The sequence below is a fragment of the Anabaena sp. AL09 genome (assembly GCF_001672255.1).
Lineage (GTDB): Bacteria > Cyanobacteriota > Cyanobacteriia > Cyanobacteriales > Nostocaceae > Dolichospermum > Dolichospermum lemmermannii.
Genome location: NZ_LJOQ01000025.1, coordinates 1 through 57,671, shown reverse-complemented (window position 1 = coordinate 57,671; position 57,671 = coordinate 1). Strand labels below are relative to the sequence as shown.

The following is a 57,671-nucleotide window of genomic DNA, read 5'->3' as shown; positions in this document are numbered from 1 at the left end:
AATATAACTATTTGTAACCTAAAAAATAAACTTTATCCTATAATTATACACACTAATTTTACCTCAAGTGGCAAAAAACCAGATCCCTGACTTCTTGAAGATGTTGGGGATTTGAATCCTGACATTGTGTCTTAATAACATAAATTCTAGGAAATTGTGGGATATGATGAAATCGAAATTTTCAAAATAAGTAATATTTTTATGAAACCAATTCTGCAAATAGCAGCATTTGTAACTATAATTATTTTTGTGAGTGTTACCTTGGTTTCTGTCCATAAAGTTTTTCGAGATCAGTTAATACTAACTCCCCAAATTGCCAAAGAATGTTTAACTAATTCCAGCTTACCTTGTGACAATTCAAAGTCATCTATAAATATACCATTTATTCCCGATCAGAAATTAGATGATCAACAACGTTTTTTAGCAACAATTGCCAAAAAAATCCCCACAATTCCCCAGGATGATACTTTTGAATATACTTTACTACGTTCCTATGGAACAGTATTTATTAATCAAGAGTCAGGAATTAATTTACCACAAAAAGTGATTTTAGATAACGAATTAGAAACAAAATCTTTTCAGAAGACAATGAGTATAGCTTTAGTAGATGGCACTCAAGAATGTTATTTACAAAAAACCGCAGCAGCAGCTTTAAATAAGGCGAAAAGTTTAGAAAATATTCCCCTTAAATCAGGTTATGCTGGTGATTGTCTTCGCAATTTTGCCACTAATTTAAGATTTTGGAATAAATACGCAAATAGTGAAACATTAGCAAGAGTCAAAGCCGGAAAAGAAACAAAAATTCTCGGTTTAGTTGCACCCCCCGGTACATCACAACATCTGTGGGGATTAGCAATTGATTTACAAGTATCAACATTAGCCCAAAGACAGGCTTTAAATGAAAATGGTTGGTTTCAAACTGTAGTTAGTGATCTTCCCCATTGGACTTATTTAAGCCAGAGTGAAGATGATTTACCCAAATTTGGATTACAACAAAAAACTATCCAAGGAATTAAATATTGGGTAACACCAATTTAATTTGTCAGTTGTTAGTAGGGGCGAAGCATTTGGAAGATAAATTATCGGTCATTGCCAAAAATAGTTCTCCAAATGCTTCGCCCGTACAGTTGTCAGTTGTTAGGAGAAAGAAGGAAATTTCCCTGTTCTCTGTTATAAACTAGTAAGATATCCGATAGTTGGAGTTTTAACAGTGAGTTTATTTGATGATTTAAGTCGGTTTTTAGAAAGTCGTTTAGAAGAGTTCTTGCGGAATAACCCTCATTTAGAGTTAGAAGCACTTTTAGAACAACTGCGGGAACAAGAAGAAGATACATTAAAGTTAATTGCTGAGTTACAATTGCAAGAGAAGCGATCGCAAGATGAAATTCTCAGCACAGCCCAAGAAATCCAAAAATGGCATATTCGGATTCAAAAAGCCCAAGCCGCAGGTAGACAAGACTTAGCCACCCCAGCCCAAGAACGAGAAGCAGCCCTACTGCGAGAAGGAAATCAAATGTGGGGACAAATGCAAGGTTTAAAAGAACGCATTAACCAATCCCAAGAACTACTTCGCAAAATTCAAACCCGTCGTCAAGAAGTACAAACCAAAGCAGCCGAAGCACAAACAGCCAGAACCAAAGCACAAACCCAACAAAAACTAGAAACTGAAACTCATGGCTGGAATACATCTACTAATTCTAATAGTAACTTTGATGATTTAGAAAATACATTTCGCCGTTGGGAAACCCAAGATGAATTAGAGTGCGATTCGTTGTTAGTTGAATCACGGTAAACAGCCCGTACATAAGCTAACCAACCCAATCCAATCATGGAGAAAGGTTGAACTCTCGGTCTGATATGGGTGAAAGTCCCATCTACCAGACTCAGGTATGACTCCCTACCTACCCACACTGACTAGACTCGGTTTCTAGAGGGTGAAGCTGGGAACAGGACGCAATCAGACATCCGTTGTGGGGTGACACTTGGCGTTAATGGGGAGTTCCTACGGTGAAACAGAGCCTAAAAAAGCAACCTACATCTAAGCAGGACACAATACCAAAACCTGACTTCATTGGAGTTAATTCCCGCCGCACTTTCTAGTGGTAGCGGTAAGAGTCCAGGGAATCCAATGGTTGAATTGGCTACATCTAAGGGAACGAACAATCTAACCGAGGGAACGAATAAAAACGGATTGAGGGTCTAAGGGCGGATTCGTTCCCTATAAGTAGGCTGGACGAGCAGCGGAACTCCCTCAATTCGGGTAGGACAGACCGTAATTGGTCTGAGGTGTTCAGAATACACAAATGGTCGCAGAGCATGATTAGACACAGAGACAACTCTAGTGAATCCTGGAAGACGTTACCGTGGAAGAAATTCCGCCGTAACTTATTCCGCCTACAAAAACGCGTGTATAAAGCTGTTCAAGTTGGCGACAAGCGCAAAGCGAAGTCCTTACAAAAACTGATTCTGAAATCAACCGCAGCAAGATTACTGGCTATCCGTCAAGTAACACAGCTAAATGCTGGTCAAAAGACAGCGGGAATAGACGGGAAAACCGCGCTCACATTTGAGCAAAGGTTTGAACTAAGTGAAAAACTTAGAACCGAAGCTAATAACTGGAAACACCAGGGATTACGTGAAATACCCATCCCCAAAAAGGATGGTAAAACCCGGATTCTCAAAGTCCCCACTATTGCAGATAGGGCGTATCAATGCCTTATTAAATACGCATTAGAACCAGCACACGAAGTAACTTTCCATGCTAAAAGCTATGGGTTTAGGACGGGACGCTCGGCACATGATGCACAAAGACAACTGTTCAACAATCTAAACTCCAGCGCAAATGGAATGGATAAAAGGGTTATAGAACTCGATATCGAAAAATGCTTCGACAGGATAAACCACTCCGCCATTATGGATAAACTCATCGCTCCTAAGAGTATAAGACAAGGAATCTTCCTATGTCTCAAAGCCGGAGTCAACCCAGAGTTTCCCGAACAAGGAACACCGCAAGGTGGGGTGGTAAGTCCACTGTTAGCCAACATCGCCTTAAATGGGATTGAAAGTATTCATAGATACCACGAGGACTCTAAAAAAAGAATCACAGACAAAACCTCAAAGGAAAAGATTATTGAGCCAACAATCCGATACGCGGATGACATGGTAATAATACTCAGACCACAAGACGATGCCACAGAAATACTTGACAAAATTAGTCAGTTCCTAGCAGAGCGGGGAATGAAAGTCAGTGAGAAAAAGACAAAGCTAACCGCCGCGACAGATGGGTTTGATTTCCTCGGCTGGAACTTCAAAGTCCAGAAAAACGGGAAGTTTAGATGTACTCCCTCAATGGATAACTACAAAGCTTTTCGTAAGAAAGTAAAACACATCGTCAACAACTCGAATTATGGCGCTACCACAAAGGCTGAGAAATTAGCCCCTGTAGTTAGAGGTTGGAGGAACTACCACCGCTTCTGCAAGATGGACGGGTCGCGTAACTCGCTATACTACATCCAACTCAGAGCATTCAGGGTATTCAATCAGGAAACTAAGCAAAATCGCTACACTAGCAAGCAATTACTAGACAAGGCGTTCCCAGCAGTTCCTTACTCCGAAAATAAACACATCAATGTTAAAGGTGAAAAATCGCCCCAGGACGGAGATTTGAGTTATTGGAGCGAGCGTAATAGTAAGCTCCATAACAACAATACCTCTAAAGCCCTCCAACGGCAAAACCATAAATGTGGTCATTGTGGATTAAAAATGCTCAGTGATGAGAAGGTACATCTTCATTATGTTGATGGAAACTAAGTAGAACGGCTCATTTGAGGGCTGAAGCCCTTACTACGAAATCATCTCCAGATTTTTTACATTACTTAATCTACTTTGATTTATTTTCGTCTACTTACTTATAACAATTGAAAACCTAAAAACCTTCTAGTCATTCACGAAAGCTGCCACGATTATATTCACATGAGCAAACGCGAAAGCTAAGAACATCGAAAGCTGGGTGCGGTGAAAGTCGCACGCCCAGATTTAACAGAGAGGAGCGCGGGATAATACCCGCCTTCGACTCTACCAAAACTCAAACGAAACATGGGAAAATAATTATCCATAACAAGATCCCCGACTTCTCTAAGAAGTCGGGGATCTAAATCTTATCATCGCTTACGAATAACCGTTCTTTGACACTCTCAGCGGCTTTAGGCACTGAGTTTTACGCTGACCGGATGCTCTTATAAATGGGGGCAGACTACCTGTTAGGGAAGGATTTTACGCCATTTGAGGCTTGTCATGGAAGGATTTACCCCGGATTATTGAGCGGTTACCTCAATTGTATAGCCACGAAGCCAAACAGACTCAAGTTTTGATAGGCTAAAGTTTGGGGGCGATATTTTTGATGTAAAGCGACTGTAGACATAGGATTTATTCATCTTAATTCGTCGCTCTTGCCCCTGTTAAGGGGGTGTAATTTTAGTTCAATTTTGTGAACAAGCTATGCTATGCTTAACCCAGCATACATGAAACTAACCATTAATCATGAATAATCCACAACAACCGCGAGAATACGATGCTGTGCTTGGTGGTAATAGTCTATCACTAGAAGGTGCAGCCGTTTTAGGTGGTATTGAAGGGGTAAAATTGCGGTTGCAAAATCCAGATGCAAAGGTGAGAATTGCTGCACTTGAGCAAGCATTGAATTATGGAGAACAGGGTTTAGATTTAGTAATTGCAGGTTTAAAAGATGAATCTGTAGAAGTTCAGATACAAACATATCATATATTAAATTCTAGAATTGAACCAAAGGCAAAAAAAGCAGCTTTTAATTTTAATCCCCAAGGCTTAAAACTAGAACAAATTGAAGTAGTAACAGTCAACAAATTTGGAGAAATCATTCAGCGTCAGCAACCTATAGCCAAATATTTTATAGAAGATTTGGGTAATGGTGTGACATTGGAAATGGCTGCAATTCCTGGTGGTACTTTTATGATGGGTTCACCAAAAAATGAAGCGGGAAGAAGAAGTGATAGTGAAAGTCCCCAGCATCAAGTTACTGTTCCTAGTTTCTTTATGGGAAAATATCCAGTAACACAGGCACAATATCAAGCTATTATGGGAACTAACCCTTCTTATTTCAAAGGTAGTAATCGCCCAGTTGAACAAGTTAGTTGGAATAATGCTGTGGCTTTCTGTGAAAAGTTAAGCCAAAAAACTGGAAAAGTCCCCCCGTCAGGGTATTTTGTCAAGATAATTTAGATGCGTTTCCCCTGCCCCCTTAAGTTTTGTGACAGCTTTTGACACGAGAAAAGAATAAGTGCATCTGCCAAATTAACCAAGACTTTACCCTCCAAGCTGCCATTGATTGGTTTTCTGTAGATGAAGGTGAGGATAATTCCAGATTATTTTGGTCGTAGTGTAACCATTTAGCTGGTAGGTGTCCCATCGGTGTCATGGGGGATAATTCAAAAGTTAGTGCTTCGTAATCTAACCATTTTCCATCTTTTCGCCAACCCAGACGATCGCCTAGTTTCTTTTCTGTTTCATAGTCTATTTGACCACCCATTTCACTCCAGATAGTTTGCTGAATACTAAAGCCAAAATAACCATAACTGTATTGTTCCCAAAGTCGATCAATTATATGCAGGTCTTGACAAGGGAAGTTTTCAATATCTTCTTGATAAACTTCATTCCAATAATTCTTTTTCATCACTTTTAGTATTAATTTAGCAGTTTCTATATCAGCTTCTTCCCACTGATTTTGTGCCAGCAGATCCCGCAATCGGGTATAGTCAATATCTTGATTGGTAAAAAATTCTGGCTGGGAACTAATATGATCATTAGCTACTTCCATTAATTCTGTCTTTTTATTCGTAGCTAGAGATGGTATAGAGATAAAATTTACTTCTGCTTTGTCTAGAGTTTGGATTTGATCAGTTATTTGTTGAGATATATAATTTGAAATTAAATCAATACCTTGGCCTAAAAAGACACCATTTTCACTTGTTTCAAAATTAGGGATTTGCCAATTTAATAATTGAGATTGAATTAAAGCGTCTTTTAATCTGGTGTTTTTCTCATAACTTTTTACCATAAAATCGAGAAAAGTTTGATAAATACCTTCATTTTCTTCGATCTTAAATAAATTTGACTGATAATTTAAAATGTTATCCCCTAGACTTTTAATATCTCCAACCGTCGCATAAAAATATTCATCTACTTTCATCACCTCATCTATTAAAGATTGAAAGGGACTAAAATAATCTTGAATAGAATCTTCAAAATTAATGGCATTATGGGCAAGTTTAGCTATTTCCTGACGAATCTTATAAGCTTTTTGTTGATATTCATAAATTTCTTGATATACTGCTAAATCTTTTACTATTTGCTGCACAATTTGTTTTTGATACTGGGCATCTTCTGCCAGTTTACTAATACCTTCACTAATTAATTTAATTTTTTCTAAAGTTAATAAATAAGCATTGCTTAAGATGATAACAGCTTTAAAATTTTCTTTCTTCTCCCATATTAATTCATTTAATATTTGCGGATTTTGTTGGTTTTTTAGTTCTAGTTTACTTCTGGCATCTTCTAGATTTTTGATTTCTAAATATTTTTCTTGAAATAATTTCTTTAAATTATCCATCAATGTTAACAAAAAATCCTGATAACTTTGTTGATAATTTTCCAGAAAATCAATAATCTGATTATAATCTATGATAAATAATTGAATTTCTGCTAAAATCTCTCCTTGGGTAATCGCTTTTTTCTGCTTGATTATTCCAGCGATATGATGATAACGAACACCTTCTTTAATTAATTTTTGACGTTCACGAATTTTATTTTGTAATGTTTTAACAGCATGATTTTTTAGAACTGGTAATTGATAGGTTCGTTCATAAATTTTGATCCTTTTATAATTAATAAATTGTTTTTGCTTTTGGGTGATCATAATTGTAATTTTCGGTAATTTTCGGTAATTTTCTCAATTTACTATTTTGATGCAGTAGTCAGAGAAATTGATTTTTCGTGCTTATAATCGGCAATTGGTAAGAGTTGCCAATGATTATCTTCTGTAAGTTCTAGAACCCATTGATGATAAGCAAACAAACTTTCTCGATGTCCCACACTAATAAAAGTTGTTTTCGTAGCTTGTAATTGAGAATATAAATTTTCTTCGTTTTTTGAATCTAAAGCACTCGTCGCTTCATCTAAAATAGTAAAGTTAGGAAGAGAAATTAATAATCTAGGCTTGTCATTGAACGATTTACCCCGAATTATTGAGCGGTTACGTTAAGTAACTGTCGTGACTAGAAAGCAACGTAAAATCTAAATCGGGTATATCCCCTACTTCTTGAATAAGTCGGTGATCTGGATATTACGTTTTTTAATTTTGAGTTACTTAATTCTCAAGCTATTCAACTCTTACCCATTTCAAAACATTTGAGTCTTTATTATAGCGGTAGGTAGAACCATCCTTTGTAGTAATGGTTTTACCTTTACTTGCTTTAGTTCTCACAGTCCCCAGTGAATAGTCTGTTAATTTCTGCATTTCTCCATGAGAAAGTCCTACAATTTCACCTGTATCTGCTGTTAAGGTTTCTGATTGATTGTCAGGTTCATCATCAGATACAGAATCTATTGTAATTTCTGGATTTTCCGAAGCATCTGTTAAGGTTTCTGATTGATTGTCAGGTTCATTATCAGATACAGAATCTATTGTAATTTCTGAATTTTCCGAAGCATCTGTTAAGGTTTCTGATTGATTGTCAGGTTCATTATCAGATTTATTATTGGGTATAACTTCTATAATGACACTAGAATTTTCAGAATAATTATCCGTAGCAAGTTCTTGTGCTTTTTGTCGTCTATAATCCTCAACAGATAGCAGTCGCCAACTAGAATCTTGTGAAAGTTCTAAAACCCATTTATGATAACTAAATAGACTTTCTCGATGTCCTACGCTGATATATGTTGTGTTTATTTCTTGTAATTGTTGATATAAATTACCTTCATTATTTAAATCTAAAGCACTTGTAGCTTCATCTAAAATAGTAAAGCTAGGATGAGTAATTAATAAACGTGCAAATGCTAGACGTTGTTGTTCTCCTAAGGAAAGGATATTTTCCCAAGGAAGTTCTGTATCAAAATTATCTATTCTACTCAATAAATTTTGCAAATTAACTTGTTTTAAAACTGCTTCAAGTTCGCGATCGCTCATTCCCCCTGTTGTATGGGGATAAAGTAACTGTTCCCGCAAAGTTCCTAAAATAATGTAAGGACGTTGAGGTAAAAACAATACATTTTCTAGGGGTGGTCTGATCACACGACCAGTTCCTGAGTTCCACAAACCAGCGATCGCCCTCAACAGAGAACTTTTACCTCGACCACTAGGCCCAACAATTAATAACCCCTCTCCAGGTTGAACACTCAAAGACAAATTTTCGACGATCACCTGTTCATAGTTGGGTGTTTGTAAAGTAACATTCTCAAAAGCTAAACGGTTTTCTTCTATTGTCTTAATCGTACTGAAATTTTCTGGTAATTTGTTGACTGCTTCTAACGCATCTGACAATTCAACTAAACGTTCAACATAAATAGAAAATCTTCCTGAAGTTGCAAATTCTCTGATTAATTCGGCTATAGCATTGGCAAACAGATTACAAGCTAAACTAGCTTGAGCAATTTCCCCAAAATCAATTTCCCCTTTAATCTGTAAAGGTCCGAATACTATAAATGGAAATATTTGGATAATAGCCTGATATGCTCTGTTAAAAATATCCTGACTTCTTTCCCAATTAATCTTGCGTTTGGTATTTTGAATAATCTTATTAAATCTGCGCTGAATCATATTTAATTCTTGTTCTTCTCCTTGAAAGAAAGCTATTGATTCAGCATGATTACGAACATGAGTCATACTATAAGTGTGGTCTGCCGTAAATTCGAGTCCCTCTTCTTGAATCTTATTTAATTGTTCAGCTAAATAAAGAGCAATTAAATTACCCGCTATAGTATAAACAAGCAGGGAAATTGCTACAAATTTAGAAAGGCTCCAGAGAATGATTAAAAAAGTTGTCATTTCCAGGACTTTTTCTAAACAAGTCGCTGAAAAGCTGAGAGCATTTCTAGTCAAAGGTTCGATTTCTTGGGATATTTGTTGATCTGGATTACTAACATCAGATTGAAAGTTGATTTTATAGTAGGCACGATTACTTAAATATTTTGATAAAATTTGATTATTTAACCATTCATACCAATCAAGAGCAATTTGTTTTCTAACAAATCTAGAAAATCCTACTAAAAATGTGACCAAAACCAGAGCAGCACCGTAAACTAATAATATATCAATAAATTTCTTTAAATCTTTTTCTTCAGTAATCACATCAAGCAAATAACGGCTAACAAAGCTATTAAAAGCAGTTACGCTTACAAGTGCGATAATTAATAATATGAGGAGAATCAGCATTCCCCATGTCCGCACCACATCTGAGAATGCTCTACCGTTGGCTTCTGTGGGATACCAATAAGGACCAATAACCGCCTTGACATTTTCCCAAAATCGGTTAGCAACTGGAGCAGAATTATTTGTGGCGGATTTATCAATAAAAGGTTTAGCTTGCATCTTAAAAAAATTATTTTAGTGTTTTGAGGTAGGGAACAGGGAACAGAAAAGACGGACTTGATACCTACTAAGTTTTGTATGGCTACAGCAAACTATCAAAAATCAAATAGGAGTCCGATAGCATTCCATATTAATACTCAGGAGCAAAAAGCCAGACTAGCAATCCAGTATTGAGCTAATACTCTCCTGAGTCTTTAAATATTCCGAATTCTGAGTGGTAAATTTTTACGATTGATTATTCAAAGATACCATCTTTCCATAGTTCTAAGACTTCATTAGCTGTAAAATAACATTCTTGTTCCATTGCCAGAGATTTGATGACGGAACGCATTTTTTCGTACTGCTTTCTGGATTGAGGATTTTGCAGTTGTTTTTCAAATAGATATTGGAAATTACTGACTCCACTCCATTTGCCAAATACAACATCTATTTTGTTATGTGGAAATACTGCATAGCTTTTGGGATCACGAAACAAAGAATTAACATGAATACCTGATTCGTGGCGTTGTGCAGTTTGAGAGTAAGGAGATGCAGGACGAATCCCCAGTTGCTCAATATAATTAGTCACTGCGGCGATCGCATCATAGTTAATCCCCTCAACTTCAATGCCAAACCGGACTCGCAACCCATTTAACACCTGCTCAATGGCAACATTTCCGGCTCGTTCTCCAATCCCGCAAAACGTCCCCGATACTAAAGTCGCTCCCGCCATCAGAGACTGGAGAGTATTTTCCAGAGCCAATCCCATATCATTGTGGTAGTGTACTCCCAATCCTACCCCATTAGTGGATTGCAGCAAATCATGAATCCAGATATAACTCTTTTCTGGATTTAGCACCCCTACTGTATCACACAGTAAAAAGTTTTCAATATAAGGACTGCATGAGCGAATATATTCCACCAAAAAGTCAAAATCCGCTCTAGAAGCATCCTCCGCAGCAAAATTAACTCTGAGTCCGGCCACTTTTGTGGCATAGTGCAAATTTTCTACAATGACATTAATAGCATTCTGACGAATTCTATTGATGATTGAAGATGGGATATCATCATCAATTGTTTTCCCTTGGAATTCGCTCATGAGGCGAACTTGGGGATCTCGCAGAAACAGCAAACGATCAGAAACAGCATGAAACAAAATAATGCGCTTAATCCCGCAGTTCTTCGCATGATCAATATACTCTTTTCCCATCATCGTAGAAGCAGTGACAACACCATCCAATCCCTCTGATACTAATGTTTTAACTAGTTTAGCCTCCTGTTCATAAACATAGGGCATGATGCAAAGTTGATCAACTCCTGTTTGGGCAATCAGATGAGCCAATTTGTGTTTGGTGGGATAAGAGAAAAAAATGCCTACTTGCTGTTCTCCATCCCGGAGGGTTTCGTCGGAAATTTTAATCGGAAGAGTTTGCATTGTTTTATACCAATTTAAAATTGAAAATTAAGAAAATTAGAATTAAGTCATCATTAACCGTAAGTTTGAAGTCAATATGTTTACATTGGGTTCATGAAGCATTTGACCGTGGGTTCCAGGTACAGATATCACTTTGACGGGATTTTGAGTGTATGCCTGCCATCCCCAGTCCGCTAAATCGTAATTAGTAAGCGTTTGGAGTTCTCGCACCAGTATTTCCGGCACGTCTTCAGCGCGGAATAAAACAATCGGGGCAGAAATGGGATGAGCAGGCTGATAATCTACGTAATTGAGCGTCTGCACTCTCATAATTTGCATATTAGTTTTAAGTAAATCAAGGCTGGAGTGTTCCGGTAGGACATTATGACGGTATAAATAATCTGCCGCCAAATCCCAACGGGCTTGGTCATCGCGTTGAGCCGCTAAATCAGCGTATTCTAAACCGAAAGAAACTCCTTTTAAAGCTTCGATTCGTTGGATTATTTGCCAAATCCAATCAATATCTGCTCTATTTTTGAAATGTTCCGGATTAGAAACCAATCCCGAATCCAAGATAGCTAGTAAACTCACCTTTTCACCTTGCTGCTCCAGTTGGGAAGCTATTTCAAAAGCGACACTACAACCGGAAGAGTACCCCAGCAATATATAAGGTCCTTGGGGTTGCTGTTGACGTAATTGAGCAATCAGTTGACTTGCGTGGTCAGCTACTGAGTGAGGAAGTATGCTCAGTCCGTCTCTTCCTGGTGCATCGAGTCCATAGACAGGATGTTCAGTGCCTAAATTGATTGCCAAATCTCGAAAATAGAAACCGTGTCCGTTGGAGCCAGATACGCAAAATAGGGGGGTGGCATCTCCTAGAGGCTGAATCGTTACTAAATCAGGATTTGACTCTTGAATCTCCCTATTACCTATGTGTTGTGCCAGTTGAGCAATAGTAGGATTCTGAAATAAACTTCTCAAGGCCAGTTGTTGTCCCAACTCTTGTTGCACAAGATTGAGTAATTTGACTGCCAATAAAGAATGTCCGCCCAAATCGAAAAAGTTATCATGAATGCCAATTTTTTGACGTTCAAGAAGAGCAGACCAAATTTGCGCTAATTGTGCTTCGACTTTGTGGCGTGGGGGTGTGTATGCAGCTTGAACGCTAATATTAGGAACAGGTAAAGCTTTCCGGTCAATTTTGCCATTGGGAGTTAAAGGTAACTTGTCCAATACAAGAATTTGAGCAGGAATCATGTAATCAGGTAAACTGGATTTGAGATATTTTTTCAAATCATTGCAAAAATCATCATCAATTCCCGTTACATAAGCAATTAAACTTTGGTTATTCTCAGTTTTATTTACAGTTACAACAGCTTCTTTAACTAATGGATATTGTAATAAAAGTGATTCAATTTCCCCTAATTCAATCCTAAAACCCCGTAATTTTACCTGCTCATCCATGCGTCCTAGATATTCTAAATTGCCATCATCTCTCCATCTTGCTAAATCCCCAGTTTTATAAATTCGCTCAACTTGACTGAATAATTCCACTTCAATAAATTTTTCGGCAGTAGTTTCAGGACGATTCAGATAACCTCTAGCTAAACCCACACCCGCAATGCACAACTCACCAGGAATAGCAGGGGGTAATGGTTGATGATGTCTATCTAAAATGTAAGTGCGGAGATTAGATAACGGTTGACCAATTAGTGGTTTTTTCCCATTCGGTTCACAAATAGATATACTGGCAATAACCGTAGATTCTGTTGGTCCATAGCAGTTAAAGAAATTGCGTGTTGTTCCCCACTGTTCCACCAATTCCGTTCCACAAGCTTCACCACCAACCATAATGGCTTGCAAATCAGGTAATGAGGCTTGAGGTAATACAGATAAGGCGGAAGGAGGTAAGGCGAAATGGGAAATTTTGTGAGTGGCTAATAAGTCCACTAAGACTTGACCGGGTAACAGATTTTCTTTCTTGGCTAAGTACAAACAAGCACCTGCGGATAAAGTAGTGGCGATTTCCCCAATAGATAAATCGAAACTAAAAGATCCAAACTGAATCCAGCGGCTGTGGTCTTGAACTTGACAAGTTGTAGTCCAGGCTAAAGCTAGATTGACAATTGCCCGATGTTCAATCATTACCCCTTTTGGTTGTCCTGTTGAACCGGAAGTATAAATAATATAGGCTAAATTATCAGGCTGGCTTTGAGCATGAGGATTATCTATTATTTCTTGAGTAAAATTTTCTGCATCCAAACAAATAACTTGAACAGGATTTTCTAAATTATCTAAAGGTAATTGCTCTAATAAAAAACTTTGTGTTAGTAATACCGATATCTCGGAGTCTGCTAACATAAACTGAATCCGTTCTTGGGGATAATTGGGATCAATCGGCACATAAGCACCACCAGCTTTGAGGATACCCAGTAACCCAATAATCATTTCTAATGAGCGTTCAACACTAATACCAATTAAGGTATCTGGTTGAATTTGGTGATTTTTCAGTAAATAATGCGCTAGTTGGTTGGCTTTTTGGTTTAGTTGTTGATACGTTAGTTGTTGAGATTCAAGAACTACAGCAATATTTTGGGGATTTTTGGCAACTTGCTCTTCAAATATGTCAACTAAAGTTTTATCATCAGGATCATCAGTTTGAGTTTGATTCCAGCATTGTAGTTGTAGCAGTTCGGCTGCTGTGATCAAAGGCAAAGTATGGATAGGTTTTTGAGGATGCTCAATCATCCCCTGGAGCAGCACTTCAAAGTGTTCTGCCATCCGTTGGATAGTACCCTCTTTAAATAGATCCGTAGCATATTCCCAAGAGCAATTTAACTGATGATCATCTTCCATCACCATCAGGGTTAAGTCAAACTTAGCGATCGCACCCTTGACTCCCAGCAATTCAGTATCTAACCCTGATAAATCCAAATCTGGACTAGCATTATTTTCCAGAGCAAACATCACCTGGAATAAAGGGTTATAGCTCATACTGCGTTCTGGTCGTAACTTTTCTACCAGCACATCAAAGGGAACGTCTTGATGTGCATAAGCATCTAAACAAGTTTGGCGAGTTTGTTGTAAAAACTCAATAAAACTTAGCTCTAGTTTGATTTGCTGACGCATAACCAAAGTATTGACAAAAAAGCCAATTAACCCTTCAGTCTGGCTATGGGTGCGGTTAGCAATGGGAGAACCAATACATAAGTCTTCTTGCCGACTGTAACGAGATAGTAAAATGCTCAAAGTAGCCAACAAGGTCATATATAAACTTACGCCTTGCTGTTGGCTAAAAGCATTAACAGCAGCAGTTAATTCCGGTGAGAGAGAATAAATATAGCGATCACCTCTGTAACTTTGCTGTGCTGGACGGGGATAATCTGTAGGTAATTCCAGTAATGGGGAAGCATCACCTAGTTGATGTTTCCAGTAATTAATCTGCTTTTCTAATACTTCTCCTTGTAACCAGTGGCGTTGCCAAGCTGCATAGTCACTGTATTGAATCGGTAAAGAAGCAAAAGTTGGGGTTTGACCTTGAGAATAAGCAGTATAAGCCTGCCATAACTCCCGCAAAAATATTCCCATTGACCAGCCATCACTGATAATGTGGTGCATATTGATGGCCAAGACAGATTTTTGCTCCTCCAATTGCAGCAGTTTAGCTTTAAACAAAGGGCCAGTATTTAAGTCAAAGTGTTCTTGTGCATGAGCGTCAATTAAATCTTGGATATTTGGGCATTGGGTATCTAAATCAAGCTCTCCCTTGTTCCCATTCCCTAATTCCCGGCAATCTTGTACTGTTAAAACTGCGATTTCGTCTAAACTGCGGATGGCAACTTGTGGTTGTCCGGTAACTGTAGGAAAATACATCCTCAGACTATCGTGCCGATTCAGCAGATCAGCCAAACTAGAATGTAGGGCATCAATATTCAGGTTGCCGTTCAGTTGTAAAGCGATCGGCATATTGTAAGCTGCTGATGACCCTTGGAGTTGTGCTAATAGCCAGAGACGTTGTTGAGCAAAGGACAGAAGCTTGGGAGATTCAGGACTTAAAGCCGGAATTTCCTCTGCTGAAACAGCTTGTGTCTTAGCCGCTTTCAAAAAAGCGAGAATATCTGCTTTGTAGTGTTGAATTTCCTGCTTGAGTTCAGCAGTGAGGGCGTTTTTGCTAGTACGAATCCGTAACTTATCATCTTCAGCCCAAATTCGGCAGCCCATGTTCTGCAAACGAAGCATTAAAGAAACTACTTGCTGATTTTGTGTGATGGTCATAGTTCAATTTCCTCTTCTTCTGAGTTTAAAGGTTGTATATCTGCGGTTGTGGAATTAACCCAAATGCAGCTATCTATATAATTTGCTAAGTCAATGAGAGTGGGAGACTCAAATACTTGACGCAGTGGAATCTCTACTTTGAAAGTGTCGCGGATGCGGTAGCACAGTTGGGTAGCTAATAAAGAATGTCCTCCCAATTTGAAGAAGTTATCTTGTCTGGAGATCGCTTCATATTTCAGTAACTTTGCCCATAGTTGAGCCAGCAATTTTTCTGTCTCTGTTACAGGCAATTCAATGTCTGTGGCTGCAAATGCTGTATCGGTTGCAGGTAAAGCTTTGCGGTCTATTTTGCCATTATGTGTCAGTGGTAGTTTTTCCAAAACAACAAAATGGCTGGGAATCATATAATCAGGCAGAGTTTTGCCCAGAAAATCCCGCCATTCTGCTAATAAAGCTGGATCAACTTGATTGGTGCGATATTGCAACGGTTGGTTGGCGTAATGTTGCCAAGGTTTCAACCGCCAATTGCCTTTGGTCGCAAATCGTGGTGTTGTCACCTCTTCGGGGATATTCCGTTGAAAAACAACATCGTAACCAGAAAATCCTGTAGAGCTATATTGAATAAAAGCCGTATAGGGCAAATCTGGTGCTAAAGTTCGGAATGCTTCGGGTTCTATCCCTGATTTAGCTTGGGCAATTGCCGCTTTTAAGTCTGTAACAGTACCATCTAATTGAGGAATTTGTTCTAACAACGCCATTTCTGAGGTTAGACGCGCATTAGGAATATCTTTAATCCCTAGTAAATCTGGTTGCTCGGTTGTTAAAATTCTCTCAATTGTTTCCCGATTCAACTGATGCTCTTGCCAATCTAACCATTCTGGTTGGCTCAGGGGAGTATCTACCTGATCTAAATGTAAAACAACGTCATAACGAAAACGACTCATTTCCGTATGACTGTAACCCCGTTTCAATTGAATTTGTACATGACTAATCCGAGGAAATCTTTGTTTCAGGGCGATAAAGAAATCAGGGTCAATCAGTAATTCTTCTTCGGTGCGAATGCTTTTTTGAATCTGTTGGCGTAAATCCTGAATTGATAAATCATCAGCAGCACGATAAAACTCAACTGCGGTATGGAAAGCCTCCAATAAATGTAGATTTCGCACATCTCCCATGAAGATTTTTCCCTGATTACTTAAAGTTTTGATCGCCCCTTCGATGACTGACAACAAGTAATCCAAAGAAGGAAAATACTGAATCACAGAATTGATGATTACCAAGTCATAAGCATTGGTTTCAATGCCATCAAACTGGTGGGCTGCACTAGTTTTTAAGGTAACTTTCTCCTTAAGAGACTGCTGTTCTAGATGTTGTGCTATGTACTGCAAAGCCTCTGGAGCAAAATCTGTACCGAAATAATGCTGACAATGGGGTGCGACTTTAAACAATAACATCCCTGAACCGCAACCGATTTCCCAAACTCTTTCGGGTCGAAGTTCCAGAATTCTATCAACGGTTGTATCTCGCCATTCTTGCATTGCTGCTGGGGGAATGGGTTGTGCTGTGTAGCTATCATTCCAACCAACTATATTCAGGGTTGGGTCATCGGTTGGGGTTTGTTGCCCAGAGTAGTTATCATTAAATAGGTGTTCCCACAATTCCACCAATTCATCTGGATTTGTACTGTCTTCTGTTGCTGTGGGGACAATATAACCTACCAGACGTTTATCAAGGTCAGTTTCCTCTCTAACAATGACAACTGCTTCCTGAATTAAGGGATGTTTGAGTAATGAGGCTTCAATTTCACTTAATTCAATCCGAAAACCACGTAGTTTGACCTGATGATCGATCCGACCTAAGTATTCCAAATTGCCGTCAGGTAGCCAACGAGCTAGATCGCCAGTTTTATAAATTCGCTCAACTTTACCGAATAACTCAATTTCAATGAACTTTTCGGCGGTTAATTCAGGACGGTTGAGATAACCTCTGGCTAAACCAACACCAGCAATACACAACTCACCAGGAATACCAGGGGGTAATGGTTGATAGTCGGTATCTAAAATATAGATGCGAAGATTAGATAATGGTTTACCGATAGGCGGTTTTTTGCCATTGGGTTGACAAAGAGCTAAGGCCGCAGTCACGGTGGTTTCTGTCGGACCGTAGCAATTATATAAGCTTTGTTCTGTTCCCCATTGGCTAACTAATTCAGCAGTACAAGCCTCTCCACCAACGCTGAGGCATTGCAAATCCGGTAAACTCACTTTTGGTAAGACAGATAAAGCTGAAGGAGAAAGAAAACTGTGAGTAATTTTGTGTTCAGTTAGAAAGTCAACTAGGCTTTGACTAGGTAACAAAGTTTCTTGATCGCCCAAACACAAGCAAGCGCCCGTGATCAAACTAGTAGCAATTTCACCAATGGACAAATCAAAACTAAAAGAACCAAACTGAAGCAAACGGCTGTGGTTTTTAACTTGAAAAGTTTGCGCCCAAACCAAACTTAAATTGACAATGGCGCGATGCTCAATCATTACCCCTTTGGGTCGTCCTGTCGAACCAGAGGTGTAGATGACATAAGCTAAACGATCAGGCGTACTTTGGGAACTGGGATTATTGGTTAACTGCGAACTGAAAGTTTCCTCATCCAAACAAATTACTTGAGGAGGGTGTTCTAGTTCAGTTGTCGGTAATTGGTGTTTGAGGGAAGTTTGGGTTAACAATACCGATGTCCCACAATCTGCTAACATGAACCCAATCCGTTCTTGGGGATAATTGGGATCAATCGGTACATAAGCTCCACCGGCTTTGAGGATACCGAGTAGACCAATAATCATTTCCAATGACCGATCCACACAGATACCAATTAAGGTGTTTGGCTGAATTTGGAAATTTTGAATGAGGTAATGAGCCAATTGATTCGCTTTTTGATTCAGTTGTTGATAAGTCAGGCTGCGGTCTGCAAACACTAATGCAACTTGATCGGGGGTTTTTGCTGCTTGTTTTTCAAACAAAGTTACCAGTGTTTGGTCTTGAGGGTAATCGGTGTTAGTTTGATTCCAAGCGTGCAATTGTTGGATTTCTGCTGTTGTGATTAATGGCAGCGTACTGATAGGCTGTTGGGGATTTTGGGTAATTGCTGTCAGCAAGACTTCAAAGTGTCTCGCCATGCGCTTAATTGTGTCTGCTTCAAATAAGTCGGTGGCATATTCCCACACACAGTTTAATTGGTTGTTATTTTCCCGAAGATCCAGTCCCAGGTCAAATTTAGCAAATGGGAAACTTTGCTCGAAGGATTGAATATCAAGCCCTGGTAAACTAACATTCGTCCCTGCGCCTTCGGTGTTTTGCAAGGCAATCATCACTTGGCAGAGGGGATTACGGCTGAGGCTGCGCTCTGGTTGTAGTTTTTCTACCAGATACTCAAAGGGAATGTCTTGATGAGCGTAAGCATCTAAGCAAGTTTGGCGAGTTTGTTGCAGTAACTCACTAAAACTTTGCTCTGGCTTGATTTTGCTCCGCAATACTAAGGTATTGACAAAAAAGCCGATTAACCCTTCTGTGTAGCTATGGGTGCGGTTAGCGATCGCACTCCCGATACATAAGTCTTCTTGGCGGCTGTAACGAGATAGTAAGATACTCAAAGCCGTTAACAGGGTCATAAACAAACTCACCCCGTTTTGTTGACTCACGATTTTGAGTTGCTGTGTCAGTTCCTTACTTAAACAATATTCCTCATGTTCACCTTGATAACTTTGTTGTGCTGGCCGGGGATGATCAGTAGGTAATTCCAGCACACGGGGTGCATCATCTAGTTGTTGTTTCCAATAATTTTCCTGGCTTGCTAAAATTTCCCCTTGTAACCAACTACGTTGCCAAGCTGCATAATCACTATACTGAATCGGCATGGGTGACAAGTTCGGAGCAGAAGCCGCAGCATAAGCAGTATAAGCCTTTTCCCATTCCCGTTTAAACACACCCATGGACCAGCCATCACTGATAATGTGGTGCATATTAATCAGCAGGAAATTTTGATGTTGTCCCAGTTGCAGTAGTTTAGCTTTGAACAGAGGACCAGTATTTAAGTCAAAGGGTTCTTGAGCATGGTTATCGGCTAACCTTTGTACAGTTTCCGCTTGCGTTTGGGGATTGAGTCTCTGTAAGTTGGCAATTTCTAATACTTCTATATCTTCTACATTTTTAACTACTACTTGTGGTTCTCCCTCCAAGGCAGGGAAATAAGTGCGTAAACTTGTATGCCGTTCTAGCAAATAAGTTAAACTCTGCCTCAGAGCCTCTACATTGAGATTGCCGTCAAGTTGGAATGCGATCGGCATATTGTAGGTAGCAGAAGTTCCTTTTCCTTCCAGTTGAGCGATAAACCAAAGTCTTGATTGGGCAAAGGAAAGAGTTTTAGGTTGATTTTCCAACTGGGGTAGGATGGGAGGTAAGGCGACACTCGTAGAAGCTTTGTTAATTTCCCTTGCCAACTCAGACAAAATGCTTTGCTCAAATACTTTGCGGACAGGCAATTCTACCCCAAAACTATCACGAATTCGAGCAATTAATTGAGTTGCTAACAGGGAATGTCCTCCCAGTTCAAAGAAGTTGTCAGAGCGACCCACAGACTGAATTTTTAATAAACCTTGCCATAAACTAGCGAGTAGTTCTTCTGTGAGAGTTACTGGTATTTCCAAATCAGAGGAAGTAGCAGTGTGTGGTACTGGTAATGCGCGGCGGTCTATTTTTCCATTAGCGGTTAGTGGCAGGTTTTCCAAAACCATAATCTGGCTAGGAATCATATAATTTGGGAGGCGATTTTTGAGGTATTCTCTGACTTCAATTACCAAATTCGCGGTTTTTTCTGATTCTGTAATATAGGCAATTAACCGGGGATTGTTATCAGTTTCATATAAAATTACCACAGCTTCTTGAACTGATGGGTGCTGTAATAATAGTGATTCTATTTCACCTAATTCAATTCTAAAACCGCGTAATTTTACCTGCTCATCAATGCGCCCCAAATATTCTAAATTGCCATCATCATCCCATCTTGCTAAATCACCAGTTTTATAAATGCGCTCAGTTTTACCGAATAAATCAATTTCAATAAATTTTTCGGCGGTAGTTTCAGGACGGTTGAGATAACCCCGTGCTAAACCTACTCCCGCAATACACAATTCCCCAGGAATGCCAGGAGGTAATGGTTGATTGTGAGGATCTAAAATGTAAATACTGTTGTTAGCTATAGGTTGACCAATGGAGGGCTTTTTCCCATTCGGTTCACAACGAAAGATACTGGCAATAACTGTCGATTCCGTCGGACCATAGCAGTTGAATAAACTTCTGGTTGTTCCCCACTGATTAACTAATTCAGCAGTACAAGCCTCCCCACCAACAGTAAGGCATTGCAAATCAGGTAAATTCACCTTTGGTAAGACAGATAAAGCTGAAGGTGATAAAAAGCCGTGAGTAATTTTGTGTTCAGTTAAAAAGTTAACTAAGCTCTGTCCAGGTAATAAAGTATCTTTATTTCCTAAATATAAACAAGCACCTGCGGATAAAGAAGTGGCAATTTCACCAATAGATAAATCGAAACTAAAAGAACCAAATTGCAGTAAGCGGCTGTAATTTTGAACTTGGAATTTTTCAGCCCAAGCTAAACCTAAATTCACAATTGCTTGATGTTCAATCATCACACCCTTGGGTTTTCCAGTAGAACCAGAGGTGTAGATCACATAAGCTAAATTATCAGGCTTAACTTGATTTTTAGTTATTTTCCTTTGCGTCTCTGCGTCTTGGCGTGAGCTATCATCTAAATAAACAACTTCAACAGGATTTTCTAAACTATCTAAAGGTAATTTATCTACTAAAAAACTTTGGGTTAATAAAACCGATATCCCTGAATCTTCTAACATGAAGCGAATCCGTTCCGAGGGATAATTAGGGTCAATCGGTACATAAGCACCACCAGCTTTAAGAATACCAAGGACACCAATAATCATTTCTAAAGAACGTTCCACAGAAATGCCAATTAAGGTATCTGGTTGCATAAGGTAATTTTCAATTAAATAATCAGCTAATTGATCAGCTTTTTCATTTAATTGTTGATAAGTTAGGTTTTCTGATTCAAAAACTACAGCTAAATTATCAGGATTTTTTATAACTTTTTCTGCAAATAAATCAACTAAAGTTTTATCTTGAGGATATTCTGTTTGTGAATGATTCCATGTTTGTAGTTGCTGAATTTCATCTTCAGTCAGCAAAGATAGATTATTGATTGATTGATGGGGATTATCAGTAATTTGTTTAAGCAGAACTGCAAAATGTTCTTTCATCCTTTGAATAGTTGCATCTGCAAACAAATCCGTTGCATATTCCCATTCTCCGGTTAAACCTTGGGGAGTTTCCCGAAAAATTAAGGATAAATCAAAGAATGTTGTGGTGTTTTCCCACTCAAACCGAGTGAGAGTTAAACCAGGAAGTTCTATTTTTTCTGGAGTTCCACTTTGCAAACCAAAAGCAACTTGAAAGAGGGGATGATGAGCAAGCGATCGCTCTAAACCTAATTCATCAATTAATTTTTCAAAGGGTAAATCTTGATGATCATAAGCATCTAAAGTTACTTGTTTTACTCGTTGTAATAATTCTCTAAAACTGGGATTTCCTTGTAAGTTGGTACGCAAAGCCAGAGTATTGACAAAAAAGCCAATTAGGGGTTCTATTTCTTGGCGGTTACGATTAGCGATCGCCGAACCAACTACAATATCATTTTGATTACTATAACGAGATAATAACAGCGCGAATACTGCCAGTAAAGTCATAAACAAAGTAGTTCCTGACTCCTGACTTAATCGCTTTAATTTTTGCGTTAAATTTAAATCAATTTCTAAAAATTCACTACGTCCTTTAAAACTTTGAACTGATGGACGTTGATAATCTGTAGGTAATTCTAATAATGGATTAATTTCTGCTAATTGTTGTTGCCAGTAATTGAGTTGTTTGTTTAAATTTTCTCCTTGTAAATATGACCTTTGCCAGTGGGCAAAATCAGCATATTGTAAAGATAATGGGGGTAAAGAAGAAGATTCTCCATTACAAAAAGCGGTGTAAAGAGTGAATAATTCTTTACGGAAAATATCCATTGACCAACCGTCACAAACTATGTGATGAATGACCAATAATAGCAGATGAGATTTATCAGCTAGTTTTAGTAATTTTACTCGCAATAAAGGAGCTTTTGCTAAGTCATAAGGCTTTTGTAATTCTGCTGTTGCTAAATGTTTGGCTTTGCTGAATTTATCTTTCTCTGCTACTTGTTCCCAGTCTAGGATTTCTATTTTTAATTCAGGTTGGGTGTGAATTATCTGTATGGGTGATTCATTAACAATAGAGAAGCTAGTGCGTAAGATTTCATGACGGTGGATAATTTCTAAAATAGCTTTTTCTAAAGCATTAATATTTAAAATACCGCTAATTTGCCAGAAAAATGGCACGTTATAAACACCATTTTCTCCTTCTAGTTGGTCAATAAACCACAGTCTTTGTTGTGCAAAGGAGAGGGGAAGGGGTTTTTCCCGCGATACTGGTTGGAGTAGTGGGGGTTGTTGTTGCTTTTTGAGTTTTTGTAAAACTAATTCTCGTTTTTCTGGTGATAGGTTTTCAAGTCTTTTTAGTAAGTCGCTCATAATATTTGTGTAGAAATTTGTTTTTTTATTTTTGATCGTTCGCGTAGCGTGCCGTAAGGTATACCGCAGAGGCACAGAGTACACAGATAAGTAAGGTATTTTACAATTAATTTAGTGGCTATATGAGAGATTTTGTTAATTTATACTGCTGGTCTAAAGAAGTAGCTGCGTCGAGTTTTGAATTTGCCATTTTCAAAGGAATAAACGTCAGCAAAACGCTCATTAATAGGAGAGCCATTTTTATGTACACCAATAAATTTTCCCCAGCAAGCACCATGATTATTGTCAACCGCAATATGTTCGATGTAATGTTGACCAGAGACAATAACTCTCTCATATTGATAAAAATTTAGCATTTTGTCAAGACCAATAAAAGGCTGATAACCAGGACGTTCATAGATAATATTGTCGTCGAAGCAATTTTTGAGTAAATTCCAATCTGAGGAATCAACAGCAAAAAATAAAGTAACTATCAATTTCTTTTTGGCAGCAATATTCGATAAGGTAATAGTATTTGACATATTCTTAGTTCTGGGAATTTTTTATTGAGTTAAATCAAATTGCTACAACTAATTATCACAACATTAATTGCTGTATCACCTCCTCTTCTGATAGCTCATCTACCTCTGCTAAAATCCTGGCTAGTTCATCACTTTCTGCTTGCTTAAGTTGTTGTTCACTAACTTTTTGGGCAAGTTCAGCAATAGTTGGATTTTCAAACAAATAACGCAAAGGAAAATCTAGAAAAAAGACTTCTCTTAAACGAGAAATTACTTGGGTAGCTACTAAGGAATGTCCTCCTAATTCAAAGAAGTTATCGTTAATTCCCACTTGTTTTAATTTCAAAACTTCTGTCCAAATATCTGCTAATTCTTGTTCTGTATCGGTGCTAGGTAGAACAAAATCAACTTCTAGATTTCTTTGAGAAGTATCAGGAACTGGTAAAGCACGGCGATTGATTTTACCATTAGCAGTTAGGGGTAAATTCTCTAGAAATACGAAAGCAGCAGGAATCATGTAATCTGGCAGTTTTGATTTGAGGAAGTTTCTCAAGGTGCTGGGAGTTGGTACATTATTTTGTGCTACTAAATAAGCTACTAATAATTTGTTACCTGGTTCATCTTCCCGCGCAATTACTACAACTTGTTGAATGTCACGATGTTGAATTAAAACTTCTTCAATTTCTGCTAATTCAATTCTAAAACCGCGAAGTTTTACTTGTGTATCAATTCGTCCGATAAATTCTATATTCCCATCAGGTAAACGCCGAACTAAATCACCTGTTTTGTAAAGTGTATCTCCGGCAATAACCGGATTAGAAATAAATTTTTCACTGGTTAATATTGGTTGATTTAAGTAACCTCTAGCTACACTCGCACCACCTACATAAAGTTCACCAGGAACACCAATAGGAACTCTATGTAAATGAGTATCTAATATATAAACTGTTCTATCACCGATGGGTTTACCAATAGGAATGGAATGGACATTTTCAGCAAGTTGTTGAGGAATTGGATAACAACAAATAAATACTGTACATTCTGAAGGTCCATAACCATTGATAATTTTGGTTTTTGGTAATAGTTCTAAAGCACGACGCACATGATTTATAGACAATGATTCTCCGCCAATCAGCAGTTGTTTAATGCCTAATAAACCTTGTGGTATTGTATCAATCATCAAATTGAATAAGGTGGAAGTTAACCAAAGAGTGTTAACTTTTTGTTCTTGAATAAGTTGGGTTAATTTTTCTGCTGTAGGAATTTTTTCTGGATAAAGTACACAACGTCCGCCATAAAGCAATGGTGTCCACATTTCTAGGGTGAGTCCATCCCAAGAAATTGATGAATGTTGTAGCCAACTCTGGCTTTCATCCAGGTGAATATAATCAACCCCAAACATAAAACCTATAAAGCTACGATGGGGAACTTCTGTTCCTTTTGGTGTTCCTGTTGAACCTGATGTATAAATAATATAAGCTAAGTTTTCTGGAGTGACTTCACTAGGTAAATTATCTGCTGGATATTGGGCGATAATTTCCGCATCTGTATCAAGATTCACCACAGTTTGCTGATTGATTGGTAGTCTATTTTGTAAATGAGTTTGTGTTAGTAAAATGGATGTTTGTACATCTTCCAGCATGAAAGTTAGTCTTTCAGTAGGATAGGCTGGATCTAAAGGAACGTAAGCACCACCAGCTTTAAGAATAGCGAGTATTCCGACTACCATTTCTAAAGAACGCTCAACACAAATTCCTACCCTTGTTTCTGGTTTAACTCCTAATGATTTTAAATAATTTGCTAATTGATTAGCACGGTTATTTAATTGTTGATAAGTTAAATGTTCTTGTTTGTAAATAACAGCAATATTATCAGGTGTTTTCTGTACTTGTTCTTCAAATAAAATATGAACACATTGATAATTAATATTGTCTTGATTTTGATGATTCTCTAAAAGTATTAATTCTTGTTCTTCTGCTGCACTAAGTAAAGATATTTGTGAAATATTTTGTTGTAAGTTTTCAGAAAAACTTGTGAGCAATGTTTGGAAATGTCCAATTATGCGGCTAATTCTTGCTTCATCAAAGCAGCTAGTATCATAAACAAATCTACCTCCTAATTGTGAACCAGGATTAATGACTATGGTTAATGGGTAGTTTGTTCTTTCAAAACAACTCAAATTACTAATTTCTAAGGTTTTTTTTGTGTCCTTTTTACTGGAATCTACAGGATAATTTTCAAAGACTAACAAACTTTCAAATAATGGCATCCCTGGGAGAATATCACTTAATTGTTGAATTTCTGCCAGGGAAAAATAACTATACTGTTCTTGTTCTATGGCTTGAGTTTGTAGTTCTTGCAGCCAAGATAATATTTCTTTTTGATTATCAATTTTTACACGGGTGGGAATGGTGTTAATTAATAATCCCACCATTGATTCTATGTTTTCTAATACAGGTTGACGACCGGATACAGTTGCACCAAAAATTACATCTTTTTCGCCAGTGTAGCGGGAAATTAATAAACTCCATGCTCCCTGGACTAAATTATTTAATGTTAAATGATGCTGTCGTGCCGCAGTTTGCAATTTTTCAGTTACCGTTTGAGATAATTGAAAACGTTTTTCTTGATATATTCCTTGTCCTTTTTTACCAGTTAAAATAGTAGGTGTTTGTAAACCTTGTAGTGTTTGTTGCCAAAATTGTTTAGCTTGTTCAATATTCTGCTGTTGCAACCATTCAATATATTCTTTATAAGGTTTAACTGGTGACAATCTTAAATATTCACCCCGTTGATTTGCTTCATACAAAGTTAAAATTTCTTTGATGATAATTTGCATTGACCAACCATCAAAAAGAATATGATGATGACTCCAAATAAATTGATAGGTATTCTCAGTTAATTGAATGATGGTAAAACGCATTAAGGGAGCTTGATTTAAATCAAATCCTTTATGGCGATCGCTCACCAAAAAATCCTCTAAATTCCTTTGTTGCTCATCACCTGTTAAATGTCGCCAATCTAATTTTTCCCAGGGAAGATCCACTTGCTTATTGACTATTTGCAAGGGTTTTTCTATTTCTTCCCAAAAAAAAGCACTGCGTAATATTGAATGTCTGGCTACAATTTGTTCCCAAGCTTTTTGGAATGCGGAAAAATTCAACTCCCCAGAGAGGATGCAAAGTAACTGCTCAAAATAGACTTCTGATTCTGGTGCATAAAGGGTATGGAACAACATCCCTTGCTGCATGGGTGAAAGTTCATAAAGGTCTTCGATACTTTGCATAAAACTACCTCTGAGTTGGTGATTGGTGATTGGTGATTGGGGACTGGTGACTGGGTTATTAACCTCCCCATCTCCCCATCTTCCTATTTCTTTATTTCTTCTTGTTAATTTTGGCTAGGAATTTATCTAGCTGTTTTTGATTGAGTTTAGCGGCGGAAAAATCAGATGGGGTATAGCTTTGATCGTCTTTTGATTGACAGTGATCTATGAGGGTTGTTAATGCTTCCATGAATCCTGAAGCTAACCTTTCAATAGTGTCTCGTTTGTGAATTTTATCACTATATGCCCAAGTCATTTCTAATTTCCCAGACCGAATCAAGCCGCTAATTCCTAATATATGGCTACGACGATTTAATCCACTTTGTTCTGATTTAAATTCTTTAGCTTCACCTAAAACTGATGATGCTTTCAGCACTTGATCAAATTGTCCCAGGTAGTTAAAACTAACTTGTGCTGGTAGGGAAGCTAATTTTTCGCGGATGCTGGTGTCTGCATTTAAATATCGCAATACACCATAACCTATACCCCTGTTAGGAATGCTTCTTAGTTGTTCTTTGACTGCTTTTAAGGCTTCCCCTGGTTGGTTTTCTGGAATTTCTAAACCCACAGGGAATAAAGTTGTAAACCAACCTACAGTTCTTGAAAGGTCTACATCCTCAAATAAGTCTTCCCTTCCATGTCCTTCTAAATCTATTAGTAAAGAATTTTCTCCTGTCCACTGGGCAAAACTCTGTACTAAAGCTGTCAATAAAACATCATTAATTTGGGTATTGTAGGCAGAAGGTACATCTTGTAACAGGGCGCGGGTTTGTTGTTCATTTAACGCCAATAACACAGATGCAGTTGAAGCTAAGGTATTATTTTCCGCAACCGCAGGATAGTCTACTGGTAATGTTTTGGTGGAAATATTAGATTGATTTACCCAGTAATCTAACTCTTTCACAGCTTGGGTTTGGGCATATTCTGTTAAGCGATAGCTCCAATATTGCCAAGATGTTGTTTTCTCAGGTAATTTTATCGCCTGTCCCCGGCTTATTTGTTGGTAAGCTGTGGCTAGATCTTCCAATAAAATCCGCCAAGACACTCCATCAACTGCTAAGTGATGAATAATGAATAGTAAACAATTTGGTTGATTTTTGCCTAATTGAAATAATGCAACTTTGGCAATTTCTCCTGTGGCTAAATCCAAACTAGCTTGGAGTTGTGTATCTTTAGCTTTTATTGTTGTTTCCTGTGCTGCTGGTGACAAGTGCGATAAATCAAAGATACTTAATGGTACAGTTGCCTGGACATCGGTGTGAATTTGTTGCCAGTTTTCCCCTTCCTGTACAAATTGCGATAGCAAAGCATCATGATGTACCAAAAGTTTTTGTACCACTTCCAGCAATAACTCAGGTTGCAAGTCTGAAGGAACTTCTAACAATGCTGACTGGTTAAAGTAATTGATTTCTGGTAATTTCTGTGCAAAAAACCATTTTTGAATGGGTGTTAAACCAACTTTACCAGTTACTAAACCTTGTTCGGCGTTGATTTGGCGAGTCGTACCCGCTACTGTCGCTAAATCCGCAATGGTTTGATACTTAAATAACTGTTTAGCGGCAATTTGGATACCGGCCTGATTCGCTTTAGAAATTAACTGAATACTGAGAATTGAATCCCCACCTAGTTCAAAAAAGTTATCGTGAATGCCAACGTTTTCTATTCTCAGCACTTCTGACCAAATCGCCACTAATTTTTCTTCTATCAGTGTGCGTGGTGCTGCAAATTTATCTTCATCACTGCGAGAAAAATCAGGTGTTGGTAAAGCGCGATAATCTACCTTTTGGTTGGGTGTCATGGGTATACTATCTAGCACCATGAACGCTGCCGGAATCATGAAATTTGGTAATTTCTGTTTGAGAAACTGACGAATTTCATCCACGTTATTGGAAAAACCTAACCCCCTAGCCCCCTTCCCTTGCAGGGAAGGGTGAATTTCTGAAGCCTCTCTCCTTGTAGGGGAGAGGTTTGGAGAGGGGTTTTGCGGTACAACATAAGCCACTAGTCGCTTTTGTCCGGTAATTTCTTGATGGGCAATGACAACAGCTTGGGATATTTGAGGATGTTGTCTTAATACTGTCTCAATTTCTCCCAACTCAATCCGAAAACCCCGAATTTTTACCTGATTGTCAACTCGTCCCAGGTATTCTAAATTACCATCTATTCTGAATTTGACTAAATCCCCAGTTTTATATAGGCGATTTCCTTCTGTGTTCTCAATAAATTTCTCGTTAGTTAATTCAGGACGTTGCCAATATCCTCTTGCTAGTCCTGCTCCCCCAATGTGTAATTCCCCAGGAACTCCTATCGGTACGGGTTGCTGATTTTGATCTAAAACGTAAACTTGGGCATTACTAATGGGTTTACCGATGCTCACAGCAGTATTGGTTGGAGTGAGGCGTTCTAAGGTGGTGACTACTGTTGCTTCTGTGGGTCCGTAACTGTTAAATAATTGAGGCGGTTGGGAAAGATGCGCTACGCAATGATGCCAATGTTGCACTTTTTCTAGGTGGACTTCTTCACCACCAATAATCACAGTTCTCAAACTTCCAGGAATACGGGAATGTTGGGGATTTAGTGCTGTTACTAATTGATGCCAGTATGCTGTGGGTAAGTCCAAAACTGTTAACTGCCATTTTTGACAACACCGCCAAAAATCATCGCTGGAGTTGAGCATTTCTTCGGTGCGTAACACTAAGGTTGCACCAACAGCAAGACAGGGGAAGATTTCTTCTATGGATGTATCAAAACAAACAGAGGCAAATTGTAGAACCTGATCTTGAGCATTGATGCCATACTCATTAATAGCAGTGGTAACAAAGTTCAACAATGAACGATGTTCTATCATTACCCCCTTGGGTTTACCCGTAGACCCAGAGGTATAAATAATGTATGCCAGGTTATTGAGTTGAACGTCACTAACTGGGTTGGCTGTACTTTGGGAAGCTATTTCTGCCCAATCTGTATCTAAACAAATGGTTTTGCTGGTATAACCTGTCAGTTTCTCTTGGAATCTATTTTGTGTGAGTAAAATACTGAGTTGGGTATCTACGATCATCTCAGATATGCGTTCTTGGGGATAAGCAGGATCAATGGGAACGTAAGCACCACCAACTTTGAGAATCCCCAGTAAACCAGCAATCATTTCTAGGGAACGATCAACACAGATACCAACCAAGGTTTCGGGTTTGACTCCTAAACTTTGCAGATAGTGGGCAATTTTGTTAGCGCGATCGCTCAATTCTCGGTAAGTTAATTTTTGCCCATTCTGCTTTAGAGCGATCGCATCCGGTGTTAACTCTACTTGCAGTTCAAATAACTTATGGATACACTGATTTTGTGTATCTCCCCTGTCTGTTTGATTCCATTCCCCTAGCAATCTTTGTTGAGATGGAGTCAACAGAGGTATTTGACCAATTCCTGCGGCTGGGTTGGCGAGCATTTCAATTAATACCTGTTCATACTGCTCTAGCATTGCTTCGATAGTTTCAGCATCGAACAAGTCGCTATTATATTCCAAAACCAGGGTAATTCCTTTTGCTCCTGTTTTTGCACCGGACTGTACACTTTGTTCAAACCTGGGGATAACTAAGAAGTCAAGATCAAACTTGGCAGATTTGTTATTAGCTGGTTCATGCAAGGTGAAGTCAAAGCCAGGGAATTTTAAATAGGGTTTGGCGGAGTTATGGAAACTAAACATCACCTGAAATAGCGGATTATGACTGAGGTTACGAACCGGTCTAATCGCTTCTACCACTTTATCAAAGGGTACATCTTCGTTAGTATAAGCTTCCATTGTCACTTGGCGCACCCGGTCGAGCAATTCCCGCACGCTGGGATTACCGGAAACATCGGTGCGTAACACCAAGTTATTAACAACCATACCCATCATATTTTCGATTTGGTGCATCCGGCGATTGGCAACCGCAGACCCAATAAAGATATCATCTTGGCCAATGTAACGGTGCAAGAGAATGATGAAAGCTTCCAGCATTGTCATAAATAAGGTTGCACCTTCCTGATGACTGAAAACTCTCAGAGATTCGCACAAATCAACGGGCAATTCCATCCTCGCGTTTTCGCCATGATAGGTTTGCTCTTGGGGACGTAGGCGATCGTAAGGTAATTCCAATAACGGGGGAATACCTGCTAACTTTTGTTGCCAATAAACTAATTGGGCTTGAGCTTCTTTTGTTTGCGCCCATTCACGCTGCCAAGTGGCAAAGTCGGCAAATTGGTAACTTAATTCCGGTAATGGTGAAGGTTTACCCGCAGAAAAAGCTGCATACAGTGTTACCAACTCACTTAAAAAGACGTTAAATGACCAGCCATCATGCGCCATGTGATGTTCCACATGAGTGAATATATATTCCTGTTCGCTCACCTGAAATACCGCCCATTGCACTATTGGTAGTTGGGTTAGGTCTAGGTGTGTGAGAACTTCAGCCTGTGCTAACTTTTGTGCCTGTATTTGTCGCTCAGGTTCAGGAATTGGCCGCAGATCAACGACTCTCAAAGCGGCTCCTGGATGGGGGTGAATTACTTGATACAGCCTACCATTCACCTCTTGATAAGTTGTCCTGAAGATTTCATGCCGCCTGACAATCTCATCTAGAGAACGTTGTAGCGCTTCAACATCCAGATTGCCTCTAATGTCCATTGTGGACTGGAATTGGTAAGCGCTATTTTTTGGTGCTAATTTATAAACAAAGTAAATGCGCTCTTGGGAAAAGGAAACTGGTACAATTCCTGCATGGGAAATATGTTGAATAGTGGGGCGTTCCCATTGGGTTTCTTCACCACCTTGGGCAATGAGTTCAGCTACAGCAGCTATGGTGGGGTTAGCAAATACTTGAGCAAAAGATATATTAACTGAGAAAATTTCCCGCGCCCGAGAAATCATTTGCGTCACAATCAGAGAGTGACCACCCAAACAGAAAAAGTTATCATTGACTCCCACTACATCTAGTCCTAATAACTCAGTCCAGAGAGTCGCTAACTGTTCTTCAATCGAGTTACGGGGTGCAACAAAAGTTTCTTCGAAATCGGGGCGTGTGCGAGCGGGGGCTGGCAGACTACGACGATCAACTTTACCATTGGGGGTCAAGGGTAAGGAGTCCAGCATCATCCAAGCGGCTGGAATCATGTAAGCGGGTAGCTTGTCTTCGAGAAAGTTTTTTAAGGTTGTGGCGGTGAGTGGGGATTTTTGATCTGACAAGTCAGCGCTTGCGCTATCAGCTACAAAATAAGCAACCAACCGTTTATCACCAGGAACATCTTCCCGAACAATTACTACAGCTTGTTGTATATCTGGGTGTTGACTTAAAGCCGCTTCAACTTCTCCTAGTTCAATCCGAAAACCGCGAATCTTAACTTGGTTATCAACTCGCCCCACAAATTCAATATTACCGTCTGGTAAGTAACGCGCTAAATCCCCTGTTTTATACAATTTTGGATTTTGGATTTGAGATTTTGGATGATGAAATGGATGAGAAATAAATCTTTCTGCTGTTAACTCTGGACGGTTGAGGTAGCCTCGCGCTAAACCATCGCCACCAATGTATATTTCCCCTGGAGTACCCACGGAAACAGGTTGTAGTTGCTCGTTAAGTATATATATTTGTGTATTGGATATGGGGCGACCAATGGGTAATGTTGTGCTACCTGCTGGTACATCCTCTACTGGATAAAAACAGGAGTATGTTGTACTTTCAGTTGGTCCATAAACGTGCAATAAATTCTGAGGTGCGCCATTGATCAGAACTGCTTTAACTGTTTTTGGATCTACAGCTTCACCACCAAATAATAAGTATCGCAGGTCTTTAAATGCTTGAGGAACAATGTTAGCTAATTGATTAAATAAGGCAGTGGTTAAAAATAAGATGTTAATTTTTTGTTCACTGATGTAGTCAGCAAAATCTAGGGGTGAAAGCAGAACGTTTTGAGGCACACCGACTAAGGTAGCCCCATGTAATAGTGAACCCCAAATTTCAAAGGTGGCTGCATCAAATGAGGTATTAGAAGCTTGGGCTGTGCGGTCAGTGGTTGTAAACTGGACATAGTTTGTATTACATACTAAGCGATTAACCGCCCGATGGGTTACAGGGACTCCTTTTGGTGTGCCTGTAGAACCAGATGTATAAATCACATAAGCTAAATTTTCTGCTGTTACATTATTAGTAGGATTTTCTTGATTTTGGCGATAAATCAATTCCCAATCTTGATCTAAACAAACTGTTTTTACACTACTTTCAGCAAAGCCTTGCACAAATTTTTGCTGGGTTAATAAAACTTGTACTTGGGAATCTGCAAGCATGAACGATATCCGCTCTTTGGGGTATGTGGGATCTAGTGGCAGATAAGCTGCACCTGCTTTGAGAATTCCCAATAGCCCGACGATCATTTCTAGGGAACGTTCAACACTAATCCCTACTAGAACTTCTGTTCCTACACCTAAAGATTGTAAATAATGAGCTACTTTATTGGCTTGGTGATTCAACTCTTGATAAGTAAGTTTTTGCCCATCAAAAATAGCAGCAATATGATCTGGAGTTTTTTCTACTTGTGCTACAAATAATTCATGGATGCACAAATGTTGAGGATAATCTACTGTGGTATTATTCCATTCCACCAATATTTGATGTTTTTCCTGTTCGGTTAAAACGGGCAAATTTTCCAGATAACTATTTGAGTTAATCACCATTTCTTCCATGATTTTTGTATGTAAATTGCTGATTTTACTAAGGTGGTAAATAATTAATACTTACTTGTTTTTTAATTTAAGCTTAATAAGCTTGATTTTTGTATTTCAGATTGTATTCCAGGAAAATTTATCTATTTTTAGGTAAAGTATTCTAGAATTATGACCAAGTTTTCTGGTGTTATAGAAATGGCCTATGAGAGATTCATCTAGTGTAATCGGACTCAGAGGCCATTTTTTATCTCATCCTGATTTATTTGATTTTGGTGAGATTTTCTGTACCTGGGAGTTCTGGACGTTGGAAAAGTAGAAGTTTCAAAAACCCTTTAATTTAATGGCATTTGTTTGAGAATGTCATCAAATTTAAGCATGAAATTATGCTTCTACTGCGACTTCTTCATCTTCATCAACAATTTCTACTGTTCTTGGTTCTTCACTCACTTCTGATTCTGTCGCTGTATGGGTTGCTGATTCTACGTGAGTGGTTAATTGTGTTTTTAGCTCGTCGGAAATGGGTAAATCATTGATTTCTTTGACGAGCGCCCTTATAGATTCGTTTTTGGTCCGTTCTGAATAAACTGCTTTGAGAATAGCTTCAATTCCATACGCGCCTACTGTATCTCCTACAACTCCTACTAGCCCCAGTAAACCGATACCTCCAAGGATACCAAGGGGTCCTCCTGCTGCTGTTAGGGCTGCAACAATAGCGGCATTACTACCTGCTGATGCAACTGCTAAGACTACAAGAATTATGCCAGGAAGACCTAGCCCAGCTAGTTTTTTGGCGATTTCGTCGATGTTCATGATCTAAGATCCTTAAATATTGTTAGTGGAAACGAAAAGTATTATCCTGTAATTTTTATCACAGTTTTACCCCACCCTAACCCTCCCCTTCACAAGGGGAGGGGACTACAATCCGCTAATGAATTGATAGCTAAAATATGATTTTGATATGTACTGCTCAAACTCTTGGTGTTAATCAAGAATCTGGCTGTTTTCTATTTTTACAAAGGATATATTCACGGTTCTTAGAGATGGTAAATAGTTCTTACTTTCTAATTTTAGATGATTTTGCAATTTCATTTTTAACTCCTCGCAAATTGGTAGATCTTGAATTTCGTAGAGTAGCGATCGCAAAGTTTCGGTTTTGCTGCGTTCTGAATAGACGGCTTTAAGAATACCTTCAATTCCGTAATCAGCAATGAGATCACCTATCACCTTTGTCAGACCCAGTAAACCTATACCGCCAAGGATACCAAATGGTCCTCCTGCTGCTGTTAGCACGGCAACAATGGCAGCATTACTACCTGCTGATGCAAATCCTAAAATCAAGAGAATGCTTCCAGGAAGACCGAAACCGGCAAGTTGTTTCACAATTCCATCCACTTAATCACCTAACCTTTTGATATTGTTGTTTTTAATTTTCTTAGTTGTATGAAATTGGAGTTATTGTAAACTCATAAACAGATTTCATAATTGTGACTAAGTTAGATAAAATTCACCCTCCTAATCTATTTAACCTGTATTTAGCAACTTGATTTTTCATCAAGAATATGGCTAATTTTGCCTTTGATTGCGGAAATGGCTACCGTTCGGGGAGAAGCTAAATAATTTTTCCCTGTAGGATCGCCACTGCGCCCTTTAAAATTGCGATTGGTTGCATAAACACCTGTTTCTTCTTTGTTTAAAACGCCAATTCCCGAATTGATACAAGCACCACAACCTGACTTAAGAATAGTTGCTCCTGCTTGGGTAAAAATGTCCATATATCCTAATGCTTCTGCTTTTTCCCGAATTTCTACGGAAGCAGGAACAATAAATAAGTTTACACCATCTGCGACTCGGCGATCCTGTAAAACTTCGGCGGACTGAGCCAAATCGTATAATTTACCTCCTGTACAAGAACCAATAAAGGCTTTCGTAATGGGGGTTTCTTCTAGCTGACTAATAGGTACTACTTGATCTGGTTTGGGAGGACGGGCAATTTGCGGTTCTAGATTACTGAGTTCCCATTTGTATATTTTCTCATACTCAGCATCAGGGTCGCCAATAATTTCTGTAAATTCTTGATCAGATCGACTTTTTACATAATTGCGGGTTGTTTGATCAGGAACGATTACACCACATATTGCACCACACTCAATGGCCATATTAGCAAGAGTCACGCGTTCATCGAAGGGCATTTGTTCGAGTATTGACCCTCTAAATTCCATGACTTTACTGGTAGCACCAGCACAACCAATTTGTCCCAGGATAAACAGAATGATATCCTTAGCACTGATATGGGCGGGTAGAGTTCCAGATAACTCAAATACCAGTGTTGGTGGAACACGAATCCACATATCCCCCATAGCATAGATATTGGCCATGTCTGTAGTTCCCACACCGGCGGAAAAAGCCCCTAATGCGCCGTAGGTGCAAGTATGGGAATCTGTACCAGCAATGATCATTCCTGGGCGGACAAATCCTTTTTCTGGTAGTAAGACGTGACAAATACCTGCTGCTTCTCCGGGAGAAACTATATCAAATAAATGACATCCTTGCTCTTTGGCAAAGTCAATCATTTCTTGATACATGACATTGGCTTTATGATCATTGCGAATGTCATTAACTTGAATAAAGTGATCTGCTACTAATACTACCCGTTGAGCATCCCACAGTTTTGCTTCTTGTCCGTAGTTTTTATAAAATGTTGTGGCTACGGGTCCTGCTACCGCATCATGGGATAGGGCTAAGTCAACTTGGGCAAAAACTACTTCTCCAGGACGAACATAAGCATTACCAGATGCTTTAGCTAGGAGTTTTTCAACTAAAGTCATTGGTCGTTGAGAAGTTAAGCTTTTAGGAGTGGTAATTTTTCCCTGACGACGCTGATGATTAAAAGGTATTAAACCACCTGCTTGGGCGATCGCACTAACTACAGGATTTTCCTGTTTTTCCCCCAAAATTTCTAAATTTAGTCCAATATTAATACTATTGCGATAAAAAATTTCTGCAAATGATCGCGCCTGAATTTTTTCAATTCCCGCAGCTTTAAGGGCAACAGGGGCAATTTCTCGACTAGAACCACAGCCAAAATTTTCTCCGGCGACAATCACATTGTATTTTAATAACTCTCCTACTCCTATCAGATGTTCTAAAGCATATTGTTTTAAAATATCAGGATCATAAGTTGTAGCTCGATTGGCAGGAATAATATCATCAGTATTAATATCATCCCCTAAATTTAAAACTTGTTTATTTATATTATTCATGCAGCACCCCCATTTCTGTATTTTGTAAATTATAAATTTCTGCTAATAAAAGCTGTATTAATTGTTCGGTATTGACTAATATTTCTGAGCCTTGAGGAGATAAATCCGCAGTCCGATATCCTTGAGCTAAAACTCGATCCTGCGCTGCCATAATGAGTTGGGCGGCTCTATTTTCCCCCCACTGTTCCAGCATTAAAACACAAGCTCCAATAGTTCCTAAAGGATTAGCAATTCCTTTACCTGCTATATCTGGGGCAGTACCGTGAATTGCTTCGTATAATCCAAATCCATCGGCATTGAGACTGGCTGAACCCAATAAGCCTAGAGACCCCACTAAAGCACCACCAATATCGCTGAGAATATCTCCAAACAAATTGCTGGCCAAAATTACATCAAATCTTTGGGGATTCGTCACCATTTGCATGGCTAAATTATCCACTAACATTGGTTCTACAGCAACATCAGGAAACTGGCTTGCTTCTTCTTGTACTAAACGAGTCCAAGGTAAATTAGGTAAAGCATTTTCTTTATGAGCTACTGTTAGTTTTCCTCGACGTTGTTGGGCTTTTTGCAAGGCTTGACGAGCAATTCGCCGTATTTCATGATCGTAATACAGCATGGTGTGATAGCCATAAGCCCCTTTTTCATCTGAACCACGTCCAGCAGATCCAAAATAAATCCCACTGACTAATTCTCGAATGACGAGTATATCTAGTCCTTTAATTTTTTCTGGACGTAAGCTAGATTTATTGATTAAACTATCAACAATGCGAATGGGACGCAGATTGCAAAAAAAGTCGTAATGTTTTCGTAGTTCTAGCAGTCCACCTTGGGTAACTGCACCAAAGACAATTCCATCAGATCCATTACATAGTTCTATTGTGGCTGGGGGAAAGTAACTACCAAATTTTTTTAAGGCTGTTGTCCCCAGCCAACCATAATCTACCTGCAATGTAAACCCTTGCAGTTTAGCTACTTGTTGCAAAAGTTGTAGGGAAACTTCCACAACTTCTGGTCCAATTCCTTCACCTGGAATAGCAACAATGCGATAAGACTGATTACTTGAAGACCTCATTGTTCCTTATTTTTTAATTGATGAGGATTCATCGAGCTTAAATTTGTCAAATTTGAACTCTCCCTGAGTAGCAAAACTGGCAATATCATAATTTAAGCAAATAATTGTGTAATGGGTAACACGCTCTCCTTTCTTTTTCCCATACTTTCAAGCAGAATGCAAGGACAGTTAAAACAGTTAAGATTTTGTAAGTAGGTTAGCATTGAAAATCGTCGTTATGGCACTAGGCTTGAGGCAAAAGGCAAAAGGCAAGAGGCAAGAGTGAAGAGGGTTTGGGCGATTTTACTTTTCTTTACACAGATTGGTTTTATTGTGTTCACCTACTTATAAAAAATTAAAAATTTGGTTACAATTCCTATAAATTAATTTTATATAGGATGACTATAGCAATCCTAAATGATTCATGAACACTTTCTGTTCCCTTGTCATAACGACAATTTTTAACGCCCACTTACTTAATTTTTGACATTAACAGAGATTCCGCAAATTTTGAGAGTGCCGTTATTATTGCTAATTTTCACAGATGTCAGTTCTTGGTTTAACAAATAGAATCTGCCCATGATACTAACTGAATTATAACGCCCATTCTTGGATTTTTTCAGCATTAATGTGGCTTTTTTCTGTTTATTCACTCCTTTAAGGATGAGGATATCTCCAAAATTAAAGCTTCCTGATGCAGTTAATTTATCACTATTTACTTTGGCGTTAATATTAGCAATACTATAACCTAAAAACTTGAGATTACCTACAAGACTAGCTGAATTATTGATATTTCCATCATTGTCTCTACCCAGAGTAACTGTAGCACCGTTGAAAGCTAAAATACCGAAATCGAAATCATTTTTCGCTTTTAGTCCTCTTTCATTGAGGATGATACCTAATGCAGTGAATCTTTTCCCTAAAATAGTAATATTCCCTAAACCTGAAACTTTTTTCTTGGTTAAATCAACTTTCAATTTAGGAACATTCAATTGGAGAATATTAACTAAATTCAGAAGTACATCTTTGATGAAAACATCTTCAACATTAAATGATAATTTTCCCCTACCTAAATCTTGATTAAAGGCTGTAATATCTGCTTCACCTGTAGCAATTTGCTGGGTTAAATTAACTGTTAACAGGGGAATACTGAGAGTTAAGAAACCGACTAAGTTGATCTGAATATTTTTCAGATTAATCCTATTTTGATTAATATCAAATGTAATACCTGCTAGAGTATTTCCTAAAATGGAAATCTTCCCAAAACCACTACCGCAGCCAGTTTTGATATCTATAATTAAATCATCAACATCAATACTTAGGAGATTAGCTAAATTCAAATCAAAGTTTTTAAATATCGCACTTGTAGAAGTAATTTTAAATTCCACATTGGCAATTTCGTTACCAAGCAATTCTACATAGCCATCTCCCTGAAGATACTGTTCGGTAGGTGTGATTTTTAAGGCTAAATCTAAACTGTCATCATCTGATCCTGTGATTTTGGCAAATCCTAAATCTATTTCCGAAACTTTTAACGAACCACTAATATTATTTAAACTTATGTTACCTTGCAAGAGTAAAATAGCTTCATGACCCCAAGCATGAATTTTGCCATTAATTTCTAATCCTTCTGATATCGGTTGTCCTGCAATTGTTGTGCAAAAGGGAACATATTTAATCAATGGGTTGGGTGTTCCATCTGCATCTGCATCAACTGATTCAATCTGCAAATTATCCAATGTTTCCAATAAGGATAATGCTTTGTTAACTAAATCTGGGGAAAAACCTGCTTGTTTTTGAATGAAAGCAGTGACCGGACCTTGCCATAAATCTATTAAACTAACGGGTTGATTAACAGTTAAAATTAATGCTAATCTTTGAGGATCGTTAGTATCTATTATGAATGCTACTTCTATGTCTATTTCTTCCCATCTCAAATCACCAATGAATCCCAAGTTATCAAAGTAAGGAGGTAAATATGTTCCACCTCCTTGAAATCTGAGATTACGCAGTTCAGTTCCGATTAATCCATAGGGATTATGCCAGGTTTTTTCCCCTCTTTGACTAAAATATGCTGTTAAAGATTTAGGTTCAAGGGAGAGATTTCCTGCAAGAAATAACTTAGGTTCATTTTCCTGACTGGGATCATAACCTTGAAGAATTAAGTTTCCCGTTAATCCAAATTTTGGCTGTAAATTAGCATCAATATCTAATTCGATGAGTAAATTATTAAAATCAGCTTGCAATGGTGGCTGAGAAAATAGGCTTCTTTTGCCTTTAATATGACCTGTTAAACTGACTTTTCCTGTTGAGTCTAGGCTAATTAATCCTCTTAAGTCTCTGATTCTTAAATGTTGATGAATAAAATCACTGATGTTTTTAGGAAATGTCTGTAAATCAATATCTCCAATCAAACTAAATCCTCTGTTTAAATTAATTTTACCTAATTTTTTATCAGCGAAAATACGGTTTTTGCTAGATATAATTAACTGTGGATTGTCTAGTTTTATATTACTGATGATAGGAACTATATTTGTGATTTTACTAAACCTAAATTCAGGATTTAATTGATATTTTAAGCTGGTGTCATTACTAAAAACTAATTCAATATTTTGGCTATTGAGTAATCCCTGTAAATATATTTCTAGTTCTTGACCAATTTTACATATTTTAAATTTTGGTTTAACTATAATAATTTGATGATTTCCGAATACTTCAGTAATAATTTTATCAAATATTACATTTATGTATTCGACTTTACTATGAATGTTAAAAATTTTGTCTAAATCTATCTGCACATCATCACCAAAATCCAAGTAAGTCTCGGAATTTGATGAAAATAAATTTACATTCTCTAAAGCTGCCAATTTTAATTTGATAGCTTCAGGTAAAATAATACCTGCTACATCAACACTATTAAGCATAAGTAAATATACCTGAGTTTAAGTAAACAAAAAAATAAGTATCAAATAGGAAATAACAACATATCCTACTGCACTCAAGGCTAGGCAGATTACATGGTTATTTACTATACTTGGTAAAATTTTGTATTTGTTAAAGTTCCGGTATTAATCTTAGCATTTAGTATAGTATTAATATCAAATCGGGCTAATTTATCTATGGAAAACATGATGATCTATCTATGGCAAGATTTTTGCTACAGTAAGTAATACATAGATCATTTTATATGATTAAACCAATTTAGTCAAATTTTTGGATTATGGCTTTAAAAGAAAATACCACAAAAAGAAGACGAGGTGCGCTTTTATCTCCTAAAGGACTGCAACGCTTGCAAGAAGCTATATCATCATGGGAGATTATAGAAAACCGGGGACAACGCCTCTCTTTAGAGGATTTATCAGACTATACGAAACTCTCTGCCAAAACTCTCAGTCGCTTATGGTCGGCTAGTAAAGGTGTAGACCAAAAAACTCTAAAATTATGTTTTAACACTTTTAATCTAGAACTGCATGAAGAAGATTACATCTTCCTAATGGAAGATTTTGAAACCAAAATATCAGATAGTAATAGTATATGTCTAAGAACAGAAAGTCCTGTTTGGTGGTCATATCCAGATGGACCAGTACCTTTAGATTCTCCTTTATATATTGAGCGTCAACCTATAGAAAAATTAATGTATCGAGAAGTGACTCAACCAGGTTGTGTAATGAGAATTTTCGCTCCTGGACAGATGGGTAAAACATCTTTGATACTGCGTCTTTTGTCCTTTGCAGATACAAAAGGATATCGCACTATAAATTTAAGTTTTTCTCAGATAGATGCTTATTGCTTAACTGACTTAAATAAGTTTTTGCGTTCTTTTTGTAGCCAAATTGCTATAAAACTGGGTATAGCGCCTAATATTAGTGAACATTGGGATGAAGATGTGGGTTATAAGTTAACCTGTAGTCTTTACTTTCAGTATTATATTCTCAAGGAGAGTGACAAACCTCTAGTTTTAGTATTGAGCGAAGTAGAACGATTTTTTGAATATCCCCATATTGCTCAGGAATTTTTTGCTTTGTTGCGTTGTTGGTACGAAGAATCACGGCAAAATAACTTATGGAAAAATTTGAGGTTAGTAGTTGCTTATTCAACAGAACAGTATTTTTGTTTAGATATCAATAACTCTCTGTTTAATATTGGACTACCTATCCGTCTGCAAGAATTTACTCAGCAACAGGTAGAAGAATTAGCTAGGCGATATGGGCTAAGTTGGACTGCGGGCAAAGAATCGGCTCAGTTAATATCTCTTCTTGGTGGTCATCCAGCATTGATACAACTGGCGTTGTATTATCTTCACTCTGGGGCTACGACTTTACTAGACTTGATCAAGGAGGCGATCGCTAATGGTGGTATTTATCGCTATCATTTGCAGCAATATTGGGTCAAACTGTTAGCTAATCCTGGTTTAATTAGGACATATACTGAACTTGTTACCACTAAAGAAAGTCTGGTTATTGATCCTATCCATGCTTATAAATTGGAAAGTTTAGGACTAATTACCTTTGATGGCGATCGCGTATTACCCCGTTGCCAACTCTATCGGACTTATTTTGCCAAGCAATTAGCTACCATTGTTTAACTATAGTTAGGTGAACAGGTGACGATGCTCAAAGCCTATTGAACATCGTATTGGCAAGCTGATAGTTGGATTCAATCTTGAGATCAAACAATCCATCAATATTGGTTCTCGCAATCATCAGAACTTCGTACAGATTCCCCACAGCAGTTTGAGATCTAAGCTAAAAGCTCTCTGTGAGAGATCCGGAATCAAATACGTAGAACAGGAAGAATCTTATCCTAGTAAAGCTAGTTTTTTAGCACTGAGAGTGTCAATTTAATTATCTAGTTAACTGTCTTAACTGTCTTAACTGTTTTCTTAAGTGTTTAAAGTGTTATTGTATTCTATATCTGAACCTGAGATTATTTGTTTGTTTAATAAGCATAATTTTCTGAAAAAAATAACATAACATAAATTAAAGTACAAGTAAATGAAGATCTTACCTTATTATAATCAACATTTATTACAAATAAAATAATTAATAGCGGATTTAATCTTAATAAGGACATATAAAGATAATGCAGTTAGATCACCATAGTCAAGTTTTAGTAACTTCACTTAATCAAAGTTTTGCATACCAAGAAATAGAAGTTGCTATTAGGTCGAGTTTGACTGTAGATGATTGTGTAGTTATTGAGAGACAAACAGAACAGGGAAAACCGGAATTAGTAGCTTATATAGTTCCATCAGGGTTATTTGCACCAGAACAACTTTTATCCCATCTGCAAACAATTCTCCCCAGGGAGTTGATGCCCACAGTATTTGTACCCATCTCTACTATACCCCTCACAGATGCAATTTAAACGAGAGTATAATCTACATTAAATCTGATGGTAGTGAAACAGTTCAATCTTATCCAGAATTATGGCAGGATGCCCAACGAATTGTAGCAGGATTGAGAAACATAGGACTTAAACCACAGGATAAAGTAATTTTTCAACTAGAAGATAATCAAGATTTTATTTGTGCTTTTTGGGGTTGTGTATTGGGTGGTTTTGTTCCAGTTCCAGTATCCATTGCTCCCATTTATGAACCAGCTAATAATACAGCCAGTAAATTACAAAACACTTGGCAAATGTTGGAGAAACCTCTGGTTTTAACCAGTTCTACTTTAGCTGCTGACATTGATAATTTTTCCAGAGTTTTAAACTTAGAAAACTTTAAAATTGCCACTGTTGATCAGTTGCTTAAATGTGAACCAGATTTAGAATTGCATCAAAGTGAGCTAGAAGATTTAGCATTGGTCAATGGGGGTATTTTTCAAAGAATTAAAAGCACTCTATCCAGCGTTTATTCAAGGGAAACCAAGCCCTTTAACAGATTTAACCATACAATACGCTGATTTTGCTCTTTGGCAACGGGAATGGTTAACAAAAGAAGTTCAAGACAAGCAACTGGAATACTGGAAACAACAGTTAGCCGACGCACCTCCTTTGTTGGACTGGCAAGTTATTCTCCAAGAAAGTCGGGATAATCTCAATACCACAGATCAGGTAGAGAATCTAGCATACATAACTTACACTTCTGGTTCTACAGGTAAACCCAAGGGTGTAGCCATGAATCATTTGCCATTGTGTAATTTGATTCTTTGGCAATTGGAAAATACCACAGTGGCACAGGACGCAAAAACTCTACAATTTGCTCCTATTAGCTTTGATGTTTCCTTCCAGGAAATCTTCTCTACCTGGTGTTCTGGCGGTACATTAGTGTTAATTACAGAGGAATTACGCCGGGATGCCTTGGCTTTATTAGGTTTTCTGGAAGAAAAAGCCGTAACCAGATTGTTTGTTCCCTTTGTCGCTCTACAACAACTAGCGGAAGTAGCCGTTGATAGTGAATTATTTGCAACTCACCTGCAAGAAATTATTACTGCTGGTGAACAATTGCAGATTACTCCGGCGATTTCTCAATGGTTTAGGAAGCTGGGTAATTGTACTCTGCACAATCATTATGGACCATCGGAAAGTCATGCAGTTACAGCTTTTACACTTTCTCCTTCAGTAGAAACTTGGCCACTATTGCCTCCCATTGGCAAAGCGATCGCTAATACAGAGATTTATCTTTTAGATCAAAATTTACAACCTGTCCCCATTGGTATTCCCGGAGAGTTGTACATTGGTGGTATCACTTTAGCTAGAGGCTATCTCAACCGTCCAGATTTAACCAATGAGAAATTTATCCCCAATCCATTCAATCATCCAAAATCCAAAATCCAAAATCCAAAATCCAAAATCCAAAATCCAAAATCCAAAATCCAAAATTGTATAAAACTGGGGATTTAGCACGTTATTTACCAGATGGCAATATCGAATACTTAGGACGCGTTGACACTCAAGTAAAAATACGCGGTTTCCGCATTGAGTTAGGCGAGGTGGAAGCAGCACTAAGTCAATATGAGGATGTGGAAGGATGTTGTGTAATTGCCCGTGAAGATACTCCTGGCAATACTTGTACTGACAGCACCACCGCTTTTACCCAGAGCAAAAAACAGAGCAAGTATTGTTAGTGTGTATGCACCACATTGTTTCCGATGGTTGGTCAATGGGTGTGTTTTTCCAAGAACTCACACAACTATATAATGCTTATTCTCAAGGTCTACCTTCTCTGCGAGACGCTACGCGAACGCCTTTATCAACCCTATCAATTCAGTATGCAGATTTTGCGATTTGGCAAAGACAATGGTTGCAAGGGGATGTACTACAAAGTCAACTTTCTTACTGGCAAAAGCAACTTAAAGACGCACCACCTATATTATCATTACCCACTGACCGCCCCAGACCTGCTGTACAGACCGTAGTTGGTGCAACTCATAAATTTGCCTTGTCAGTTGAGTTAACGGATAAATTGATCAAACTGAGTCAAAATCAAGGTTGTACCCTGTTCATGACGCTGTTAGCAGCTTATGACACCCTGCTTTATCGCTACACCGGACAATCAGATATTTTAGTAGGTTCACCCATTGCTAACCGCGATCGCTCGGAAATAGAAGGGTTAATTGGCTTTTTTGTCAATACCTTGGTGATGCGTACTAACTTGGCAGGTAATCCGCGTTTTAGTGAATTGTTGACTCGTGTTAGAGAAATGTCTTTGGGTGCTTATGCTCATCAACATTTGCCCTTTGAAATGCTAGTGGAAGCATTGCAACCAGAACGGGATTTATCCCATACACCACTATTCCAAGTCATGTTTAACCTGCAAAATGCTCCTGTGTCTGATTTGGAGTTAAATGGGTTGACCGTTAGTTCAGTACCATTTAAGTAGGTTGGCGTTAAAAACAGGGAACTCTTAACTGGGAACAGGAAGAGAGTTTTGGGCGATTTTACTTTTCTTCACATACCTTTAAATTTTTCAGTTCACCTACTTAATTGTTGAAGATTTATCACTTTCTGTTCAACCGGGAGAAGGTTTATTAATTGTTGGACCGAGTGGTAGAGGTAAAAGTTCTTTATTGAGGGCGATCGCTGGTTTGTGGAATGCAGGAACAGGTCGTTTAGTCCGACCTCCTTTAGAAGAAGTGTTGTTTTTACCTCAACGTCCTTACATTATTTTAGGAACTTTGCGGGAACAGTTGCTTTATCCACATACAGAACGAATAATCAGCGATCGCGCACTTACAGAAGTTTTAAAACAAGTTAATCTGCAAAGTTTATTGAGTCGAGTAGATAGTTTTGATACTGAAGCTCCCTGGGAAAATATATTATCTTTAGGAGAACAACAACGTAAACTTTGTGAGGATACATATTTTCAAAATAGGTAATAGCAACTTCACCTAATACTTTAACTGTGGTTGCTCCCATTGCGGGTTGAACCACTAACCCAAGACCAGGGATAAATCCTGCTATAATACTGCCCATCCTAAACAGGAATTGTCCCCTTGCCAACTTTGACTAAATGGTTCGTTGAAATCTTTTGTCGAAGTGAGTGAACTTTTGGATCATTTTTTCGTTGGAACACTCTAACAAAAAAAGTGGTTCTGTCTCAGACAAAACCACCTCCTCAAGCAAAAATCAAACTCAAATTAACGAGCTTGACCGTGAGCAGAAGCCGCATCAATAGGCTTCATTAGATATAATTGTAATAACTGCCAACCATGAGATAGATAGATTGGAAGTTTTTGGAAGAATTGCCAGAATTTAGGCGTATTAGAGCTAGAAATTGCTGCCAATTTTTCGTTATTCTGGACGCAAACATCTAAACGCTCATAAAATACTGGATTTTCAACATCCAACATAACAGGGAAGACTCTACCAGCGGTTTCATTGGTCTTCTTAATTACATGAATATCATAATCTCGCGCATTCAATCCCAAGGAAGCGTAGAAATCCTTGCGTTGAATATCATTGAGATACATAGTTGCAAATACTGACAACAGGAAGAAGCGACTCCAGAGTTTTGCTCTCCAGTCATTCAACATTTGTGGCTGCGCTCTCATAACCGCATCAAAGAAATCACCGTGACGGTTTTCATCCTGACACCAGTTCTCAAAAAAGTTAAAAATTGGATAAATTTGATCTTCAGGATGAGCTTCTAAATGACGATAAATGGTGATATAGCGCCAATAACCAATCTTTTCAGAAAGATAGGTAGCGTAGAAGATGAATTTGGGCTTAAAGAACGTATAACTACGACTCTTAGTCAAAAACCCTAAATCTAAAGAAAGATTAAAGTCTGACATAGCTTTGTTCAAGAACCCAGCGTGACGGGCTTCATCCCGTGACATCAGGTTAAAGCCTTCAGCTAAAAGAGGGCTTTTATCCTTTAAACGCCGACCGAGTTCTTTGTATAACAAGAAGCCGGAAAACTCTGCTGTACAAGAACGTTCGAGAAATTCAACGAACAATTTGCGAGTTTCTCCGTCAATAGAGTCCCAAGATTGTTCAAACTGAGCATCCCGAACAAAGTGATGGCGGTTGTAGTCAATGCGGAATTCTGCAATAATAGCTTCTAATTCCTCTTCATTGACGGAAAGATCCATCCGCGCCATTTCATCGAAATCGGTTGTGTAAAACCTTGGTGTTAAAAGGGTTTCCTTAGCAGGGGACTTAATTCCAGAACGGATTTCGTCAGAGCCTGGTTTTCTGAGGGATTCTACCATGTTTTGATTTGCTCTTTTATCTTTCTTTTCTTGATGACACCAGAAAGCTGATTCTATGCTCTCACAAGGTGCAGGGAACAAAAATTATAATTTTGTATGAAATTCAGTGTAGCAATATCTAGCCCAAAAATCAGCAGATCAATGATTAATAGTTGCAAAAATCCACAAAAAACGATTTCCACTTGATTTAGGTCTGATGAGGATAATGGGTTTGATGCCGTCTTTGAGGAGCGAAACGTTAAATTAGCCAAAACCCAGGAAAATCATGTAAGCTGGGAAAATAACTCTTTGTTAGTTATCATTTCGCTTTCCTACAGTGCCAGCTAAAAAACCTGAATATATTAAACATATAGTTTGCAATACCTTGTCCAAATTAGAAAAAGCCTTGATTTGTAGGTTGGGTTGAAGCATGAAACCCAACAAATGCGTTGGGTTGCGCTGTCGCTTAACCCAACCTCGTATGTTCAATACCAACGAATTATCAAGCCATTATTGCTGGGGCTGGTAATATAGTCTGGGAAAATATCGCCAACAGTGATGTTTTATACTATAATGTTGAACATTCTGTACTGGTTACTCTGGTGGGACATAATGTTTTTGTTATTGAACATGAAAAATCACAATCAGGATTATAGTATTTGGCTGCACAATGCAATTCTTAACTGTTCAGGGAACAGGGAACAGGGAACAGGTAATAGAAAAACTTTTTTCATTCTTCTTTTTTCATTCTCCTTTCTGACTCGGTGACTCCTGACTCCTGACTCCTGACTCCTTACTCCTTACCATTGTCCTGTAATTTCTGAATTATTGTTAGCTTAAAAGGATGTTAATTAATGCTCAACTTTTACTACAATTTCAACGCTGTCAGCGGCGACCTTTTTTAGATGTTCACGGTGATTATCTTCAGCGAGAGATTCCCAATGAGTTAGTGCTGAAGGTACAACAGGACAAAATTGCTCATCATCAGCGAATAGTCAAAAAGTTAAGTTACTATGAACCTGATTATCTGTCACGGGATTGGGAAGCAGGAGCAGCATCAACTCTAGAACTGATGCAGCAAGGGGTGAGTTATATTCGTCGTGGTGTAATATTAACTACCTATCGTGAAAAATATACTTTGCTGAGTCGCCCAGATTTACTGGTCAAACAGCCGGGAAAATCTCGGTTTGGGAATTGGAACTATGTCCCAGTTAATATTGAATTGGGTAAACGTCCCAAGCAAGAATATCAAGTAGTTATTGCTTTTCACGCCCAAGTTTTAGCCACGGTTCAGGATGTGATTCTCAGTAAAGCCGGGCTGATATTGCGGGATAAAGATAAAACTTATGTGGTGGATTTAGATAAATGGACACCACAAATGTTGGATATTTTAGGGGAATATATTCAAGTTATTGAGTCGGTGGAAGCACCAGAAATTTTTATTTCTCGGCAAAAATGTAGTCTTTGTCCTTGGTATAATTATTGTCATGCCAAAGCGAGATCTCAAGAACACCTTTCTCTGTTACCAGGTGTAACACCGATTCGCTATACTCAACTGCAAAATCTAGCTATTACTACTTTAGAAGCACTGGCGCATACCCATCCTAGCAGCTTAGAAAACTTAACAGGATTTGATAGTAATGTAGCTGCTAAATTAGTTGTTCAAGCCCAATCTGTATTCACCAAGCAACCCTTAATTCTTGCAGATTCCTTTTCTTTAGAATATCTAACTTTTACAGCCCCCATTGAACTTTATTTTGATATTGAAGCCCAACCAGATTTAAATTTAAATTATCTTTTAGGTGTTTTAGTTGTGGATAGAGTCGCTAATACCGAACAATTTTATGCTTTTTTAGCGGAACAACCCGAACAAGAACCACTAATTTGGCAACAATTTCTGAATTTAGTTAATCAATATCCTCAAGCCCCAATTTATCATTTTTGTGCTTATGAAGTAGATACAGTCAAACGCCTTGGTAAATTGTATCGCACACCTTATGCCCAAATTCATCCCATCCTGAATCGGTTTATTGATATCTATGAACAATTAATTCAAAGTGTGGCTTTACCAATAGATAGTTATGCCTTAAAAACTATTGCTCGTTGGCTAGGATTTGAATGGCGTGAACAACAAGCCAATGGCGCTAAATGTATTTACTGGTATGATAAGTGGTTAGAAACAGGCGATCGCACCTTATTAGCAATCATTCAAGACTACAACGAAGATGACTGTCGCGCCACCCGTACCGTCAAAGATTGGCTAGTTAGCTTTTTTGAGGCTGAATCGGGTAATATTACCTTATAAAAAATTTTACTCCAGTTATTTTATGCCACGTCTCCCAAAACCTCAGAAACTATCCCTAATTCTCATCTTTATAATTCCACTAATTCTGATTGGTTTTCTGTTTAATAATTTCGCTTCTGCCTCTTCAATAATCAAAAGTATAGAATTTATTGGCCAAGCTACATTACCCACAGGTTTAATTTTCCAAAAAACCGAAATTGGTGGGTTATCGGGAATAACTTATGATGCCAAAAATAACCTATATTATGCAATATCAGATGACAGAGGGCAAAAAGCATCACCTCGTTTTTATACTTTCACAATTGACCTCAGCAAAGGTAAATTAACCAACAACGATGTTATTCCCGTAGGTGTCACAAACTTATTAAATACCAGCAATCAACCATTCCCTGCCAATACCACTGATACAGAAGGAATTGCTATCACCAATCAAGATACCATATTTGTTTCCTCTGAAGGTGATGTAGACAAACTTATCAATCCCTTTATTAAAGAATTTGCGCTGGCTTCTGGAAAAACAATTAGTACCCTACCCATACCAGATAAATTTTTGCCAGATTCCCAAAAGCAAAAAGGCATCCGTAACAACTTAGCCTTTGAAAGTCTCACCATTACACCTAATCAAAAATTCTTATTTACAGCCACCGAAAACGCCTTAATTCAAGATGGACCAGCGGCTAAATCCGGTGTTGGTACTTCCTCTCGAATTTTAGAATATAACCTCTTAACCAAGCAGCCAGAACGGGAATTTCTCTATCAAACAGAACCAGTTACACCTTTGTTTAATCCTACTGGTAAATTTGCCAGTGGCTTACCAGATTTACTAGCACTCAATAATCAAGGAAACTTTCTCAGTATAGAAAGAAGTTTCACCGGTTTGGGATTTACAGTTTTTGTATTTGAGATTTCCTTAGAAAACGCCACAGACATTCATAATTTTGACAGCATTGCCAAAATTGACCCTGATAAAATCAAGCCAGTAGAGAAAAAACTCCTGTTAGATCTACGAACTTTAGATGTATCATTAGATAATATTGAGGGATTGACCTTGGGTGCAAAATTACCCGACGGACAACCATCACTAATTTTAATCAGCGACAATAATTTTAATGGACTACAACAAACCCAAATTTTAGCCTTTAAGCTGAAAATCGAATCTCCATTGACTAGATTATTACGCCGCTTAAAAATACCTAACTTTTAAAAATAAAATAAATCAAAGTAGATTAAGTAATGTAAAAAATCTGGAGATGATTTCGTAGTAAGGGCTTCAGCCCTCAAATGAGGAATAAATTCCTCTCTTTCTCCATGAGCAAATTCCCTGCAAAAATATTTTTTCTCAGACTACTTGACAAATAGAAAAAGACTAGGCATAATAGAGAGAGTGCAAGTTCAGACCGAAATCAAGGGACTGTAGTTCAATTGGTTAGAGCACCGCCCTGTCACGGCGGAAGTTGCGGGTTCGAGCCCCGTCAGTCCCGTTCTAAAATGCTGAATATTAAATAACGAGTTGATTAAAAATGCTCATACCTTTAATTTCAGTAGGTGTAATCATGATTTGTAAAAGAGAGAATCAACTGTGACCGTCAGAGTCCGTATAGCTCCGAGTCCTACCGGAAATCTACATATTGGTACAGCCAGAACTGCTGTATTTAACTATTTGTTTGCTCGTCACCATGATGGCAAGTTTATTTTAAGAATTGAAGATACTGATTTAGAGCGATCGCGTCCTGAATACACAGATAATATTCTAGCTGGACTGCGCTGGTTAGGATTGAATTGGGATGAAGGTCCATTTTTCCAATCTCAACGCCTCCATCTTTACAAAGAAGCGGTGCAAAAATTACTAGACCAAGGATTGGCTTACCGCTGCTACACCACATCTGAAGAATTAGACGCTTTGAGAGAAGGGCAAAAAGCCAGAGGAGAAGCACCCCGCTATGATAACCGTCACCGTCACCTCACCCCAGAACAAAGGGCTGAATTTGAAGCTCAAGGACGTTCTTCTGTAATTCGTTTCCAAATCGCCGATAGCCGAGAAATTGTCTGGAATGATTTAGTGCGGGGGAAAATGAGTTGGCGTGGTAGTGATTTGGGTGGTGATATGGTGATTGCTCGCGCAGCTAGTGATGGTACTGGTCAACCACTATATAATTTTGTGGTGGTAGTGGATGACATTGATATGCAAATTAGTCATGTCATTCGTGGTGAAGACCATATCGCCAATACTGCTAAACAAATTTTGTTGTATGAAGCTTTGGGTGCGAAGATTCCCGAATTTGCTCATACACCCTTAATTTTAAATCAAGAAGGGCGCAAATTATCGAAGCGGGATGGAGTAACTTCCATTTGTGACTTTGAGGAAATGGGCTTTACTGCGGAAGGTTTAGTTAATTATATGACTTTGCTGGGATGGTCGCCAGCGGATTCTACTCAAGAAATTTTCAATTTAGAATCAGCAGCTAAGGATTTTGGCTTTGAGCGGGTAAATAAAGCTGGTGCTAAGTTTGACTGGGATAAATTGGATTGGTTGAATAGCCAATATCTCCATAATATGCCAATTGAGCGACTCACAGATTTACTTATCCCTTATTGGGAAAAAGCGGGTTGTCAGTTTACAGGTGGGAGAGAACGGACTTGGTTAGAGCAGCTAGTGGCGTTAATTGCTGCTAGTTTGACTCGATTGGTGGATGCTGTGGAGATGACCAAGGTATTTTTTACTGATGGGGTAGAATTGACTGAAGAAGGCAGTCAACAACTACAGCAAGAAGGTGTCAAGACTGTACTGCAAGCAATTATCACAGCTTTAGAAAGTCAGCCAAAGTTATCAGCAGATATTGCCCAAAGTATTATTAAGCAAGTTGTGAAATCGGAAAATGTGAAAAAAGGCTTAGTGATGCGATCGCTCAGAGCAGGGTTAACAGGGGATGTACATGGACCAGATTTAATTCAGTCTTGGTTACTGTTAAATCAGATTGGTTTAGATAAAGCCCGTTTAAATCAAGCAATTAGCAGCAAACCCTAAGTCATGGGTAATGGGTAGGAGTTCTCGTTAATTTTGAATTTTGAATTTCCTCCTGCGGTACTCAAGTCTTTTCTCCAAAGGAACTTGAGACCTAAGATTGATGTCTTTGAGGGTATTTAGGAATCTTCTCTAATTGCAATGTCAAAAACAGCTTTTCCTAGAGGAATCATAGTTGTACTCTGCGTTACAGCCGGGTTTAATCCAGTTGCTAATGCTCAAACAGCCTCGCCAATTTTTGGAGATGCGACTATTCAACATCCATTATCTTCAGATCCTTTGATATTGAGAGGAATGAGTGGTGGTGCAATACCGGGGAGCAAAATAGCAGGAAAAGCAGAAACACCACCAACAGGACCATGTAAAGGATTTATGGATGAAGCACCAGACCATACTGTGAAACTCACCAGTAAATTTGACTACCTGAAATTAGTAGTCCAAAGTCCTGCGGATACCACCATGATTGTTAAAGGACCCGGTGGAACTTGGTGCAATGATGATTTTGACGGTAAAAACCCCGGTATTGTTGGGGAATGGCTACCAGGTACTTATCAAATTTGGATTGGTTCTTACAAGGAAAATGAATCCCTACCTTATACATTGAAAATTACGGAAGGTAAGTAAATCATTAGACATCTTGTGAGAATTAAATGTGCGTGACTTGAAACCCTTGTAGAGAAGTGACCTGGGTAGGGATTCTCGGCTCTACAATATTTTCAGCAAGCCCTAAGTAGGTTGGCGTTAAAAATTGGTAATTTCTGTACTAAGTTTTCACAAACACATTGCTAAAATTGATGTTTCCAGTCTGTATCCCAGCATTATGTACTGGTTACAGCTTTTAGGCAGAAATTTTAAAATCTCGCGTTGTTAATGCAATACTACCGTTGCTAGTAGAAACTCTTAGTGCAATAGCTAAAACTTCATTGGGATCACTACTCAAAACAATGGCAGTGTCATTAGAACCGTAGCCATAACTACTACCAGATCGAAGAGAATACTGGCTCAAGTCTCCTTTAACTTGGATGTAATCTTCGCGCCAGTTAAAATCTTGAATCACAGCCCAGGAGTCGCGGCCAAGGTAGCCTTTACCAATCGTTAAAAAGTATATCAACGAGTACACTAGAATCAGTGCATAAACAGGATAAGATTCCCTACTTCTTTGTTATACTAAACACGGTTAGGAAAAACCTAGATTTGTAGGGGTTTAGCAGTGCTAAACCCCTACCGATGGAATCGAACGATTAAGCCGTTTTAAGGATAATGATGTCAATAAATTATGAATTAGTGTTAGAAGTCGGGGATCTGTTAATTAAGTATATAATCATTGATATAGCGTTTCATCTGGGGAGTTAAATCTAATGACACAAGCTGCAATCACAAATTTAGAATTAATTCAACCTTTAGCTAATCATCAGGCTTTAACAGATGAGCAATTTATGTTATTGCAAGAAAATGATAATCTTTATGAATATGTGAATGGAGAGCTAATTATAGTGGCAAATTCAGGTGTAGAACATGGCTACTTAGCTCTAACTCTTGGATATTTTTTAACAGGCTTTGTGCGTGATCATAAACTCGGAATAACTTGTGATTCTAGCACTGCTTTTAAAATGAAAACTGGTAACAAAAGATCACCCGATCTTGCTTTTATTTCCAAGGAAAGATTGCCAGGTTTAAAGCGATTACCCAAAGGTTTTTTTGATGGCGCTCCTGATTTAGCTGTAGAAATTATTTCTCCTAATAATACTTTTGAAGAAATTCATAATAAATTAGTAGAATATTTTGAAAATGGAACTCGTTTAGCATGGGTAATATTGCCAGATGAAGAATGTGTATTAGTTTATCGCAAACCTAAGCCATCCCAGCTTTTGCAATTGGAAGATAGTCTTGATGGAGAAGATGTTATTCCTAATTTTAATTTGCCTTTGATAGAGTTATTTCAAGAATTATCTTTTTAGATATAGATTCTCAACTATGCAGCATTTAGACAGTTTAGATTTTGCCAGTAAAATTAAAGAATTAATTGATAGTCTCAAAGCTATTTGTACTTCCTATGGTTTCATAGCAATTTCCACAAGAAGTCTACTATATTTTAAACGATGATTAGTTACAAGATCAGCGATGACACTATCACCCATCACGAAAAATCTCTCTAAAACTCTTACCTTCGCTTCTTCGCTTCTTCGTGGTTCATTTTCCGTAACCCCTGCGTTGTATTAAGTTTTGAAGCATAAATAATATAAATGAATTTGGTGATCCTGTGCAGTCCGGCATAAAATTAGTAATAGAGATAGCAAAATATAAATTAGCCCCAAATCCTTACTGGGTCTGATCTTGGGAATATTCAACTTTTAATTTTTAATTTTTAATTGGTATTAGTATGAGAATTAGGTTAAATTTAATTAAGATTCTAGACAAACTTCATGAATCTGCCATAAGCAAACCGACGTTTTATGGCTCAAACTACAAAATGGATTTATAAACATCCGTTACAAAAGCAGTCATATTAGTATCTAAAGGCAAATTAAAGATGAAATTCTCCTGGAGAGTCGTAGCACTTTGGTCAGTGCTGGCTTTGGTAATTGGCTTTTTCTTCTGGCAAGGGGCTTTTGCAGGCGCTCCTGCGGACACAGGCAAAAATGCCGCCAATACCCGTATGACCTATGGGCGCTTTTTGGAATACTTGGATGCAGACCGCGTTACCAATGTGGATTTATACGATGGTGGTAGAACCGCAATTATCGAAGCTAATGACCAAGACATCGAAAATCGCACCCAACGCTGGCGGGTAGATTTGCCCGTGAATGCCCCTGAATTAATTCAAAAGCTCAAAGAAAAGCAAGTTAGTTTTGATGCCCATCCCATCCGCAATGATGGAGCAATCTGGGGACTTTTGGGTAATTTAATTTTCCCAGTTTTATTGATTACTGGCTTGTTCTTTTTGTTCCGGCGCTCTAATAATCTTCCCGGTGGTCCTGGACAAGCGATGAATTTCGGCAAGTCCCGCGCTCGTTTCCAAATGGAAGCGAAAACAGGGGTGAAGTTTGACGATGTAGCGGGAATTGAAGAAGCGAAGGAAGAATTACAAGAAGTTGTTACTTTCCTCAAACAACCTGAGAAATTTACTGCTGTGGGCGCTCGCATTCCCAAGGGTGTACTATTGGTTGGACCTCCAGGAACTGGTAAAACTTTACTGGCAAAAGCGATCGCTGGTGAAGCTGGTGTGCCTTTCTTCTCTATCTCCGGTTCGGAATTTGTGGAAATGTTTGTGGGTGTGGGTGCTTCCCGTGTCCGTGACTTGTTTAAGAAAGCGAAAGATAACGCTCCCTGTATTATCTTTATTGATGAAATTGACGCTGTAGGTCGTCAACGGGGTGCTGGTATTGGTGGTGGGAATGATGAACGGGAACAAACCCTCAACCAATTATTAACAGAAATGGATGGGTTTGAAGGCAATACTGGCATTATTATTATTGCTGCTACTAACCGTCCTGATGTCCTAGATGCCGCTTTATTACGTCCTGGTCGTTTTGATAGACAAGTAACTGTAGATGCACCGGATATTAAAGGCCGTTTGGAAGTATTACAAGTTCATGCTAGAAATAAGAAATTAGATCCTAGCGTATCTTTGGAAGCGATCGCTCGCCGGACTCCTGGATTTACCGGTGCAGATTTAGCTAACCTCCTCAACGAAGCCGCGATTCTCACAGCGAGAAGACGCAAGGAAGGCATCACTTTACTAGAAATTGATGATGCTGTTGATCGGGTAGTTGCTGGTATGGAAGGTACTCCCCTGGTGGATAGCAAGAGTAAGCGTCTGATTGCTTACCATGAAATCGGCCATGCTTTGGTCGGGACTTTACTTAAAGACCATGACCCGGTACAAAAAGTGACTTTGATTCCCAGAGGACAAGCCCAGGGTTTAACTTGGTTTATGCCTAATGAAGAACAAGGTTTAATTAGCCGTTCTCAGCTAAAGGCTAGAATTACAGGGGCTTTAGGTGGTCGGGCTGCTGAAGAGGTAATTTTTGGCCGTGCAGAAGTTACAACTGGCGCTGGTGGAGATTTGCAGCAGTTGTCAGGAATGGCACGACAAATGGTAACACGATTTGGAATGTCTGATTTGGGTCCTTTATCTCTGGAAAGCCAACAGGGTGAAGTGTTCCTGGGTCGTGACTGGACAACCCGTTCCGAGTATTCCGAAGCGATCGCTTGTCGCATTGATGCCCAAGTGAGAATGATTGTGGAAGAATGCTATAGCAACGCTAAGAATATCATGCGTGATCATCGCAATCTCGCAGACCGTTTGGTTGATTTGTTGATTGAAAAAGAAACCATTAATGGTGATGAACTTAGGCAAATTGTGGCTGAGTACGCGGAAGTACCTGATAAATCTCAGTTTGCACCTATGCTGTAAGGGTTGATTTTGAATCAATCAGATCCCCGACCTCTTGAAGAAGTCGGGGATTTTGTCGTTTTATTTATTATTGCAAGATAGTTCTTCCTTGTCAAGCTTATGATAACATTTTTAAAATTGTTTGTCAATACCATAAATCTCTTTTTTTTGGTTGGCGTTTTTGCGCTTTTTGGCGAAACATGATGGGGTGATGATGTATACTTAACACGGCTTAATAATGTGGGTAGGGGTAAAGCAAGAGCCTCATTGGTGTCAACTTCAGATCAAATCCCTACCACATCTCGTTCCTAGTCTCTGACTAGGAATGCAGTTGATGAGGCTCTGCCTCTAATATCATTGAAGACAGAGAATTTATTCCCTGTCTTCTAGCTAAAGTTCGTTTTAATTGAACAGGAAAGCACCACCAAAGAGGTTGATATTCGCATTGGCGCTGGTAAATCCAGATGTCCCTGATAAGGTCACTAATAACTGACCAGTACCAAAA

General features: G+C 38.4%; 33 protein-coding genes, 1 tRNA gene and 3 pseudogenes. 21 read left to right on the top strand and 16 right to left on the bottom strand.

Annotation, left to right across the window (positions count from 1 at the left end; genetic code table 11):
- Positions 1-201: 201 nt before the first annotated feature.
- The 5 genes and pseudogenes from AN490_RS04505 to AN490_RS04485 form a co-directional block, all read left to right on the top strand.
- On the top strand, positions 202-1,038 hold the full coding sequence (locus tag AN490_RS04505; protein WP_271821245.1) for a D-alanyl-D-alanine carboxypeptidase family protein: 837 nt from the start codon (positions 202-204) through the stop codon (positions 1,036-1,038).
- Complete coding sequence (locus AN490_RS04500) at positions 1,020-1,181, top strand: hypothetical protein (RefSeq protein ID WP_300000384.1); 162 nt, start codon at positions 1,020-1,022, stop codon at positions 1,179-1,181. Before AN490_RS04505 ends, AN490_RS04500 begins: the two co-directional genes overlap by 19 nt.
- A 29-nt stretch (positions 1,182-1,210) precedes the next feature.
- Positions 1,211-1,792 (top strand): TIGR04376 family protein, encoded by a 582-nt coding sequence (locus tag AN490_RS04495; RefSeq protein WP_300000382.1) that lies wholly within the window; start codon positions 1,211-1,213, stop codon positions 1,790-1,792.
- 524 nt (positions 1,793-2,316) lie between these two features.
- Entirely contained in the window at positions 2,317-3,810 is a 1,494-nt protein-coding gene (gene ltrA, locus AN490_RS04490) for a group II intron reverse transcriptase/maturase (RefSeq protein WP_300000380.1), read from the top strand.
- 1,050 nt (positions 3,811-4,860) lie between these two features.
- Positions 4,861-5,220 (top strand): annotated as a pseudogene (locus AN490_RS04485) (formylglycine-generating enzyme family protein); the annotation flags it as partial.
- Between the two features lie 55 nt (positions 5,221-5,275).
- Here the strand turns inward: AN490_RS04485 and AN490_RS04480 are convergent.
- From AN490_RS04480 to AN490_RS04415, 14 genes are all read right to left on the bottom strand, one after another.
- Positions 5,276-6,949, bottom strand: a complete 1,674-nt coding sequence (locus tag AN490_RS04480; protein WP_300000378.1) for a GUN4 domain-containing protein — start codon at positions 6,947-6,949, stop codon at positions 5,276-5,278.
- A 41-nt stretch (positions 6,950-6,990) separates the two neighbouring features.
- On the bottom strand, positions 6,991-7,125 hold the full coding sequence (locus tag AN490_RS22910) for a hypothetical protein (RefSeq protein ID WP_366925018.1): 135 nt from the start codon (positions 7,123-7,125) through the stop codon (positions 6,991-6,993).
- Positions 7,126-7,411: 286 nt separating this feature from the next.
- Positions 7,412-9,619 carry an ATP-binding cassette domain-containing protein gene (locus tag AN490_RS04470; RefSeq protein WP_300000376.1) on the bottom strand — a complete coding sequence of 736 codons (2,208 nt, stop codon included), beginning with the start codon at positions 9,617-9,619 and terminating at the stop codon, positions 7,412-7,414.
- A 235-nt stretch (positions 9,620-9,854) separates the two neighbouring features.
- Positions 9,855-11,033: a 2-isopropylmalate synthase gene (locus AN490_RS04465; RefSeq protein ID WP_300000374.1), complete on the bottom strand. Its 1,179-nt coding sequence runs from the start codon at positions 11,031-11,033 to the stop codon at positions 9,855-9,857.
- 42 nt (positions 11,034-11,075) lie between these two features.
- A complete protein-coding gene (locus AN490_RS04460) occupies positions 11,076-15,287 on the bottom strand; it encodes an amino acid adenylation domain-containing protein (RefSeq protein ID WP_300000372.1) in 4,212 nt (1,403 codons plus the stop codon).
- Positions 15,284-22,972, bottom strand: a complete 7,689-nt coding sequence (locus AN490_RS04455) for a non-ribosomal peptide synthetase (RefSeq protein WP_300000370.1) — start codon at positions 22,970-22,972, stop codon at positions 15,284-15,286. Before AN490_RS04455 ends, AN490_RS04460 begins: the two co-directional genes overlap by 4 nt.
- A gap of 140 nt (positions 22,973-23,112) precedes the next feature.
- A complete protein-coding gene (locus AN490_RS04450) occupies positions 23,113-23,493 on the bottom strand; it encodes a nuclear transport factor 2 family protein (RefSeq protein ID WP_300000368.1) in 381 nt (126 codons plus the stop codon).
- Positions 23,494-23,548: 55 nt separating this feature from the next.
- Positions 23,549-26,758 carry an amino acid adenylation domain-containing protein gene (locus AN490_RS04445; RefSeq protein WP_300000366.1) on the bottom strand — a complete coding sequence of 1,070 codons (3,210 nt, stop codon included), beginning with the start codon at positions 26,756-26,758 and terminating at the stop codon, positions 23,549-23,551.
- Between the two features lie 91 nt (positions 26,759-26,849).
- A complete protein-coding gene (locus tag AN490_RS04440) occupies positions 26,850-33,509 on the bottom strand; it encodes a non-ribosomal peptide synthetase (RefSeq protein ID WP_300000364.1) in 6,660 nt (2,219 codons plus the stop codon).
- Between the two features lie 363 nt (positions 33,510-33,872).
- The gene (locus AN490_RS04435; protein WP_300000407.1) at positions 33,873-34,295 is read right to left on the bottom strand and encodes a hypothetical protein; all 423 of its coding nucleotides are present in this window, start codon (positions 34,293-34,295) and stop codon (positions 33,873-33,875) included.
- A gap of 177 nt (positions 34,296-34,472) precedes the next feature.
- Positions 34,473-34,883, bottom strand: a complete 411-nt coding sequence (locus AN490_RS04430) for a hypothetical protein (protein ID WP_300000362.1) — start codon at positions 34,881-34,883, stop codon at positions 34,473-34,475.
- A 140-nt stretch (positions 34,884-35,023) separates the two neighbouring features.
- Positions 35,024-36,751, bottom strand: coding sequence for an aconitase/3-isopropylmalate dehydratase large subunit family protein (locus tag AN490_RS04425; RefSeq protein ID WP_300000359.1), 1,728 nt, complete (start codon positions 36,749-36,751; stop codon positions 35,024-35,026).
- Positions 36,744-37,826: an isocitrate/isopropylmalate dehydrogenase family protein gene (gene leuB / locus AN490_RS04420; RefSeq protein ID WP_300000357.1), complete on the bottom strand. Its 1,083-nt coding sequence runs from the start codon at positions 37,824-37,826 to the stop codon at positions 36,744-36,746. The genes AN490_RS04425 and leuB overlap by 8 nt, the downstream gene beginning before the upstream one ends.
- A gap of 455 nt (positions 37,827-38,281) precedes the next feature.
- The gene (locus AN490_RS04415; RefSeq protein WP_300000355.1) at positions 38,282-40,729 is read right to left on the bottom strand and encodes a hypothetical protein; all 2,448 of its coding nucleotides are present in this window, start codon (positions 40,727-40,729) and stop codon (positions 38,282-38,284) included.
- Between the two features lie 296 nt (positions 40,730-41,025).
- On the opposite strand from AN490_RS04415, the gene AN490_RS04410 reads away from it, so the two are divergent.
- The 7 genes and pseudogenes from AN490_RS04410 to AN490_RS04385 all read left to right on the top strand — a co-directional run.
- On the top strand, positions 41,026-42,390 hold the full coding sequence (locus AN490_RS04410; RefSeq protein ID WP_300000354.1) for an AAA-like domain-containing protein: 1,365 nt from the start codon (positions 41,026-41,028) through the stop codon (positions 42,388-42,390).
- Positions 42,391-42,887: 497 nt separating this feature from the next.
- Positions 42,888-43,172, top strand: a complete 285-nt coding sequence (locus tag AN490_RS04405; protein WP_300000352.1) for a hypothetical protein — start codon at positions 42,888-42,890, stop codon at positions 43,170-43,172.
- Entirely contained in the window at positions 43,055-43,711 is a 657-nt protein-coding gene (locus AN490_RS22905) for an AMP-binding protein (protein WP_366925019.1), read from the top strand. Before AN490_RS04405 ends, AN490_RS22905 begins: the two co-directional genes overlap by 118 nt.
- Positions 43,617-44,651 carry an AMP-binding protein gene (locus AN490_RS22900; protein WP_366925017.1) on the top strand — a complete coding sequence of 345 codons (1,035 nt, stop codon included), beginning with the start codon at positions 43,617-43,619 and terminating at the stop codon, positions 44,649-44,651. Before AN490_RS22905 ends, AN490_RS22900 begins: the two co-directional genes overlap by 95 nt.
- Positions 44,630-44,875, top strand: a complete 246-nt coding sequence (locus tag AN490_RS22895) for a hypothetical protein (RefSeq protein WP_366925016.1) — start codon at positions 44,630-44,632, stop codon at positions 44,873-44,875. Before AN490_RS22900 ends, AN490_RS22895 begins: the two co-directional genes overlap by 22 nt.
- 5 nt (positions 44,876-44,880) lie before the next feature.
- Positions 44,881-45,630: a condensation domain-containing protein gene (locus AN490_RS22890; RefSeq protein ID WP_366925015.1), complete on the top strand. Its 750-nt coding sequence runs from the start codon at positions 44,881-44,883 to the stop codon at positions 45,628-45,630.
- Between the two features lie 100 nt (positions 45,631-45,730).
- A pseudogene (locus AN490_RS04385) lies at positions 45,731-46,090 on the top strand (ATP-binding cassette domain-containing protein); the annotation flags it as partial.
- Positions 46,091-46,387: 297 nt separating this feature from the next.
- Here the strand turns inward: AN490_RS04385 and acsF are convergent.
- Positions 46,388-47,464, bottom strand: a complete 1,077-nt coding sequence (acsF, locus tag AN490_RS04380; RefSeq protein WP_300000350.1) for a magnesium-protoporphyrin IX monomethyl ester (oxidative) cyclase — start codon at positions 47,462-47,464, stop codon at positions 46,388-46,390.
- Between the two features lie 473 nt (positions 47,465-47,937).
- On the opposite strand from acsF, the pseudogene AN490_RS04375 reads away from it, so the two are divergent.
- From AN490_RS04375 to AN490_RS04350, 6 genes and pseudogenes are all read left to right on the top strand, one after another.
- A pseudogene (locus AN490_RS04375) lies at positions 47,938-48,051 on the top strand (metal-dependent phosphohydrolase); the annotation flags it as partial.
- 236 nt (positions 48,052-48,287) lie between these two features.
- The gene (locus AN490_RS04370) at positions 48,288-49,748 is read left to right on the top strand and encodes a TM0106 family RecB-like putative nuclease (RefSeq protein WP_300000348.1); all 1,461 of its coding nucleotides are present in this window, start codon (positions 48,288-48,290) and stop codon (positions 49,746-49,748) included.
- Between the two features lie 22 nt (positions 49,749-49,770).
- Positions 49,771-50,952, top strand: a complete 1,182-nt coding sequence (locus AN490_RS04365; protein WP_300000345.1) for an esterase-like activity of phytase family protein — start codon at positions 49,771-49,773, stop codon at positions 50,950-50,952.
- Positions 50,953-51,155: 203 nt separating this feature from the next.
- A tRNA-Asp gene (locus AN490_RS04360) sits at positions 51,156-51,229 on the top strand.
- Positions 51,230-51,327: 98 nt separating this feature from the next.
- Entirely contained in the window at positions 51,328-52,773 is a 1,446-nt protein-coding gene (gene gltX, locus AN490_RS04355; RefSeq protein WP_300000343.1) for a glutamate--tRNA ligase, read from the top strand.
- Positions 52,774-52,911: 138 nt separating this feature from the next.
- Positions 52,912-53,394 carry a hypothetical protein gene (locus tag AN490_RS04350; protein WP_300000341.1) on the top strand — a complete coding sequence of 161 codons (483 nt, stop codon included), beginning with the start codon at positions 52,912-52,914 and terminating at the stop codon, positions 53,392-53,394.
- A 214-nt stretch (positions 53,395-53,608) separates the two neighbouring features.
- Here AN490_RS04350 and AN490_RS04345 read toward each other — a convergent pair whose 3' ends face one another.
- Positions 53,609-53,881 (bottom strand): hypothetical protein, encoded by a 273-nt coding sequence (locus AN490_RS04345; protein WP_300000339.1) that lies wholly within the window; start codon positions 53,879-53,881, stop codon positions 53,609-53,611.
- Positions 53,882-54,128: 247 nt separating this feature from the next.
- On the opposite strand from AN490_RS04345, the gene AN490_RS04340 reads away from it, so the two are divergent.
- From AN490_RS04340 to ftsH2, 3 genes are all read left to right on the top strand, one after another.
- On the top strand, positions 54,129-54,728 hold the full coding sequence (locus tag AN490_RS04340) for a Uma2 family endonuclease (RefSeq protein ID WP_300000337.1): 600 nt from the start codon (positions 54,129-54,131) through the stop codon (positions 54,726-54,728).
- Between the two features lie 16 nt (positions 54,729-54,744).
- Positions 54,745-54,873, top strand: coding sequence for a hypothetical protein (locus tag AN490_RS04335; RefSeq protein WP_300000335.1), 129 nt, complete (start codon positions 54,745-54,747; stop codon positions 54,871-54,873).
- Positions 54,874-55,300: 427 nt separating this feature from the next.
- Entirely contained in the window at positions 55,301-57,187 is a 1,887-nt protein-coding gene (ftsH2, locus tag AN490_RS04330) for an ATP-dependent zinc metalloprotease FtsH2 (protein ID WP_300000333.1), read from the top strand.
- Positions 57,188-57,671 lie beyond the last annotated feature (484 nt).

Bases quoted from the DNA above. Each gene is read 5' to 3' on its own strand.
- AN490_RS04505 (WP_271821245.1), top strand. From the start codon at position 202: ATGAAACCAATTCTGCAAATAGCAGCATTTGTAACTATAATTATTTTT.
- ltrA (WP_300000380.1), top strand. From the start codon at position 2,317: ATGATTAGACACAGAGACAACTCTAGTGAATCCTGGAAGACGTTACCG.
- AN490_RS04480 (WP_300000378.1), bottom strand. From the start codon at position 6,949: ATGATCACCCAAAAGCAAAAACAATTTATTAATTATAAAAGGATCAAA.
- AN490_RS04470 (WP_300000376.1), bottom strand. From the start codon at position 9,619: ATGCAAGCTAAACCTTTTATTGATAAATCCGCCACAAATAATTCTGCT.
- AN490_RS04465 (WP_300000374.1), bottom strand. From the start codon at position 11,033: ATGCAAACTCTTCCGATTAAAATTTCCGACGAAACCCTCCGGGATGGA.
- AN490_RS04460 (WP_300000372.1), bottom strand. From the start codon at position 15,287: ATGACCATCACACAAAATCAGCAAGTAGTTTCTTTAATGCTTCGTTTG.
- AN490_RS04455 (WP_300000370.1), bottom strand. From the start codon at position 22,972: ATGAGCGACTTACTAAAAAGACTTGAAAACCTATCACCAGAAAAACGA.
- AN490_RS04450 (WP_300000368.1), bottom strand. From the start codon at position 23,493: ATGTCAAATACTATTACCTTATCGAATATTGCTGCCAAAAAGAAATTG.
- AN490_RS04445 (WP_300000366.1), bottom strand. From the start codon at position 26,758: ATGCAAAGTATCGAAGACCTTTATGAACTTTCACCCATGCAGCAAGGG.
- AN490_RS04440 (WP_300000364.1), bottom strand. From the start codon at position 33,509: ATGGAAGAAATGGTGATTAACTCAAATAGTTATCTGGAAAATTTGCCC.
- AN490_RS04425 (WP_300000359.1), bottom strand. From the start codon at position 36,751: ATGAATAATATAAATAAACAAGTTTTAAATTTAGGGGATGATATTAAT.
- leuB (WP_300000357.1), bottom strand. From the start codon at position 37,826: ATGAGGTCTTCAAGTAATCAGTCTTATCGCATTGTTGCTATTCCAGGT.
- AN490_RS04415 (WP_300000355.1), bottom strand. From the start codon at position 40,729: ATGCTTAATAGTGTTGATGTAGCAGGTATTATTTTACCTGAAGCTATC.
- AN490_RS04410 (WP_300000354.1), top strand. From the start codon at position 41,026: ATGGCTTTAAAAGAAAATACCACAAAAAGAAGACGAGGTGCGCTTTTA.
- AN490_RS04405 (WP_300000352.1), top strand. From the start codon at position 42,888: ATGCAGTTAGATCACCATAGTCAAGTTTTAGTAACTTCACTTAATCAA.
- AN490_RS22900 (WP_366925017.1), top strand. From the start codon at position 43,617: ATGGGGGTATTTTTCAAAGAATTAAAAGCACTCTATCCAGCGTTTATT.
- AN490_RS22890 (WP_366925015.1), top strand. From the start codon at position 44,881: ATGCACCACATTGTTTCCGATGGTTGGTCAATGGGTGTGTTTTTCCAA.
- acsF (WP_300000350.1), bottom strand. From the start codon at position 47,464: ATGGTAGAATCCCTCAGAAAACCAGGCTCTGACGAAATCCGTTCTGGA.
- AN490_RS04370 (WP_300000348.1), top strand. From the start codon at position 48,288: ATGTTAATTAATGCTCAACTTTTACTACAATTTCAACGCTGTCAGCGG.
- AN490_RS04365 (WP_300000345.1), top strand. From the start codon at position 49,771: ATGCCACGTCTCCCAAAACCTCAGAAACTATCCCTAATTCTCATCTTT.
- AN490_RS04350 (WP_300000341.1), top strand. From the start codon at position 52,912: ATGTCAAAAACAGCTTTTCCTAGAGGAATCATAGTTGTACTCTGCGTT.
- AN490_RS04340 (WP_300000337.1), top strand. From the start codon at position 54,129: ATGACACAAGCTGCAATCACAAATTTAGAATTAATTCAACCTTTAGCT.
- AN490_RS04335 (WP_300000335.1), top strand. From the start codon at position 54,745: ATGCAGCATTTAGACAGTTTAGATTTTGCCAGTAAAATTAAAGAATTA.
- ftsH2 (WP_300000333.1), top strand. From the start codon at position 55,301: ATGAAATTCTCCTGGAGAGTCGTAGCACTTTGGTCAGTGCTGGCTTTG.